At 72.2% G+C, this 44,170-nt stretch carries 40 protein-coding genes and 2 pseudogenes; 27 read left to right on the top strand and 15 right to left on the bottom strand.

Annotated elements, in window-relative coordinates; all coding sequences use genetic code 11:
- The first annotated feature begins 308 nt into the window (after positions 1-308).
- The 6 genes and pseudogenes from IE294_RS49940 (at position 309) to IE294_RS40725 (ending at position 3,809) form a co-directional block, all read left to right on the top strand.
- Positions 309-644 (top strand): SH3-like domain-containing protein, encoded by a 336-nt coding sequence (locus tag IE294_RS49940; RefSeq protein WP_189894430.1) that lies wholly within the window; start codon positions 309-311, stop codon positions 642-644.
- A gap of 43 nt (positions 645-687) precedes the next feature.
- Positions 688-948, top strand: a pseudogene (locus IE294_RS49935) (SH3-like domain-containing protein); the annotation flags it as partial.
- Between the two features lie 4 nt (positions 949-952).
- Positions 953-1,633, top strand: a complete 681-nt coding sequence (gene nthA / locus IE294_RS40740; protein ID WP_189894429.1) for a nitrile hydratase subunit alpha — start codon at positions 953-955, stop codon at positions 1,631-1,633.
- Positions 1,630-2,481 carry an MIP/aquaporin family protein gene (locus IE294_RS40735; RefSeq protein ID WP_229917861.1) on the top strand — a complete coding sequence of 284 codons (852 nt, stop codon included), beginning with the start codon at positions 1,630-1,632 and terminating at the stop codon, positions 2,479-2,481. Before nthA ends, IE294_RS40735 begins: the two co-directional genes overlap by 4 nt.
- A 4-nt stretch (positions 2,482-2,485) precedes the next feature.
- A complete protein-coding gene (locus IE294_RS40730; protein WP_229917859.1) occupies positions 2,486-2,917 on the top strand; it encodes a hypothetical protein in 432 nt (143 codons plus the stop codon).
- Positions 2,918-3,086: 169 nt separating this feature from the next.
- Positions 3,087-3,809, top strand: a complete 723-nt coding sequence (locus tag IE294_RS40725) for a dienelactone hydrolase family protein (protein WP_189894428.1) — start codon at positions 3,087-3,089, stop codon at positions 3,807-3,809.
- 102 nt (positions 3,810-3,911) lie between these two features.
- Here the strand turns inward: IE294_RS40725 and IE294_RS40720 are convergent, their stop codons facing one another.
- A complete protein-coding gene (locus tag IE294_RS40720; RefSeq protein WP_189894427.1) occupies positions 3,912-4,547 on the bottom strand; it encodes a TetR/AcrR family transcriptional regulator in 636 nt (211 codons plus the stop codon).
- A gap of 460 nt (positions 4,548-5,007) precedes the next feature.
- Here IE294_RS40720 and IE294_RS40715 point away from each other — a divergent pair, with 460 nt between their 5' ends.
- From IE294_RS40715 to IE294_RS40700, 3 genes are all read left to right on the top strand, one after another.
- Positions 5,008-5,844 (top strand): alpha/beta fold hydrolase, encoded by an 837-nt coding sequence (locus tag IE294_RS40715; RefSeq protein ID WP_189894426.1) that lies wholly within the window; start codon positions 5,008-5,010, stop codon positions 5,842-5,844.
- A gap of 283 nt (positions 5,845-6,127) precedes the next feature.
- Positions 6,128-6,937: an ATP-binding protein gene (locus IE294_RS40710; RefSeq protein WP_373315938.1), complete on the top strand. Its 810-nt coding sequence runs from the start codon at positions 6,128-6,130 to the stop codon at positions 6,935-6,937.
- A gap of 275 nt (positions 6,938-7,212) precedes the next feature.
- The gene (locus tag IE294_RS40700; RefSeq protein ID WP_189894425.1) at positions 7,213-8,049 is read left to right on the top strand and encodes an alpha/beta fold hydrolase; all 837 of its coding nucleotides are present in this window, start codon (positions 7,213-7,215) and stop codon (positions 8,047-8,049) included.
- A 31-nt stretch (positions 8,050-8,080) separates the two neighbouring features.
- On the opposite strand, the gene IE294_RS40695 is transcribed toward IE294_RS40700, so the two are convergent.
- A complete protein-coding gene (locus IE294_RS40695) occupies positions 8,081-10,801 on the bottom strand; it encodes a helix-turn-helix transcriptional regulator (protein WP_229917858.1) in 2,721 nt (906 codons plus the stop codon).
- A gap of 111 nt (positions 10,802-10,912) precedes the next feature.
- A complete protein-coding gene (locus tag IE294_RS40690) occupies positions 10,913-11,758 on the bottom strand; it encodes an alpha/beta fold hydrolase (protein ID WP_189894424.1) in 846 nt (281 codons plus the stop codon).
- Between the two features lie 760 nt (positions 11,759-12,518).
- On the opposite strand from IE294_RS40690, the gene IE294_RS40685 reads away from it, so the two are divergent.
- Entirely contained in the window at positions 12,519-13,784 is a 1,266-nt protein-coding gene (locus IE294_RS40685; RefSeq protein WP_189894423.1) for a flavin-dependent oxidoreductase, read from the top strand.
- A gap of 161 nt (positions 13,785-13,945) precedes the next feature.
- Positions 13,946-14,194, top strand: coding sequence for a DUF2630 family protein (locus IE294_RS40680; RefSeq protein ID WP_189894422.1), 249 nt, complete (start codon positions 13,946-13,948; stop codon positions 14,192-14,194).
- Between the two features lie 189 nt (positions 14,195-14,383).
- Here IE294_RS40680 and IE294_RS40675 read toward each other — a convergent pair whose 3' ends face one another.
- Positions 14,384-15,772: a dihydrolipoyl dehydrogenase family protein gene (locus tag IE294_RS40675; protein WP_189894421.1), complete on the bottom strand. Its 1,389-nt coding sequence runs from the start codon at positions 15,770-15,772 to the stop codon at positions 14,384-14,386.
- 353 nt (positions 15,773-16,125) lie between these two features.
- On the opposite strand from IE294_RS40675, the gene IE294_RS40670 reads away from it, so the two are divergent.
- From IE294_RS40670 to IE294_RS40650, 5 genes are all read left to right on the top strand, one after another.
- The gene (locus tag IE294_RS40670; RefSeq protein WP_189894420.1) at positions 16,126-18,132 is read left to right on the top strand and encodes an AfsR/SARP family transcriptional regulator; all 2,007 of its coding nucleotides are present in this window, start codon (positions 16,126-16,128) and stop codon (positions 18,130-18,132) included.
- A 142-nt stretch (positions 18,133-18,274) separates the two neighbouring features.
- On the top strand, positions 18,275-19,117 hold the full coding sequence (locus IE294_RS40665; protein WP_189894419.1) for an alpha/beta fold hydrolase: 843 nt from the start codon (positions 18,275-18,277) through the stop codon (positions 19,115-19,117).
- A 27-nt stretch (positions 19,118-19,144) separates the two neighbouring features.
- A complete protein-coding gene (locus IE294_RS40660) occupies positions 19,145-19,864 on the top strand; it encodes a hypothetical protein (protein ID WP_189894418.1) in 720 nt (239 codons plus the stop codon).
- 123 nt (positions 19,865-19,987) lie between these two features.
- Positions 19,988-20,941 (top strand): zinc-binding alcohol dehydrogenase family protein, encoded by a 954-nt coding sequence (locus IE294_RS40655; RefSeq protein ID WP_189894417.1) that lies wholly within the window; start codon positions 19,988-19,990, stop codon positions 20,939-20,941.
- A 185-nt stretch (positions 20,942-21,126) separates the two neighbouring features.
- Positions 21,127-21,411 carry a hypothetical protein gene (locus tag IE294_RS40650; protein ID WP_189894416.1) on the top strand — a complete coding sequence of 95 codons (285 nt, stop codon included), beginning with the start codon at positions 21,127-21,129 and terminating at the stop codon, positions 21,409-21,411.
- Between the two features lie 373 nt (positions 21,412-21,784).
- On the opposite strand, the gene IE294_RS40645 is transcribed toward IE294_RS40650, so the two are convergent.
- Entirely contained in the window at positions 21,785-22,357 is a 573-nt protein-coding gene (locus IE294_RS40645) for a TetR/AcrR family transcriptional regulator (RefSeq protein WP_229917856.1), read from the bottom strand.
- Between the two features lie 160 nt (positions 22,358-22,517).
- Here IE294_RS40645 and IE294_RS40640 point away from each other — a divergent pair, with 160 nt between their 5' ends.
- On the top strand, positions 22,518-22,943 hold the full coding sequence (locus tag IE294_RS40640; RefSeq protein ID WP_189894414.1) for a universal stress protein: 426 nt from the start codon (positions 22,518-22,520) through the stop codon (positions 22,941-22,943).
- A gap of 78 nt (positions 22,944-23,021) precedes the next feature.
- On the top strand, positions 23,022-23,732 hold the full coding sequence (locus IE294_RS40635; RefSeq protein ID WP_189894413.1) for a hypothetical protein: 711 nt from the start codon (positions 23,022-23,024) through the stop codon (positions 23,730-23,732).
- A 198-nt stretch (positions 23,733-23,930) separates the two neighbouring features.
- Here the strand turns inward: IE294_RS40635 and IE294_RS40630 are convergent, their stop codons facing one another.
- Both IE294_RS40630 and IE294_RS40625 read right to left on the bottom strand, forming a co-directional pair.
- On the bottom strand, positions 23,931-26,597 hold the full coding sequence (locus IE294_RS40630; protein ID WP_189894412.1) for a beta propeller repeat protein: 2,667 nt from the start codon (positions 26,595-26,597) through the stop codon (positions 23,931-23,933).
- A gap of 386 nt (positions 26,598-26,983) precedes the next feature.
- Positions 26,984-28,450: a DHA2 family efflux MFS transporter permease subunit gene (locus IE294_RS40625; RefSeq protein WP_189894434.1), complete on the bottom strand. Its 1,467-nt coding sequence runs from the start codon at positions 28,448-28,450 to the stop codon at positions 26,984-26,986.
- Positions 28,451-28,541: 91 nt separating this feature from the next.
- Between IE294_RS40625 and IE294_RS40620 the strand changes: the two genes are divergently transcribed.
- Positions 28,542-28,973, top strand: coding sequence for a MarR family winged helix-turn-helix transcriptional regulator (locus IE294_RS40620; RefSeq protein ID WP_189894411.1), 432 nt, complete (start codon positions 28,542-28,544; stop codon positions 28,971-28,973).
- 148 nt (positions 28,974-29,121) lie between these two features.
- On the opposite strand, the gene IE294_RS40615 is transcribed toward IE294_RS40620, so the two are convergent.
- Entirely contained in the window at positions 29,122-29,877 is a 756-nt protein-coding gene (locus IE294_RS40615) for a helix-turn-helix domain-containing protein (protein WP_189894410.1), read from the bottom strand.
- Positions 29,878-30,112: 235 nt separating this feature from the next.
- On the opposite strand from IE294_RS40615, the gene IE294_RS40610 reads away from it, so the two are divergent.
- Complete coding sequence (locus IE294_RS40610; protein ID WP_189894409.1) at positions 30,113-30,778, top strand: DUF4097 family beta strand repeat-containing protein; 666 nt, start codon at positions 30,113-30,115, stop codon at positions 30,776-30,778.
- A 175-nt stretch (positions 30,779-30,953) separates the two neighbouring features.
- Here IE294_RS40610 and IE294_RS40605 read toward each other — a convergent pair whose 3' ends face one another.
- Positions 30,954-31,484: a DinB family protein gene (locus IE294_RS40605; RefSeq protein WP_189894408.1), complete on the bottom strand. Its 531-nt coding sequence runs from the start codon at positions 31,482-31,484 to the stop codon at positions 30,954-30,956.
- 260 nt (positions 31,485-31,744) lie between these two features.
- Between IE294_RS40605 and IE294_RS40600 the strand changes: the two genes are divergently transcribed.
- Positions 31,745-32,392: a dihydrofolate reductase family protein gene (locus IE294_RS40600; RefSeq protein WP_189894407.1), complete on the top strand. Its 648-nt coding sequence runs from the start codon at positions 31,745-31,747 to the stop codon at positions 32,390-32,392.
- 756 nt (positions 32,393-33,148) lie between these two features.
- Positions 33,149-33,808, top strand: coding sequence for a hypothetical protein (locus IE294_RS40595; RefSeq protein WP_189894406.1), 660 nt, complete (start codon positions 33,149-33,151; stop codon positions 33,806-33,808).
- 27 nt (positions 33,809-33,835) lie between these two features.
- Here the strand turns inward: IE294_RS40595 and map are convergent, their stop codons facing one another.
- Both map and IE294_RS40585 read right to left on the bottom strand, forming a co-directional pair.
- Entirely contained in the window at positions 33,836-34,603 is a 768-nt protein-coding gene (gene map / locus IE294_RS40590; RefSeq protein WP_189894405.1) for a type I methionyl aminopeptidase, read from the bottom strand.
- A gap of 73 nt (positions 34,604-34,676) precedes the next feature.
- On the bottom strand, positions 34,677-35,477 hold the full coding sequence (locus tag IE294_RS40585; protein WP_189894433.1) for an alpha/beta fold hydrolase: 801 nt from the start codon (positions 35,475-35,477) through the stop codon (positions 34,677-34,679).
- A gap of 183 nt (positions 35,478-35,660) precedes the next feature.
- On the opposite strand from IE294_RS40585, the gene IE294_RS40580 reads away from it, so the two are divergent.
- Complete coding sequence (locus IE294_RS40580; protein ID WP_229917854.1) at positions 35,661-36,530, top strand: AraC family transcriptional regulator; 870 nt, start codon at positions 35,661-35,663, stop codon at positions 36,528-36,530.
- Positions 36,531-36,542: 12 nt separating this feature from the next.
- Here IE294_RS40580 and IE294_RS40575 read toward each other — a convergent pair whose 3' ends face one another.
- The 4 genes from IE294_RS40575 to IE294_RS40560 all read right to left on the bottom strand — a co-directional run bounded on the left by IE294_RS40575 (position 36,543) and on the right by IE294_RS40560 (position 39,776).
- Positions 36,543-37,436 carry a class I SAM-dependent methyltransferase gene (locus IE294_RS40575; protein WP_229917852.1) on the bottom strand — a complete coding sequence of 298 codons (894 nt, stop codon included), beginning with the start codon at positions 37,434-37,436 and terminating at the stop codon, positions 36,543-36,545.
- A complete protein-coding gene (locus tag IE294_RS40570) occupies positions 37,415-38,113 on the bottom strand; it encodes a cysteine hydrolase family protein (RefSeq protein ID WP_189894403.1) in 699 nt (232 codons plus the stop codon). Before IE294_RS40570 ends, IE294_RS40575 begins: the two co-directional genes overlap by 22 nt.
- Complete coding sequence (locus IE294_RS40565; RefSeq protein ID WP_229917850.1) at positions 38,110-39,174, bottom strand: isocitrate/isopropylmalate family dehydrogenase; 1,065 nt, start codon at positions 39,172-39,174, stop codon at positions 38,110-38,112. Before IE294_RS40565 ends, IE294_RS40570 begins: the two co-directional genes overlap by 4 nt.
- Before the next feature lie 65 nt (positions 39,175-39,239).
- Positions 39,240-39,776 carry an EF-hand domain-containing protein gene (locus IE294_RS40560; protein WP_189894402.1) on the bottom strand — a complete coding sequence of 179 codons (537 nt, stop codon included), beginning with the start codon at positions 39,774-39,776 and terminating at the stop codon, positions 39,240-39,242.
- 590 nt (positions 39,777-40,366) lie between these two features.
- Between IE294_RS40560 and IE294_RS40555 the strand changes: the two genes are divergently transcribed.
- The 4 genes and pseudogenes from IE294_RS40555 to IE294_RS40540 all read left to right on the top strand — a co-directional run bounded on the left by IE294_RS40555 (position 40,367) and on the right by IE294_RS40540 (position 44,093).
- Positions 40,367-41,566, top strand: a complete 1,200-nt coding sequence (locus tag IE294_RS40555) for a serine hydrolase domain-containing protein (RefSeq protein WP_189894401.1) — start codon at positions 40,367-40,369, stop codon at positions 41,564-41,566.
- Positions 41,567-41,738: 172 nt separating this feature from the next.
- On the top strand, positions 41,739-42,296 hold the full coding sequence (locus IE294_RS40550; RefSeq protein WP_189894400.1) for a pyridoxamine 5'-phosphate oxidase family protein: 558 nt from the start codon (positions 41,739-41,741) through the stop codon (positions 42,294-42,296).
- 254 nt (positions 42,297-42,550) lie between these two features.
- Positions 42,551-43,174 (top strand): annotated as a pseudogene (locus IE294_RS40545) (oxidoreductase); the annotation flags it as partial.
- A 334-nt stretch (positions 43,175-43,508) separates the two neighbouring features.
- Complete coding sequence (locus IE294_RS40540; protein WP_189894399.1) at positions 43,509-44,093, top strand: dihydrofolate reductase family protein; 585 nt, start codon at positions 43,509-43,511, stop codon at positions 44,091-44,093.
- Positions 44,094-44,170 lie beyond the last annotated feature (77 nt).

The raw sequence follows: 44,170 nt of genomic DNA, 5'->3' as shown, positions 1-44,170 counted from the left end.
ACCGCGGGCCGGGTGGAACGCTTCCAGCGGCGCTACGGCCGTACCACCGCCGACCGCCACTGAGCGCCACCGACCGCCACTGACTCCACGCAGCCACGGCCCGGCACCGCACCCGCGGTGCCGGGCCGTTCCCGTACCCCGCGCGTACGCCGGCCCCAAGCGCCCACCGCGCCGCGCGAAGCCGTCAGTCGTTTGACCGATGCCTCGGGTCGGGCCGCCGCCGCAAGCTCCCTCCCAGTGTTTGTAACGGACACGTGGACGGGGTCTCGTGTCGAGTTCCCCTCGCGTGCGAGCGTCCAAGGAGAGCAGTGGCCACCAAACGCGACATGATCGTGCGCCCCGCGCACGACCTCGGCGGGCTGCCGGCCGGGCCGGTCGTCCAGTCGGACCACGAGATGACCCCCTTCGAGAAGAGCTGCCACGCGCTGCTCAACGTCCTCGCCGAGCACAAGCTCGTCAACACGGAGGAGAAGCGCCGCGGGGTGGAGGACCTCGGTGCGCAGATCATCGGTGAACTCACCTACTACGAGAGGTGGGCCGTCTCGGCGTCCAAGGTGCTGATCGAGAAGGGCGTCATCACCTCGGAGGAACTGGGCGCCAAGATGAACGAGATCCGGGCCCGGCTCACGGAGGCCGCCGCGTGAGCACCCGTTTCGTCAAGGACCAGAAGGTGCGCATCGCCGACCGCGACGCCCCGGGCACGTACGGACCCCGGTCTACGTCCGCGGCAAGGAGGGCCGGATCGAGCGCGTCCTGCCCCGCTTCCTCAACCCCGAGCGGGAGGCGTACGGCGTCAACGAGGGCACCGACGTGCGGCTGTACCGGGTCCGCATCGAGCAGTCCGCCCTCTGGCCCGACTACGACGGACCGGCGGACGACGTCCTCGAACTGGAGATGTACGAGCACTGGCTGGAGCCGGTCGACCACTTCCCCACCCAAGGAGCCTGACCCCGTGACGACCACCCACGACCCCGCGAACGGCATCGTCGACCACGGCGACCACACGCACGGCGGCACCGGTGCGGCGGACCCGCACGCACCCATCGAGAACACCGACGGGGAACCGGACTACTTCGACGTCCTCCAGCAGGCCATGCGCGAACTGCTCGTGGAGAAGGGCCTGATCTCCGCCGACGAGGTGCGCGCCATGGTGGAGACGCTCGACGCGCACCGGCCCGCGCTCGGTTCGGCGCTGGTCGCCCGTGCGTGGACCGACCCGGCCTTCAAGGAACGCCTCCTCGCCGACGGCACCGCCGCCATCGAGGAGTTCGGCATCGACAACTACGACGGCACCAAGCTGATCGTGCTGGAGCAGACACCCGACGTGCACAACCTCGTCGTGTGCACCCTCTGTTCGTGCTACCCGCGCCCGGTCCTGGGCCTGCCGCCGGACTGGTACAAGAGCCGCCCCTACCGTGCCCGTGCCGTGCGGGAACCGCGGGCCCTGCTGCGGGAGTTCGGCACCGAGGTGCCGGACGACGTGACCATCCGCGTCCACGACAGCAACGCGAACATGCGCTACCTGGTGCTGCCGATGCGCCCCTCGGGAACCGAGGACATGAGCGAGCGGGAACTCGCCGCCCTCGTCACCCGGGACACCATGATCGGCGTCACCACGCCCCGGCTGCCATGACCGGGGCCCTGCCACCGCCGGGCCTTGAGGCACGGGCCGCCGGCGCGCGGTGGGTGGTGCTCGGCCGTCCGGTCTCGTCGTACCTCGCGGAGGCGCTGGGCTCGGCCTGGCTGGTCCTGGCCGCTCTCACCGCGGTCTCCTGCACGATGCGGGCCGACGGGAGATACCTGTCCTCCTGGCCGCTGACCGTGCGCCTGGCCGTCGTGGGACTCTCGGTCGGCGGCAGCCTCGCGGTGTTCTCCCTCACCCCGCCGGGCAAGGAGTCCGGTGCCCACCTCAACCCGGCGATCAGCCTCTTCATGACCCTCCGGGGGGTGCTGGGCATCGCCGATCTGGTCGCCTACAGCGCCTTCCAGCTGGGCGGTTCGGTACTCGGGGTGCTTGCCGCCCGCGGGGTGTGGGGGGACCGGGTCACCGCGGTCCACGACGGGCTGATCCAGCCCGGTCCCGGCTGGGACGATCCCGTCGTCGTGGTGCTCGGCGAGTCGCTGAGCACCACCGTCCTGCTGTGCGTGCTGGCGGCAATGACGGCCAGGCCCCGGCCGCGGTCGACGCCGTGGGTGGTCGGCGCCGTCGTCTGGGCGCTGATCACCACGACCGGTGCGCGGACGGGTGCGAGCTTCAATCCGGCGCGCAACTTCGGACCGCACGTCGTCTCGGGTGACCACCACCTGTTCTGGGCCTACATGTCGGCGCCCCTGGCCGGAGCCCTGGTGGCCGCGGCGGCGCTGGCCCTGTTCGGGCCGGGGACGGCCTGGACCAACAAGGTGTGCTGTGAGCGCGACATCCACCGCTACCCCCCGTCCCGGCCGCGTCCGCGGCGCCGTCTTCCCTCCTTCCCCCGGTGATCCCATGTTTCCTCCCCCCAACGGCCCGAGCAGCGAGGGCTTGCGCCGGCAGGCGCGGTCCGTCGTCGCCGCGCTGGGCCTCGACGGCACCGAACTGGCGCCCGACCTGGTCTTCTCCTTGCTACGCGCGGGATTCGGCGTACAGACCGACGCGAGGAGCGCAAGAGTGGAGGTCCGCGACTGCCCGGAGCACTACGGGGCCGGGTCCCTCCTCATCAGCTGGGCCCCGCACGAGGTGGCGTACACACCTCTGGACCCGCGCGTCACCCGGGTGGAGAGCATCATGACCGACGCCTTGCTGGACACCGTGCGCGCGCTGGGTTTCCGTGCGGAGCGCCTGGGCCGGCCCCGGGGCCTGACGCTGCCCGACAGGGCACCGGATGCCGGGCCGCCCGCCCGCGGTGCTCCAGCGAAGCCACTGGGCCTGAACCCGTGAAAACCCGTTGGCGGACCACGGCGACCGTTGCTAGCCTCCTGGCGACCGTGCGAGAGAACGAGGAGGTGGTACCCGTGAACATATCGACATGGGTGCTCCCCTCCGGGGTCACGGTCGGGCGGTAGGTCGTCCGGGAGCGCCGTTCCAGAGCCTCCTGAAAGGCACGACCGTGCGCTTCACTTCCGAACAGCGCCTCGACGACGGAGTCGTCGAGCGCGAATTCACCCTCGGCGAGATCCCCGGCACCCTGTGGACGTCTGGATCCGCACCGGCCCCGCTGGTGCTGATGGCCCACAACAACGGCCTGCCCAAGGCGGAACCCCGGCTGGTGGCCCGGGCCCGGTACACCGCGGCGCGCGGCTACGCGGTGGCCACCATCGACGCCGCCGGGTGCGGTGACCGTCCCCGTTCCGCCGCCGACGAACAGGCCCGTGCCGACCTCCGGCGGGCGATGCGGGCCGGCGAGCCGGTCGACGAGATCCTGGAGTCCTTCATCGGCCCGTTGGTCGAGAACGCGGTCCCGGAATGGCGGACCACTCTGGACGCCCTCCTTGAACTGCCCGAGACCGGCGGCCCGGTCGGCTACTCCGGGGGGTGGACCGCCCTCGGCATTCGACTGGCGGTGGTCGAGCCGCGCATCAAGGCCGCGGGCTTCTTCGCCGGGGGGTACGTGCCCCGCGCCCAGCGCGAGGAGGCCCGGCAGGTCACCATTCCGCTGCTGTTCCTGCTGCAATGGGACGACGAGGGGAACCCCCGGCAACGGGCCCTGGACCTGTTCGACGCCTTCGGCAGCGAGGAGAAGACGCTGCACGCCAATCCGGGCGGGCACACCGGCACCCCGTGGTTCGAACTGGCGGACGGCTGCCGGTTCCTGGACCGGCACCTGAAGTGAGGCCGGGCCGTCCGGCGGGCAGCGGACGGTAGGACGACCGCCCCGATCGCGGCGGTACCGTCCGGTCGGGGCGGCGCTCCCTGCGGCAGGGAGCGCCGGCCGTCACCGTCCCCGGCCCTGCCCGACGGGCGGGTTCTCGGTGCCGGAATCCCCGTGGAGCAGGGCGTCGAGGGAAGCGGTGAGGTCCGCGGTCAGTTGTTCCGCGCTCATGTCCGCCAGCGCTCCGGCGCGTACGACGTACCGGCTGAACGTGACGCCGACGAGCAAGGCGGCGACGAACGGCAGCCGGTGCCGCAGGTCGTGCTCGTCCAGGAGCCGGCGGTACACCTCGTCGGTGCGTTCCTGCATCGCCACGTACAGGGCGGCGGCGCTGCCGGTGTCGTCGGCGGCGCTGCGCAGCAGCGCCACGAACGTGTCGTTGCCGTCGGCGCTCTCCAAGCGGTGTACGTAGCCGCGGGCGATGCGGGCCGCGAGTGGTTCCCGGGTGTCCTCGGCCAGGGCGTCGATGTCCCGGGTGCCCGGGACGGCCGCGAGGAACAGGCTCTCCTTGGAGCCGAAATGGCGCAGCACCGATCCATGGGTGACGCCGGCGCGCCGGGCGATGTCCCGCAGGGTGGCCCGGTGGTAGCCGCGCTCGGCGAAGGCCTGTGAGGCGGCCTCCAGAATGGCTCGGCGGTGCAGTTCCGGGTTGCGCGTACGGCGGGGTGGCGCGGGCGGATCGGTGTCGGGTGCGGCCATGGGCCGAGCCTACCGTCGCGGTCGTTCCCGTCCCCGTCGCCGACCGCTGCCCCACTCGCGGTGACCGTTGCGCCGGTGTGATTCCGGGCCTGCCGCCGGCCGTCCGGGCCGGGGAGAGGCCGGCCGAGCCGGACGCGGTGCAGGAGTGGCGGCACCGGTCAGCGGGGTGCGGCATAGGTCATTTGACCAACCCGAGGCTCCCGGGCCGTCACCGGGCCCGCCGCCGACGGCCCCGGCGACGCGTCGACGGGCCGAAGTCCGTCCTCGTCAGCGGGAGACACCTCGACACCGCGAGGGTCGGACACGTATCTCCGGCCTGCTGCGCGGGCCGCGATGTGCGCCGGGGTCCGAGAGATAAGTCGTTAGACAGATTCGGCCGTGGCCGTTGTCAGGAGACGGTGGGTTCGTCGCCCGGCGGTGCGGTTCCCTCGCACCGCCCCACACCCGAAAGGCCACCACCATGCCCTACATCACCGTCGGCCAGGAGGACACCACCGGCATCGAGCTCTACTACGAGGACCACGGCACCGGCCGGCCCGTCGTCCTCATCCACGGCTACCCCCTCGACGGCCACTCCTGGGAGAAGCAGACCACCGCCCTCCTCGCCGCGGGCCACCGCGTCATCACCTACGACCGCCGCGGCTTCGGCCAGTCCAGCCGGCCCACCACCGGCTACGACTACGACACCTTCGCCGCCGACCTCAACACCCTCATCGAAACCCTCGACCTCCACGGCGCCACCCTCGTCGGCTTCTCCATGGGCACCGGCGAGGTCGCCCGCTACCTGGCCACCTACGGCTCCGCCCGCATCGCCAAGGCCGCCTTCCTCGCCTCCCTCGAACCCTTCCTCCTCAAGACCGACGACAACCCCGACGGCGCCGCCGACCATGCCTTCTTCCAAGGCGTCTCCGACACCGCCAAGAACGACCGCTACGCCTACTACACCTCCTTCTACAACGACTTCTACAACCTCTCCGACAACCTCGGCACCCGCATCAGCGAAGAAGTCGTCCGCAACAGCTGGAACGTCGCCGCCAACGGCAGCGCCCACGCCGCCTGGGCCGCCCCCCTCACCTGGCCCACCGACTTCCGCGACGACATCCCCAGGATCGACGTCCCCGCCCTCATCCTCCACGGCACCGCCGACAGCATCCTGCCTATCGACTCCACCGCCCGCCCCTTCCACAAGGCCCTCCCGCACGCCGACTACGTCGAGATCGACGGCGCCCCCCACGGCCTGCTCTGGACCCACGCCGAGGAAGTCAACGACGCCCTCCTCACCTTCCTCGCCAAGTAGCCACCGCCGACGCCACGGTGGCCCACTCCGCGATCCGGCGGTGCGGGCCACCGAGCACACCGCCAGGTCGCCCGGAGCCGACGCGGGCGGACAGTGGAACACGCCATCGAACGAACCGGAGATGCGGCATGGAGCCGGACACCCCCCTCTGCGGCGCACGCGCCGTGGGCGCGCCCCCGTTCGGCGACGGCGCTACGGCACACCACGGAGGCGAGGCCCGTTTCCCGCTGCCCGCGGCGGGCGGCCCGCGTCGACTCGTGCCCCGGGTGTACACCCGTCGACGGTGGACCTCCGCGCCGCGCCGCGCACCCCCTCGGTGTCGGACAGCGCCCGGCACGCCGACATGGCGGGCGGGGACGGTGACCTCGACACCTGCTGGCGCGCCCTCGGCCGGGCCGCGCGGGGCCAGGGGGCCGCGGTGGTGGTGCGGGGCGAGGCCGGCATCGGCAAGAGCACGCTTCTGCGGAGCGTCGCGGACCGGGCGGCCGGCAGCGGGTGGCGGGTACTGCGTGTGTCGGGCGGCGACGCGCGCGCCAGGGGTGCCTTCGGCGCGTTCGAGCCCCTGGCCGATGAACTGCTCGGCCTGGCCGTCGGACTGCCGGACGTGCTGCGCACGGCTCTGCGGAGGGCGCTGGGGGGAGACGCGGTCCCGGACGCGCTGTCCACGTACGCGGCGCTGAGGCAGGTGCTGGCGTGCGCGGCACAGCGCGGCCCCGTGCTGCTGGTCGCCGACGACTGCCATCTGCTGGACACCGCCTCGGCCCGAGCCGTCACGTTCGTCACCAACCGTCTGCCGGGCACGGCCGTCGCCGTGCCGGCGGCCACGGCGGTCGAGGGCCGCGACCCCTTCGAGGGGTGCGAGATCACGGAGGTCGTGCTGACCGGTCTGGACCAGCACCGGGCAGGGCGCCTGCTGGCGGGCCGCCACCCGGGCCTCGCCCCGGTGGTGCGCGCCGCGCTGACCTCGGCCGGACGGGTTCGTGCCGACGGACCGGCAGTTGCCGGCGGAGGACCTCGGACCGCGCTGGAAGGACCTGGGGCGCGAGCCGCTGCCGTACGAGACCAGCGTGCCCGGCGTGTTCGCCGCCGGTGACGTGCGTCTGGCCTCGATGAAGCGGGTCGCCGCCGCCGTGGGTGACGGCGCCGGCGCCGTGCGCTCGGTCCACCAGTACCTCGCGACGATCTGAGTCACAGCGACCACGTCGGTGCCGCGGAGCGCCTGCGGCTCGCGTACGGCACACCGGACCTGAGGCACGAGGAAGCCCACAAAGTTTCCACAAGGACTGGTGACACTGAAGTCGCCCGGTCGTGACGCGCACGCGTTCAGGTGCGTCGGGGCGCCGTCCTTCCTGAACAGGAGTCCTTGGTATGTCCGCTTACGTGGCCGATGCGGCCGAGACCCGTTACGTCGAGGGACCTTCGGGGGAGCGTTTCGCCTACCGCAGGTTCGGCCGGGCGGGCGGCCGTCCGCTGGTGATGCACATGCGGCTGCGCGGCACCATCGACCACTGGGACCCCGCCTTCCTGGAACCGCTGGCCGCCGGGCGGGAGGTCATCGTCTTCGACAACCGGGGCGTCAACCTCTCCACCGGCAACCCGCCCGCCTCCATGGAGGACATGGTGGAGGGCTCGCTGGCCTTCATCCACGCGCTCGGCCTGACGGACATCGACGTGCTGGGCTGGTCCCTGGGCGGCATCGTCGCCCAGGGCGTGGCACTGGCGGCTCCGGAGATCGTCCGTCACCTGGTGGTGGCGGGCAGCTCGGCGGGCGGTGTGCCGGACCTGCCGCCGCCCCCGGCCCGCACCCGGCAGACCATGAGCAAGCCGGTCAACGTCGCCGAGGACTTCCTCTACCTGTTCTTCCCCGAGACCGAGGAGGCGACCGCCGCGGGCCGGGCGTCCCTGGAGCGCCTGGAGTACCGGCTGAAGGACTCGCAGGCGGTCGTCGGCCCGGAGGCGGTACGCGGCCAGCTCGGTGCCATCGCCTCCTTCAAGGGTTTCTGGCACCGGCAGGAGGAACTGACCCTGCCGGTCCTGGTCGCCAACGGCGCCCACGACGTCATGATCCACGCCTACGCCAGCTACGCGATGTCACAGAAGCTCCCCCACGCCAAGGTGATCCTCTACAGCGACGCCGGGCACGGCTTCCTCTTCCAGCACCCCGACGACTTCGCCCACGAGATCAACCGCTTCCTGTCCGCCTGACCCGTGGCCGGGAGCGCCGGCGGTGCGGGCGTCACATGGCGTTGGCTTCGTCGAAGGCCCTCAGCGCGTCGCGCAGGGCGGCCCGGGAGGTGATGCCCAGCTTGGGGAACACCCGGTAGAGGTGGGCGCCGGCGGTGCGGGGCGAGATGTTGAGCTGCCGGCCGATCTCCTTGTTGGACAGGCCGCTCGCCGCGAGTTCCGCGATACGACGCTCCTGTGCGCTCATCTTCACCCCGGTCCTGGCGTCAGCGACCCCGACGCCCACACCGGCCGCGCGGAGCTCGTCCCGCGCGCGCTGCGCCCAGAGCGGGGCCTTCAACTGCTGCTCGAACAGTTCCAGCGCCACGCTCAACTGGACGCGCGCGGCCGTGTACTCCCGACGTCGGCGGAGCCACTCGCCGTACCACAGCCGGACACGGGCGTGTTCGAAGGGCCACAGGGAGGCGTCCGGCACCGCGAGGGCCGCCTCGTAGGCCGCGCCCGCCTCGTCGTCGGGCGCGGCGACCGCGGCGGCCGCGGCGAGGATGACCTCGTGGTGCGGTGAGATGGCGTCCAGACGCGCCTGCCGGCCCGCCTCGACATGGGCGCGGGCCTCCGCGGTTCTGCCGGTGCGCATCGCGGACTCCACGAGGTCCAGGAACACACGTGAGAAATGCGGGAAGTGCGAGGGCAGTTCTCCCGGCGGGGTCAGCGCGGAGGTCAGCAGGTAGGCCTCCTCGAAGTCCCCGCGGCCGACCGCGGCGCGGGCCCAGGTCTCGTTCACCGTGGACATCAGCAGGTGCATGCGGCGCGGCTGGGCCCACGCGGTGATGGTGTCGCAGTGCCGGCGCAGCGCCTCCTCGTCCCCGCGGCCGGACGCGACCATGGCCAGTCCGTACGTGAAGATGATGTGGATGAGGTTGTACTCGTGCTCGGTGGCGTCCGCGAAGCCCTGGGACGCGATCGCCTGGATCTTGTCCCATTCACCCCGCATGAACGCCTCGTGGGCCCGGGCCACCACACCGAAGCGCAGGCTGTCGTACGCGCTGTGCCCGACGGCCTCCCGCCACACACCGTCGTAGTACGTGAAGCAGTCGAGGTACATGGCCGTGTAGATCAGCCAGTTGACGCGCCACAGGGGCGTGTCGGAAGACAGCGCGGCCGTCGCCCTGTCCAGTCGTTCCCGCACGCCATGAGCGGTCCGCGCGGGATCGGCGACGCAGTCGAAACACATGCGCGCGGAGTCGGAGATCCGGTCGAGCGCGCGGTACACGGGCGGCCACAGCTCCGCACGGCCTCCCCACACCGCGGCGTTGAGCAGGACGTAGAACGCGTCGTCGAACGCGTCCACGTCCTTCGGGGCGGTGCTGCCGCGCGCCGCCTCCATGGCGGGGGGCAGGATGCGGTAGACCGCGTCGATGTCTCCCTCCCGGTGGAACTGCACGTAGCCCGCGGCTGCCGCGCCCCGCAGCGATTCCGCCGTCTGGCCGGCCAGTTCGTGGGCCGTTCCCAGGAGACCGGCGATGCCGGCGGCGAACGCGGCCTGCTCCAGGCGGCGGACGCGTTCGGTGGAGTCCTGGCTGAGTTCGGCGGCACGGCGGTACGCCGTGGCGGCCTCCGCGGCGCCGCCACGGGCCATGGCCCGCTCCGCGGCGCGGGTGAGTTCGACGGCGACCGCCTCGTCGGGGTCGTCCGCAGCGTGGGCGAGGTGCAGGGCGCGTCGCTCCGGCTCCGCCTTCAGCACCTCGGCCAGCGCACGGTGCGCGGCTCGGCGGCGTCCGGCCGGGGACATGCGCACCACACAGGAGCGGACCAGGGGATGCCGGAAGGTGACCTGCTCCGCGACGTGGTCGACACGGACCAGTCCGGTGCGCTCGCTCGTCTCCAGCAGGCCGTCGTCCCACTCCTCGCTCCCGGCGCCGAAGGCCGCCCGGATGTCCCCCAGATTGCCGGGGCGCTCTCCGTCCAGGGCGGTCAGCAACAGGGCGAACCGTGCGACGGAGCCGAGCTGCCGGACGCGGTCGGCGAACACGCTCTCCAGCCGGCTGTTGAGCGGCAGGTTCGTCGGCAGGGCTGCGGCGCCGTCCCGCTGGGCGTCGGTGAGCCGGCTCGGCAGCTCCACCAGGGCGAGCGGGTTGCCTTCGGCCTCGTCCAGCAGGCGCCGCCTGGTCGTCTCGGCCAGCCCCGGGTGACTGCTGTCGAGCAGCACCAGCGCGTCGGGGGCCGACAGCGGACCGACGTCGAGCACGCGCAGGCCCGTGGGGTCGAGGAAGCCGTGCGCTCCGCTGCGCGCGGCCATGATGAAGGCCGCCCGGCAACTGCCGAGCCTGCGGGTGATGAACGTCAGCACCTCGGCGCTGGAGCGGTCGATCCAGTGCACGTCGTCCACCACCACGCACAGTGGCCACCGCTTGGACGCGGACTGGAGGAGCGCCAGCGCCGCCGCCGAGATGGCGAAGCGTCCCGGCGCCGAGCCCTCCCGGATGGAGAGCGCCTGCTCCAGCACACCGCTCTGGAAGGCCGGCAGCGCCGCGAGGTGATCGAACAGGGGATAGAGGAGCTGGTGCAGCGCGGAGAACGCGAGGTCCTGTTCGCTCTCGACTCCGACGACCTGGAGCACGTGCAGCCCGCCCGCCCGGGCACGCGCGGTCACGGCGTCCAGCAGCGCTGTCTTCCCCACCCCGGGGTCGCCTTGCAGCAGCAGCGCTGTACCTTCGTTCTCCGCCTCGACCAGCAGCGCTTCGAGAGCGTGCACCTCGGACGTACGGCCCACCAACGACAACGTTCCTCCCACGCCGGAGGACGGTTGCCCCTGCCGGCGCTCGTATGGTGGCTGACGGCGGCCGGGTGACGCATCTGTCGGTCGACTGGTATCGGCCGGGTTTCAGGGCGCTTCGGCCAGGAACGCCAGCACGTCCCGCGCGACCTCCTCGTGGTGCTGGAACAGGAAGCCGTGACCGGCGTCGGGATACGTTCTCACCCGCGCGTCGGGCAGCAGGCCCGCGAGCAGACGGGACGCGCCGGGCGGGGTGACGAGGTCGCTGTCCCCGTGCATCACGAGCGCGGGTTGTCTGATCGCGGGGAGCCTTTGCAGGGCGCCGTGGTCCGGGACGCCCCACTCGGTCATCGCCTCGTACTGCGCCTGCCGGGCCGCTCGGCCGGCCGGCAGGTCCCGGTCGTGCTCCCGCTCGATGTACCTGCCCAGGAACTCCAGGCCGCTGCACTGACTGGACTCGGTGTGATGGAAGAAGATGTACAGGTAGTCCTCCAGGCTCGGCTGGTCGACGTCGGCGCGGGCGAAGATGTCGTCCGGCCGGCCGAGGATGCCCGGGCCGCCGCGCGGGGCGGTGGCCGCCAGCACCAGGCGGCGGACGGCGGCGGGGCGCCGCAGGGCCAGTTCCTGGGCCGTGTAGCCCCCCATCGAGAATCCCAGCAGGTCCGCCTGCCGTACCCCGACGGCGTCCATGAAGGCGAGGGTGTCCACGGCCGTTTCCGCGATGGTGCGGGGGGTGCGGCCGGTGCTCAGACCGACCCCGGCGTTGTCGAAGGCGATGACGTCGCGTTCCGCCGCCAGGGCGTTGACCAGTGCCGGGTCCCAGCTGTCCAGGACGCCGCGGAAGTGGGGGAGCATGAGCAGCGGCGGCCGGGGGCCGGAGGGACCGCAGCGCCGATAGGCGTAACTGACGCCGTTGGGGGCGTCGACGACGTGGTTCGGTGCGTCGATGTACATGTCGGATCCTTCGCCGGGGCCTTGCTTCCCGCTCGGCGGGGAGCAACGTATGCCGTCGAGTGTGACGACGGACCGGGGCCGGGGCATCGGGCATTTGACCATGCGGGAAGGTGTCGCCGGGGCAAGCGGAGAGGCGGGGTTCGGACGGGCGGCCGGACTGCGCCACCCTCCGGGGCACGCGTCGGAGTGCTGGGCGGGCCGAACGTCACCTGAGGGCCCGCCGTTCCTGCACGCTGAGCCCGCCCCCCGAGCGCCCGCCCTGCCTCGCCGACCGGGAAGAACGGCTCCGGGTCCTCGAACCGGCGTATCGCATACCGCTACCAGACCGGAGGGGTCCCACCGGACCGCGTCGGCCGGCCGAGAGCCGGACGGGCGCGGTGGCTCCCGGCGGCAGGCGGACCCGACGGTGGGAGTGCCGCGGGGGTGGGACACGACCGTGCCCCGTCGAACGCTTCCCTCGCCACCTCCGCGACGAGCGTGTGTTCCCACCAGCCTCTCGGACCGGCGTGGGGCCGGCGTGCCGCGGCCACGCACCGTTCGACGGCCGCCCGTGTCCCCGCGGCAGTCGCGGAGCGCGCTGTCGGCGGCGGGGCTCGCCCATCGGGCACCCGCATCCGGACGACACGTGTGCGGTCAACACATGTGCACCTGCCGGGCAAGTGACCGGCCACTGCACATGCTTGGGCTCGGTTATGATCGCACACATGCACTCCACCGACACATATCCACCCTCACACATGTTCGGGACGGGGACAGACCGATGAGAATCAGCATCGTAGGTGGGGGCATAGCCGGCCTGACCTGCGCCCTGAGCCTGCACGCCGCCGGATTCCAGCCGCGGGTCCGGGAGGCGGCACGGACCATCGAGGCCGTCGGCGTGGGGATCAACCTGCTCCCGCACGCCGTCCGGGAACTCGCCGAACTCGGCCTGGCCGACGAACTCGCCGCCATCGCGCTGCCCCCGCAGCGGCTGAGCTACCACGACCGGACCGGCGCGCCCGTGTGGGAGGAGCCGCTCGGACGCGCGGCCGGTTACGACTGGCCGCAGTACTCCGTGCACCGGGGGCGGCTGCACATGATGCTGCTGGCGGCGGTGCGCGAGCGCCTGGGGCCGGACGCCGTCCGCACCGGCCTGCTGTTCCAGCGCTTCGAGGAGACGGCCGACGGCATCCGGACCCGCTTCCTGGACCGGACGAGCGGTGAGCCGACGACGGAGGACACCGACCTGCTGATCGGTTCCGACGGCATCGACTCCGCCGTCCGTGCCCAGCTGTACCCCGGTGAAGGGCCCTCCCACTGGAACGGCGTCCACATGTGGCGCGGGATCGCGCCGTTCCCGCACATCCTCGACGGCCGTTCGATCGTGGTGGCCGGCGGCACACCCGGCGAGAAATTCGTCGCCTACCCGATCGACGACCCGGCGACCGAGGGCGGCGAAGCCCTGATGAACTGGGTGCTGGAGGTGCGGCACCCGCGCTCCGCCGAAGCGCTGGACCGCTCGAACCGCCGTGTCACGCCGGCCGAGGCCCGCGCCGGCCTGGCGGACTGGAGCCTGCCCTGGATCGACCTGGAGGCGCTGGCCGAGCGGTCCTCGGCTGTCTTCGAGTACCCCATGCTCGACCGGGACCCGTTGCCGCGGTGGAGCTTCGGACGGGTCACCCTGCTCGGCGACGCCGCACACCCGATGTTCCCGATGGGCATGAACGGCGGGTCCCAGTCCATCGTCGACGGCCGGGTGCTCGCCTGGTGCCTGGCCCGGGAGAGCGACCCCGACGCCGCGCTGCGCCGCTACGACGAGATGCGCCGCCCGCTGGTCAACGCGATCGTGCTGGGCAACCGGGAGCTGGGACCGGAGGCGATCATCGCGCGCGCCGCGGAGCACGGGGGTCCCCTGCCCGCCGACGAGGCCGAGAAGATCGCGCGTGGCTACAAGGCGCTGACCCAGGCAGAGGTGGCCCAGGTCAACGGTCATGCGTCATGGACGGTCCCGGGTCACCTCACCGACGGCTTCCGTCCGAGCCGGTAAGTCGATCGACAGATCACCGAGGACGGGGGGAAGGGGAGAATCGGGGTCGAGGCGACCCGCTGCCGCGTCGGGCCCGCGTCGGGTGACGTGTCGTCACCCGGCCGCGTCCGACGCGCTACGGCCAGGCCGCACACCCCCGAAGGAACCAGGAGACCACACCCATGGGAACCGACCAGCGCATCCTGCACCGGATCACCGAGATGGCGGACGAGGAACGCAGACTGCGGGACGTCCTCGCCACGGCCGGCGCGGACCGCGCCGCCGAGCGCGACCGGCTCGGCGCGCTCGAACGGGAGTTGGACCAGTGCTGGGACCTGCTGCGGCAGCGGCGGGCCAGGGCCGAGTTCGGGGAGGACCCCGACGGGGCGCGGGTACGGCCGCAGTCCCAGGTGGAGAACTACCAGTCCTGAGCGGGCCGTGGCTCACGGCAGGACGCGCGAGGCCGACGCGGGCCACGCGGTGTATCCGGAAGTTGGGTCGCTTGAGTCCCTGATGCCCCGTCCGGACGCCTGTGACGTGCACGATTGCCGGCATGCCGACAGCGACCGAAGAGTTCTCGGTCGCTGTCGGCGAGGCGAGGCGGGGAGCGGCGCGGCTGCTCAGTCCGCCCAGGAGGCGAACAGCGCGTTGAGTCCCTCCGCCATGGTCGGGTGCGCGATCATCCCGTCCCGCAGACGGGTGAACGGCATCTCGGCCCACATGGCCGTCTGCACCACGGACAGCACCTCCGCCGATTCGGGGCCGAGCAGGGCGGCGCCGAGGATCTGCTCGGTGTCCCGGTCGACCACCGCCTTCCACAGACCCCGCGTGTCCCGCAGGGTGCGCGCCCGCGGGATGGCCTTGACCGGCAGTTTCGCGACCCTGATGGAACGGCCCGTGGCGCGGGCCTGCTCCTCGGTGAGGCCGACGCGGGCGAGTTCCGGGTCGGTGAACAGGTTCCAGGGCACCAGCCGGCCGGCCGTACTGCGTGCGCCGCCGGCGATGTTGGCCTTGACGATGCGGTAGTCGTCCAGCGACACGTGGGTGAACTGCGGGCTGCCGGCCACGTCGCCCACCGCCCAGGTGTGCGGGGCGTCGGTCGCGAGCCTGTCGTCCACCCGTACGAACCCGCGGTCGTCGGTCCGGACCCCCGCCGCCTGAAGGCCGAGGTCGCGTGTGACGGGGTCCCTGCCGGTCGCCGCGAGGATGTCGTCGGCGGTCAGGGTCCGCCCGTCCGCCAGCAGCACCCGCACCGCCTGCCGCTCCCGGACCACTTCCTTCACCGTGACGTCGGTGATCAGTTCGACGCCGTCCTCCCGGAGGTATGCCTCCAGGTCCGTGGCGATGTCCCGGTCCTCGCTCCGCAGCAGGTGGGGGCCGCGTTCCAGGACCGTCACCCGGCTGCCGAACGCGGCGAACATGTGGGCGAACTCCAGTCCCACGTAACCGCCGCCGAGGACCAGGAGCCGGTCCGGGACACGGCGCAGGTCCATGATGCTCTCGCTGGTCAGCGGCTCCGCCTCGGCGAGGCCGGGGATGTTCGCGATGTGCGGCGTCGTCCCCGTGTTGATCACCACGTCGGTGCCGCGTACGACACGGCGGCCTCCGTCGTTGAGGTGGATCTCCACCGTGCGCTCCGCCACGAAGCGCGCGGTGCCCAGGACGAAGTCCATGCCGCTGTCCAGGAACTGCCGGTGGTTGAGCTCGACCATGTCGGAGACGACGCCGTCCTTGTGCGCGCGCAGCAGCTCCAGGTCCACCTGGGGCGTCCCCAGCCGCAGCCCCAGCGACTCGGCGCTGCCGGCCCTGCGGGCCAGCCGGGCACTGGTCACCAGCGTCTTGGTGGGGATACAGGCGATGTTGATACAGGTGCCGCCGATCATGCCCCGCTCCACCATGACCACCCTGTCGCCGGCCCGCGCGGTGTCCATGGCGAGCGTCTTGCCGGCCTTGCCGCCACCCACCACCAGCAGGTCCACGTCTTCCACGAGTTCCTCCGCAACGTTCATTCCCTCTCCGTCCTCCTCGGCCGTGTACAAGTGGCGGGCGGGGCGGCCGGCGCGTCACACACCGGCCGCCCCGGTCCAGGTTCGCCACTCTCCCGGCCGGACGCATCAGTCGAATGACCACCCACCCCGCGGCGCGAGGCGGGACACCCTTCCCTCCCGGCCGTGACGGGGGCGGGGCGGCATGCCCGCCGGCCCGCCCGGGACACGGGTCGCGGGGCCGTCACGGGTGGTGCGGCGGCCCCGACGGCGGGGGGCCGGGTGCCGCTCACCGCGGTGAGTCAACCGACTGATGACCGCCCAGCGGGCCCGCACCTACCTTTTCGGCGTCCGGACGGTGAAAGGAGGACGCCTCGATGCCCGTGACACCGCGTCGACGCATCGGCGAAGAACAGGGGCCGGTACCAGCGGTACGTTTCACGCTGCTGGGCCCGGTGCGGGCCTGGCGGGCCGAGGAGGAACTCCCGCTCGGCCCGCGCCAGCAACGCCTGCTCCTCGCGGCGCTGCTGGCGGGCGCGGGACGGCCCGTCCCGCTGACGGAACTCATCGGCCTGCTGTGGGACGGTGACCCGCCGGTCAGCGCGGTGAACGCGGTCCACCGGTACGTCGGCTCGCTGCGCCGGCTGCTCGAACCGGGCCTGCCGATCAGGTCGTCGGGCCGGTGGCTCGTCCGGCAGGCGGGGAGCTACCTGCTGCGTGTCGACGCGGACGGTCTGGACCTGCTCAGGTTCCGCGACCTCGTCCGGCAGGCCCGCGCCACGGCCGCCACGGGCGACCTCCCGGCGGCCGTCGACATGTATCTGGAGGCGCTGGACCTGTGGCAGGGCCATTGCGCGGAGGACCTGGGCGCTGTCACCGCGGTGCACCCGGCCTTCGCCATGGTGGAACACGAATACGCTCCGGTCGTGTGCGAGGCGGCCACCGCGGCCCTGGGCTGCGGCCGGGCCGGCTCCGTCCTGCTGTCCGTGCGGCAGGCCGCCGACCGCTGCCCGCTCGACGAAGCGCTCCAGGCGTCTCTGCTGCTCGCGCTGGCCGCGGACGGCAAGCAGGCGGAAGCGATCACGCTGTACCAGACCGTCAGGGCCCGGCTGTCGGACGAACTCGGGGTCGACCCCGGGGCGGAGCTGCGGGCCGCCCACCAGAGCGTGCTGCGTGGCAGTCCGCCGGAGACACGGGTGCCGGCGTCCACCGGGTCCCCGGCACCGTGCGCGACGCCGCTCCCGCGGTCCCGGGCGCCGTGGATCGAGCCCGCCCAGCTACCGCCGGACCTGCCCTTCTTCACCGGGCGCGAGCGAGCCCTCGACCAGGCGCTGGACACCGCGCACCGGGTCGGCGACGGCCTGCGCGTCCTGGCCGTCGACGGCATCCCCGGGGTCGGCAAGACCGCGCTGGCGGTCCACTTCGCCCACCGCGTGGCGGCGGACTTCCCCGACGGGCAGCTCTACACGGATCTGGGCGGCTTCGCGGCGCACGGTGACCCCGCGGATCCGGGTGAGGTGCTGCACGGGTTCCTGGAAGCCCTGGGCGTGGACCGGCACCGTATCCCCGCCTCCACCGCTGCCAGGTCGGCGCTCTTCCGCAGCGCCCTGTCCGGGCGTCGCGTACTCGTGCTGCTCGACAACGCGTTCGACGCGGACCAGGTACGACCGCTGCTGCCCGGAACCTCCGAGTGCATGGTCGTGGTGACCGGACGGAGCCGGCTGATCGGTCTGGCCGCCGCACACGGAGCACGGCTGCTCTCCCTGGACCTGCCCTCGGTGGCCGAGGCGACGGGGTGCTTCCTCCGACGTGTCGGCCCCGCGCGGACCGACGTCGACGTGGCCGTCGTCGAGGAGATCGTGGCGCGCTGCGGCCGGCTGCCGCTCGCCCTGGCCCTCGTGGCCGCCCGCGCGGCGAGCCGCCCCGAGCAGCCGCTGACCCGGCTGGCCGCCGAACTGGCCGCCGCGCAGGGCAGCCTCGGCGGCTTCGACGAGGAGGACAGCGCCAACGCCGTGCGCGGTGTGTTCTCCTGGTCCTACCGGACGCTCGGTGCCGAGGCCAAGCGGCTCTTCCGTCTGCTGCCCCTGCACCGGGCCTCCGACGTCAGCACGGCCGGCCTGGCGAGCGCGGCCGGTATCTCGCGGGACGCGGCGGCCGCGGCTGCCGGTGAGCTGGTGCGCGCCCGTCTGCTGGACGTCCGGGGCCGTGACCGGTACGGCGCGCACGACCTGGTACTGGCCTACGCGGCCGAGCTCGACGGTCCGGGGGAAGCGGACCGTCCAGCCGCTCCGCGGCGCTCGTACGTGCACTCCCGTCGGTCCGCGCCGCCCGTGGCACGGCCGCTGGCCGGCCGAGCCGACGCACACCTGGAGGGGGTCCTCTGACACCACAAAGTTTCCACTCCCCGTTCCGCATGCTGTGCGCGGGCAGCGCGTGGCCCGCTCCTAAACGGACGGCGAGCCCACAAAAAGCCGCCCCGGCTCCACCACACCCCCAGGATTCCGACCCCGTTCCGGCAGGAGAAACATGTCCGCTGTCACCCACCACACCGCTCCTACGCAGTTCGTCGAGGCCGACGGTGCCCGCTACGCCTACCGCCGGCTCGGCTCCGGCGGCGAGGTCCCCCTCGTCATGCTCCAGCACTTCACCGGCAACCTCGACAACTGGGACCCCGCCCTCGTCGACGCACTCGCCGCCGAACGCGAGGTCATCCTCGTCGACTACCCCGGCGTCGCCTCCTCCACCGGCGCCCCCGCCACCACCATCGCGCAGATGGCCCAGCAGATCATCACCTTCACCGCCGCCCTCGGCCTGGAACGGATCGACCTGCTCGGCTTCTCCATCGGCGGCTTCGCCGCCCAGGACATCGCGCTGGTCAGGCCCCGCCTGGTCCGCCGTCTCGTCCTCGCCGGAACCGGCCCCAAGGGCGCCCCCGGCATGCACGGCTGGCGCAAGGACATCGAGACGCACGCCCGCGCCGAGGTGCCCACCGGCGAGGACCTGCTCTACATCTTCTTCGCCCACACCGAGACCGGCCAGGCCAAGGGCGTGGAGTTCCTCGGCCGGTTCACGGCCCGCACCGAGGGCCGGGACGTGCCCAGCAGCCTCGCCTCACGCGAGGCCCAGTACGACGCCGTACTGGAGTGGGGCATCCCCGACCACTCCGCCTTGCAGCGCCTCACCGGCATCCAGTGCCCCACGCTCATCATCCAGGGCGACGACGACCTGATGATCCCCACGAAGAACAGCTACCTGATGGCCGGCCTGATCCCGGACGCGCGGATCCGGATCTACCCCGACGCCGCCCACGCCTCGCTGTTCCAGTACCCCGCCGAAGCCGCCAAGGACGTCAACGCCTTCCTCGGCTGATCCCCGCCACCTCGTCAGGAGAACACCATGTCCGACCTGCTCAGCACCATCTTCGACGCCTACGGCGGGCGCACCCGCTGGGAAGAGGCCCGCCGGATCACCGCCCGGCAGTTCTTCGGCGGCGCCCTGTGGGGCATGAAGGGCCACCCCGGCGCCCTCGACGACGTCGACGTCACCGTCGACCTGCGCCGCCAGCACGTCACCCAGAAGCCGTTCTTCCACCCCGACCACCACACCGCGTTCTCCGCCGACCGCGTGGCGGTGGAGGACTCCGACGGCACCGTGGTCGAGGAACTGACCGATCCCCGCGCCTCCTTCGCCGGCCACGACCTGATGACGCCGTGGACGAGGCTCCAGCTCGCCTACTTCTCCGGCAGCGCCATGTGGACGTACCTCGCCGAGCCGCTCTCGCTCACCTACCCCGGCGTGCGGACGGAGGAGATCGGCCCGTGGACGGAGGACGGGGAGAAGTTCCGGCGCCTGCACATCACCTTCCCCGACAGCATCGCCACCCTCAGCACCGAGCAGACCGTGTACGTCGACTCGCAGGGCCTGATCCGCCGACGCGACTACAGCGTGGAGATCGCCGGCAACACCCCCGCCGCGCACTACGTCTCCGGCCACCAGGAAGTGTCCGGACTGGTCGTCCCCACCACACGGATGATCTACAGCCGTGACGACAACGGCAACAAGGTCCCCGACCCGCTCGTCGTCTCGGTCCGGCTCGAAGACGTCACGGTGTCCTGACCCGCCGGCGCACCTCCGCCGCGGTGGGCCCGGTCGAGACGGGCGTCACCGCGGCGGACCGCCCCGCCGCCCGAACGGCCCCGTCCTCACCCACGACCCATCCGACCAGGAGAACCCCGCGACATGACCACCACCATGCGCGCCGTCGCCTACCGCGCGTCCCTGCCGGTGACCGACGACGAGAGCCTCCTCGACGTCAGGCTGCCCGTGCCCGAACCCGGCCCCCGGGACCTCCTCGTCCGGGTCGAGGCCGTCGCCGTCAACCCGGTCGACCACAAGGTCCGCAAGAACCAGGACCCGGACGGCCGTGAGCGCGTGCTGGGCTGGGACGCCGCCGGCACGGTCGTCGCGACCGGCTCCCGGGTGGAGAACTTCCAGCCCGGCGACGAGGTGTTCTACGCCGGAGCACTCGACCGGCCGGGTGCCAACTCCGAGTACCACGCGGTCGACGAGCGTCTCGTCGCCCTGAAGCCGACCACGCTGACCTTCACCGAGGCGGCGTCGCTGCCACTGACCTCGCTCACCGCGTGGGAGGGCCTGTTCGAGCGGATCGGACTGCACCACGACCTGATCGGCGAGACGGGTTCACTGCTGGTGACGGCGGCGGCCGGCGGTGTCGGAGCCGTGGTCGGTCAACTGGCCCGCGCGCTCACCGTCCTGACGGTGATCGGGACGGCGTCCCGGCCGGAGACGGTCGACTTCGCCCGCCGCATGGGCGCCCACCACGTCGTGGACCATCACCAGGCGTTGCTGCCGCAGCTCGCGGAGGTGGCCCCCAACGGCATCGACCATGTCTTCAGCACCGCGGGGACCGGCCGTAACGTGGCCGCCTACGCCGAGGCCCTCAACCCGTTCGGGCAGATCGTCGCGATCGACGACGTAGAGGACCTGCCCGTCGGCCTGCTGAAGCCGAAGAGCATCGGCTTCCACTGGGAGTTCATGTTCACCCGCTCCCTGTTCCGGACCACGGACATGGACCGGCAGGGCAAGATCCTCACGCAGGTGGCCCGCCTCGTGGACGCCGGCATCATGGAATCCGGCACCGCCATCGGCAAGATCACCCTCACCGGCTTCTGAAACGGCCGGCAGAGGTGTCGCCGCATACCCGGTCCTGACGGTTCGGGCAGGAGAGTTGCACGTTGGTGCCTCGTCCACGGCGGACCCAGGTGTCATGAGCTCCTGTGGGGGAACGTGAGCGAAGCGGCTTCGGACACATGAGGCGTGCTTTCCGCAAGTGCCGCCGGAGAGGGACTCGTGACGACGTGAACATCGTGATCGAAGCTGGTGTGACGGCGGGCATCGCCGAGGACGGGGCGCTCACGTTGCTGTCGCGCCACGGCGCTCCCCACCTCTACGCGCCCGAGGCGTGCGCCATGTGGATCGCCCTGCGGCTGCACGGTGGGAACGTCCAGGCCGCCGCCGCGGTGCTCGGGAGCGCGTGGAACGCCGACGTCTCGGCGGTTCGGCGGCTCCTCCTGGAGCAGGTGGCCGACTGGCAGCGGGCCGGCCTGGTGAAGACGTCTGCCGAACCCGTCCACGCCTCCTGACGGTGGAACCCACGGCATCGCCGGCCTTGCCCGCGTGCGCCGCGGCGAACTGCCGGCGGCCGGCACCTCGTTCGCCCCGGGGCACGGACGGCTGGCGGACCCGGCCGTCCCACGGGGCCCGGCGTCCCGTCGCAGGCCGTGGTCCAGCCTCGGCTGCCCGCCGGAGCGGGCGGCAGCGGGCGCAGCGTCACCACCTGCCGTAGGGCGTGCGGGCGGTGCACCATGGAGAGGCCGGCCGGTCGCAGGCGCTGCGCACACTGCGCCAACAGGACCCTCCCGTGCGCTCCTGGCGGGCGAAGCGCGCTCCCCTGCCGGTCGAGCGAGCACCGGTGCGGTGGTGCCGATCGCCCCGTTCACCGGAAGAACGCGGCTGTCACGCTCTGATCGCGTTGAGGGCCAGGTCGAGGGAGCGCATCGCCGCGCTCTCGTCCCGCGTCGCCTTGCCGCGCAGGGCCGCGCCCTCGAAGGCGTCGATCAGGAAAGCGGCGAGGTCACTCGCGGGTTCCCGGGACGTGATCTCCCCCGACCGCTGCCCCTCCTCGATCACCGGGGCCAGTTCGCCGACCCACGCGGCGATGCTGCGGCATACGACCGTGCCGACCTCGTCGCCGACCGTGGGCCCCTCGCTCGCCATGGTCATCAGCAGGCATCCGTACTCGACGCCGGTGGAAACGGTGCGCGAGGCCTGGGCGGCGAAGTGTGCGCGCAGCCGCTCCACCGCCGACAGCCCCTCGGCGGCGAGCATGCTCACATCCCTCCCGCGGCTGTAGCGGCGGACGATCTCGGCGGCGAGTTCCTGCTTGCTCTTGAAGTGGTTGTAGAAGGAGCCCTTGGGCACACCCGCGGCATGGGTGATGTCCGCGACGCTGGCGCCGTTGAAGCCCTGGCGACGGAACACGGTCTCCGCGTGTTCGATCAGCTTTCCCCTGACGCTCACCTGAGGCATGGCACTCAATATGGCCGGTCGGCTTACGGTTGTCAAAGTTGATGTTGACTTCTAAGACGACCAGTCATATTGTGCGCCGTGGAGGTCTGTTCGTCCTCCTCGCCATACTCACCACGCCGCCCGAGCCCCGGCCGCAGCGGTCGCAGAGAGGAAGAACGCCGTGTTCGAACGCATCCTGGTGGCCATCGACCCCAGCGCCGCCCGGAAGACGGCACTCCTGATGGCCGGTGAGCTGGCCCGCCCGGCGAACGCGACGGTCCACGTGCTGCACGTCGTGACCTCCATGGTCGCCGGTGACACCGTCGTGAAGCTGGAGGAGGAAGCACAGGGCGAGGCGATTCTGGAGGAGGCCCTGGCCACCCTCCGCGGCCTCGGTGTGGAGGCGGAGGGGCACCTGGCGCACAGCCTGACGAACCAGGTGCCCGCCGCCATCTCCGCCGCGGTGGAGGACTTCAAGGCGGACCTGCTGGTCGTCAGCCCCCACCACCGTGGCTCGGTCGCGGCCTTCTTCACCCCGCGGGTCAGCGACGCCGTCGCGCACGCAGGCGGAATCGCCGTCCTGCTGGCTCCCGAGGTGAGCCGGTAACACCCGGACGGTTCCCGTCCCCGCGCCGCGGCAGCCACCGGCAGTCCGACCGGGTACGGGTGCGTGGGAGGTCAGAGCATGGTGATGGCACGGCGCTGGTACGCCTCTTCTCCCGTGGTGGACGGTCTGCCGTTGCTGGCGGAACCGGAGTTCTGGGCCGCCCATCTGGTCGACCTGTACGACGGAGCGCTGGTGGAGTCCTTCGGCGTGGACCCGGCGGACGCCGAAGGCATGCTGGAGCGCTTGGGTGACAAGGCTGCCTGGCCGGCGTTCCGGATCCCGCTCGCGGGTGGACACGGCATCCTCGTGCACTACAACAGCGGCGAGGAGTACACGTCCACCGACTACTTCATCGTCCATCCCGACTGGCGGACCGACGGCCTGGTCCTCTCCAGCACGGACGAGGACCGCATCGGCCCCGGCCTGTGCTGGCCCGAACTCGCCGCGCTGCTCGACGCCCCGGGGGACGGGGAGGGAGTGACCGATCCGCACGCCCGGCTTCTGCTGTTGCTGCCCGTCCTGGGCGACACGGACGTCCCGGCCGAAGCCGTCGCCCGGGTGCGGCAGGCGCTGATCGCCCAAGGCGCCCCGGACGACTGCGGGGCCCTGGCCCGCCGGCTCCTTCAGGGGCACCCCATGTGGGGAGTCGCCACCTGGTCGTACGACGAGGACGAGCGCGCCTGGATCTGCGCGGGCGAACACAGCCCCCGCAAGACGCCTCTCGGTGATCACCTCCCGGACGCACAGCGCACGGCCCTGGAGGACTGCCTCACGCCGACGGCCGGCTGACCCGGCCAGGGCGAGCACTGGATTCCGGCACCGTCGGCGCCCTGGCCTGCCGTGAACTTCTCGCGAGTCCGCCGCTCCCTCCGCGGCGGGAGCGGCACGGGTCACGTTCCTCCTCGACATGACGCTCACCCCGTACGCGCGGGAGGGGCGACCCCGGACGACCCGGGGCCACCCCTCCCCTTCACCGCACGGGACGCGTCAGCCGAGGTCGCGCACCTTGATGGTGTGGATGCCGCGGCCGTGGGTGGCCGCGTACAGGGTCCTGCCGTCGGGGCTCAGCTTCAGCTGGAGCACGGCGACGGCCGGGAGGCTGCCGACCCGCTGCCACTTGGTACGGCCGGGCGCGCGGTAGACGACGCCCAGGTCGGTGGCGACGGCGAGGCCGCCGTTCGGCGTGACGACCGCGGAGTCGGCCGGCACGTCGGGCAGGTCGGCGGAGATGTCCTTCCAGGTGGTTCCTCCGTCGGTGGACTCGAAGACGTGGCCGACGCCGGCGCCGGGGCCCTCGGTCCAGTGCCGGGAGAAGCCGTTGACCGCGAGGAAGACGTGGTCGGCGTTCTCCGGGTCGACGGCGAAGCCGCTGAGGTAGCGGTTGGGCACGGTCCCGTCCACGGGCAGGGTGATGTCGTGCCAGCCCGTGCCTCCCCCAGACTTCGTCCGGGAGGTGCCCCCAGCGTTGCCGACGGAGATGCCGCGGGCGAAACCCTGGTTGTTGCAGGGGCCGCACCAGGCCGCGTACACCTTGCCGCCCGAGGCCGCGACGGCGGTCGCCGTGCGGCCGGCGCCGAGGTCGTACACGCTCTTCCACTCGTCGCCGCTGCGGATGGCGTAGCCGTGGGTCTGCACCCAGATGTGCCGGCCGCCGGCGATCCACGTCGAGCTGTTCTTCGTGTCGGCCGCGAGCGGGGCGATGAAGCGGGCCTCACCGGTGGCGTTGTCGGCCGGGGCGACGTTGTACGAGGTGGCCTTGGCCGGGTCGGTGACCCAGCCGCCGTCGTTGACCGCGCAGTTCCGGGTCACCTGGACGGCGAGGTAGACGTACTCCTCGGCGATGTCGCAGCCGTTGGCCGGGTCGGTCAGCGTGTCGCCGCCGTCGCCGCCGAAGCCGGAGCCCATGACCTTGTCGTCGCCGCGCAGGATGGACTGGCCGTTGTCCTGGAGGCCGCCGGTGACCGAGACGCCGCCGTGGTCGAGGTCCCTGCCGACGCCGACCGAGTAGTACTGGAGGGTGTCGATGGTGCCGTCGTTGAGGGAGGTCCAGTCGGTGGCGTGGCCGGAGGTGTCCTGCGAGCCGTCGACCGGGCGCTTGTAGACGCCGCCGTCGTTGCCGACGTACACGAAGCCCTTGCCGTGGTAGCGGCCGATCGCGACGCCGTGCTGGTCGGAGTGGGTGGTCTGGTGGCAGTCGCCGGTCTGCTCGGCCGGGTCGATGCTCCAGCAGGGGAAGGTGAAGTTCCAGTACGGTCCCACGGTCGACCAGGTGCTGCCGCCGTCCTTGGTCTCGTAGACCTCCTCCAGGCCCGCGTAGAGGTGCTCCGGGTCGCTCGGGTCGACGGTGAGGAACTGGTTGTACCAGGCCTGCACGCCCGGCATGTAACCGGCGGTGGTCAGCGCGGAACCGGAGGCCGCCAGGCCCCTGTAGTCGGCGATCTTCGTCCAGGGGCCGGCCGGTGAGCCGGACCTGGAGACGAAGATGCCTTCCAGAGCGCTGTCCGGGTTGGTGTCGAGCTGCTCCGGCGACTGCTCGACGGCGTAGTAGCGCGAGCCGTCGGCGGACCGGGCGAAGGTGACGTTGCCGACGTCGTCCGGGTCGGTCGGCAGGTCACCGAAGCCGCTGGTGATACGGGTCCAGGTGCCGTTGACCCTGGTGTAGAAGCCGTTGTGGTCGTCGCCGCTGCGCCAGCCGATCGCGAGCACGACCTTGCTCGGGTCCTTCGGGTCGATCGCGATGTCGTTGGCGATGTTCTTGTACGCGGCGTCGGGGTCGTCGTCCTTCGAACCGCCCGGCAGATAGTCGGGGTTGGGCGCGTACTCCAGCTTCCAGGCGCCCTTCAGCGTCTTCGTGGAGTGGCTCCACACGCCGGCGCTGGTCGCCGCCCACACCTTCCCGCCGCCGAAGCGCAGTTCGTGGATGGTGGTGGACTCCAGTTCGTCGCCGCCGACCCGGCCGCGGGCGGAGAAGGTGCCGTCGTGCGGGTCGGACAGGACGTAGACGCCGCTGCCGAGGTAGGCGTCGGCATTGGTGGTCGCCTCGCCGGTGCCCAGCCACAGCCGTCCGGCGCCGTCGAGCGCGAGCGCGCCGGTGGACTGGGACGGCAGCGTGTCGCTGATCGGCTTCCAGTGGCCGCCGCCCCGCCCGGACCGCCAGACACCGCCGCCCGCGCTGCCCGCGTACACGTACCCGTCGTCGTCGGCGGCGATCGCGGCCATCCGGCCGGTCACCTTGCCCGATCCGCCACTGGAGTTGGAGTCGATGTCCCGGTAGCGGGAGTCGTCGGAGTCGTACGGCAGGCCGGTGACGTGGCGCCAGCTTCCGCCGGTGCCGGGCAGGCGGGTGAGGCTGGTCCAGGCGGCGCCGTACGCGCCGGGGGCGACGGTGCCGGGTGAGGTGCGGGCCTCGGCGTACTGGTCCGCCCCCTCGGCTATCTCGTCCGCCTCGTTGCCGTCCTCGTCCTCGGCCCGCGCCTGAGGGCTGAGAGGCCGTATGGATGTGCCGCGTTCGGCGGCGAGCTGGGCGAGTACGCGCGCCCCGAAGGGCTTCTTGCTCGTGCCGGACGCGGCGCCCGCGGGTGTCGCGACGAGTGCGGCGGATGCGGTGATGGCGCAGATCGTGAGCCATCGTCTCTTACGGGTCGGTGCTGACACCGGATCCTCCCAGAACGGGTGGTTGTACAGCCGTCGAGGAGAACCCGACCACCGGCGGGGAGAGGTGTCCGGAACTTGAAGAAGCCTTTGACCAGAACCTGCCACATGACGACGACCCCGCGTCAGCGAAGGCGCGGCAGCGGCTCGCCGGGGCTCCCCCGGCCCTGGGCCCTGTCGTCCGGATCATTACGGCGTCGCGGGGCCTGGCACGCACATCTGCCGCGTTGTCGTCGGTTGCCAACTCCCCCACGCCCGGCTGCGCTCGCGCGGGGGGACCCCCATCGCGTTGGCGCCCTCCTCCGCCTTGCAGCTGCACGCACCAGACCCCGCTCGGCTCGGCCCGGCAGCACCGCTCCTCGTAGCCGGCCTGATCCAGACGACAGGGCCTAGCCGACCCGGTCGCGTCGGCGTCGGCGGACAGCGGGCCGGGCGGTCCCGGTCCCGGTCCCGCTGCCGCGGGCGGCGGCGCGGGCCGGGCCGTCGGGCAGGGTGAAGGTGAAGACCGCCGTCGCCGCCGCGATCGCGGCGAGGGCGAGATACGCGTGCTGGTACGCGCTGACGGGTGGTGCCGCGCCGGTGTCCGGCGGGGTGCCGAGGACGAGGGCCGTGGTCACCGCGGCCGGCGCGAGCGCGCCGCCGGTCTGGCGGACGACGGTGTTCAGCATGGTGGCCTGCGCGAGGTCCGTCCGGTCGACGGTGGCCAGGGAGGCGACCGTGGTCGGTATGAAGAAGCAGCCGATGGCGGCCCCGAACAGGAACATGTAGCCCCGGAAGGTCCACAGGCCGGTGTCCGCGTCGCAGGTGGCGAGGAGCACCAGCACCGCGCTGACCCCGGTCAGGCCGCAGCCGACGATCAGGCGCGGACCGACCCTGGCGTACAGGACGCCGACGATCTGCACGGTCAGCAGGACGCCGAACGCCTCCGGGAAGGTGGTCAGTCCCGACTCCAGCGCCGTACGGCCCTGGGCCTGCTGGAGGAAGAGAGGGCTCAGGTACAGGGCGCCCATGATGGGGACGAGGCCGACCAGATTGATCAGGTTGGTGTCCCGGAAGAGCCGGTCGGCGAACAGCCTGAGCCGCAGCAGGGGGTGAGCGGTGCGCAGTTCGACGGCGACGGCGGCGGCCAGCAGCACCGCGCCGAGGACGAGGGAGACGAGGACGGCGGCGGAGGTCCAGCCGCGGTTGGGTCCCTCGCTGACGCCGAACATCGCGCTGCCCAGCGCCCCCGCGCTCAGCAGCAGCCCCGGCAGGTCGAAGCGGCCTGGCCGGCCGCCACGGTCACCGGCCAGGAACAGGGCGCCGAACAGCACGGCCGGCAGGCCGACCGGCAGGTTGACGTAGAAGACCCACCGCCAGGACAGGTGGTCCACCAGCAGCCCGCCCAGCACGGGGGCGGCGGCCGGGGCGATCTGCTGCGGAATGATCATGTAGCGGGAGATGCGCACCTGCTCGGCGGAGGTGAACGTGCCGAACAGCAACGCGGTGGAGGCCGGGAAGAGGACGCCGGCCGACAGCCCCTGTACGGCGCGGTAGACGACGAGCTGGCCGAGTCCCGCCGCCGCCCCGCACAGCAGCGACGAGCCGAGGAAACCGGCCAGGGCGGTCAGCAGGACGCGTTTGCCGCCGAACCGCTCGACCAGCCAGGCCGAGGCCGGTATGGCCATGGCCAGGCAGACGGGGTAGACGACGACCACGCCGTCCAACGCGGCGGTGGTCAGCCGGAACTGACGGGCGATCGAGGGCAGGGCCACCGTCGTGATCGCTCCGTCGACGATCGCGATGAACGTCACGCTGACGCACACGACGGGGACGACCAGACGCTGGCTGATGCGGGCGGGCAGTGCGGACAGCACGGAGTGACGTCGGCGCATATGCTGAGCATACGCACTATGTGCTTACTCAGCATATGGCTTCCATACTGCGGGACAGGGGAGACTGGGCACCATGGCAGTGCAGGGCAGCAGCGACATCCTGATCGACGAGCTCTACGAGACGACGCACCGGCTACGGCAGTTCGTGGAGGCCCGGTTGAGGGAGAAGGGGGCCTCCGTGGCCCGGTTGCGCGCCCTGCGCATGCTGGCCTCCGCCCCGAAGCCGCTGCGGATGCGGGACCTGAGCGAGAGGGCGGGCATCGCGGCCCGTACCGCCACCACGATCGTGGACAGCCTGGAGCGCGACGGGCTCGTGGAGCGGGTACGCCACCCACAGGACCGTCGCGCCTTCCTGGTGCGGCTCACCGACGAGGGGCTGCGCTGCCACCGCGAGGCGGAGGAGATCGACCGCCTCGCCCTCGCCGAGGCGACCGCCGCCCTGAACGCGGACGACCGCGCCCGACTGCGGACGCTGCTGGGGCGCATCCGCGATCACACCGCCTGACGGCGTCGCCCCGACCGGGTGCGGGTACCGCGCGCGCACCCGCCTTCCGCTCCCCGCGCGCTGCTGGAGCGGCGGCTCGCTGCGGCAGTCCGGTTGCCCGGCGGAAGGGCAGAATCCCGGTGGTCGGCCCTCCGTACCGCCCGGACGGCTATCCGTGGTGCGGGCCGGGTCGGGTGGTGTGGTTCGGGGTGGTGGCGGGTTTGGTGTGCAGGACTTCGCGGGCCTGTTCGGCGGCGCGGGTGATGCTCTCGCTGATGAAGTCGAGAAAGCGGGCGATGTTCTCCAGGCGGGTGGCGGCGGGGGTGTGGGACCCGAGGACGGTGACGCCCCGGCGCGCGGTTTCGACGAGCTGGTCGTTGGCGCGGGCGCTGGCGATCGTCGCCTGGTAGAAGAGTTCGTCGTCGACGACGTAGCGGTCGCGGCGGCGTTCGTCGCGTTCCCGGCGGACCAGGCTCTGGCCCTCCAGGAAGGTGATCGCCTTGGAGACGGACGCCGGGCTGACCTGGAGGCGCCGGGCGAGTTCGGACGCGGTGAGGCTGCCCGCGTCGGTGGTGAACAGGCAGGTCAGCACCCGGGCCGTCATCTTGGGCAGCCCCGAGGCCATGAGGACGGTGGTGAGCGCCTCCTCGTACTCGGCCACGGCCTCCGCGTCGCGTCCGTGCGGCTGGGGGACCGACTGCGGGTCCCGGGAGGAGGCGGGCCTGCGCCGGCGTGCGCGGCGTTCGGTGGCACGGTGGGCCAGCTCGGCGCGGTAGGCGGTGGGGCCGCCGTTGCGCATCACCTCACGGGTGATCGTGGAGGTCGGACGGCCGAGGCGCCGGGCGATCTCGGCGTAGGCGAGGCCGTCGGCCAGCCCCAATGCGATCTGCTGGCGTTCCTGCTGAGTGAGCCTGCCTCCCGGCAACGGGGCCTCCTCGGGGATCCTGCACGGCGGTTACCGGGCCCACCATAGCGTTCACCTCTCCCCCATTGCAATGACGGTGAAGGAGCGTCGTTGCGTTATCAGTAGAATCGTTGCAACACTTTGATGCCTTCTACCTGCTTGAATCCAGATCAGGTGCAACAAGTACGTTGTCGAGAATTGGAAAGCAACGTAGCGTTTCCGTTGTCGGAAACAAGAACGAACACGGGAGAGCACGATGCAGAAGTTCGACACCGCCGCCCCGGTCACCGCCGTCGTCGACATCCCCGCCGGCCGCGTCCAGTTCATCGCCTCGGACCGCGCCGACACCACCGTCGAGGTCCGGCCCGCCGACCCGTCCAAGACCCGCGACGCCAAGGCCGCCGAGCAGACCACCGTCACCTACGCCGACGGTGTCCTGCGGATCATGGCCCCGGCCGGCGGCAGCCAGCTCTTCGGTCCCTCCGGCTCCGTGGAGGTCACCGTCCAACTGCCCGCCGGCTCCGGCATCGAGGGCAAGGCCGCCGGCGCCGAGTTCCGGGGCGTCGGACGCCTCGGGGATGTCGCCTTCGACGGGGCGTACCGCCGGATCAAGGTCGACGAGGCCGCGAGCGTCCGCCTCACCGCGGTCGACGGCGACGTGGAGGTCGGCCGGCTGAACGGTTCAGCGGACATCAGCACTGCCAGGGGCGACATCCGGATCAGCGAGGCCGCGCACGGGACGGTCGTGCTCCGCACCCAGTCCGGCGACATCTCGGTCACCGCCGCCGACGGCGTCTCGGCGACCCTGGACGCCGAGACCGGCCGCGGTCGCGTACACAACGCCCTCAGGAACGACGGCACCGCCGCACTGGACATCCGCGCCACCACCTCCCACGGTGACATCTCCGCGCGCAGCCTCTGAAGGAGCGGCGCCAGGACCGTCCGGCCGCCGCCGAGGACCCGGCCGGCGGCCCCGGTGCCCGCGGGGCGCGCCTCGACGGCCGCTCCGTGACCTGCTTCCCCGACCGCCATGGCCACCGGGCATGGCGGAGCACTCGCCGGCGGACGGGGCCCGCGCCACGGCTCGGGCCAGGTCGTCAGGACGTCAGGACCAGCCAGCGGCGGCCGTCGATGAGCTCCCGGGCCGCGTCGAGGTGGCCGGCGTGGCACGCGGTCTCGGTGATGACGTGCAGCAGGACGTCGCGCAGGGTGTGCAGGTGCGGTTCACCGAACAGGTCGTGGGGCCACCAGGCCAACCCGGCGTCGGCAGGGGTGCCGGTGATCACGGCATCGGCGAGTTCCGTCTCCTGCCGGTATCGGTCGAGCACGTCGACGGCCGACACCTCCGGGGCCACCCGCCACGCTTCGTCACCGCTCGGCAGACCGCGGATGACCTCCTCGTCCCCGGTGAGGACCGCGCGGAACCAGAACCGCTCCACGTCCAGCGCGAGGTGCTGGACCAGTCCCAGGCAGTGCCATCCGGAGGGCAGCACGGGCCGGCGCAGATCCTTCGCGTCGAGCCCGTCGAGGATGCCGAGGACGTGGCGCCGCTGTCCGTCCAGGACCCGGAGAAGTGCCCTGACCTCAGCGTCCGGAGTCGTGTCGCTCAGATTTTCGGTCACGGCCACCCAGGATGGCCGAAACTCCGTGGCCGTGCGGCCAGTTCCCCGAAGTCGCCCGTGGAAGGCGTTCCCGCTGAACGCGGCGGCCCGCGTGGAGGGGGCGCTCAAGGAGTCCGCGTCCGGCGTCCGCGAGACCCGGCGGCAGGGCCGGGCCGAGCTGCCGGGCGCCGGACGACGCCAATCCGGTGCGGTCTGGACACAGCGATGAGTTTCCGCGGCCTGGAGAGTCTCGTCACCGTCATCACCGACAACGCAGGAGGAAACACGTGGCCCAGCTACTGAGAGTCCAGAACTTCAACGTCTCAAGTGACGGCATCGGTGCCGGTGAGGACCAGACCTTCGAGAATCCGTTCGGCCACGGCGTCGATCCCGCGAAGCTGTTCGCGTGGGCCGGCGCCACGGCTAGCTGGCCCATGCGCACGGACCCCGGGGGCAGCCGTGGCCTCGACGACTACTTGACGCGGGACTACGCGCACAACATCGGCGCCGAGATCATGGGCCGCAACAAGTTCGGGCCCCAGCGCGGTCCCTGGGAGGACCACGAGTGGCGCGGCTGGTGGGGTGACGAGCCCCCGTTCCGCACTCCGGTGTTCGTCATGACCCACCACAAGCGTCCTTCGTTCACGCTCTCCGACACCACGTTCCACTTCGTCGCCGGCGATCCGGCCACGGTCCTTGAGCAGGCACGGGAGGCGGCTCAGGGCAAGGATGTCCGACTCGGAGGCGGGGTCACCACCCTCCGGCAGTTCCTCGACGCCGACCTCGTCGACACCATGCATGTGGCGGTCTCACCGGTGAAGCTCGGATCCGGACTGCGGCTCTGGAACTCCCCCGATGAGCTGCTCGACCGGTTCCACCTCGAGGTCGTGCCCAGCCCGAGCGGCGTGACGCACCACCTGTTCTGGCGAAAGTGACACGAGGACTCCGCGACGTGCCCTCTTCGGAGTGAATGCGCTGCTCCGTCCGCCCGGCGACGGCGGGGTTCGCGACGCTGCCGGAGGATGCGTCCGCGCCGCGCAAGCAGAAGAGCACACCGCCCGCCGGATCCATCAGCGTCCGGCGCAGGAGTACGGCTTCGACCAGGCGTCGTACTCAACGGCCTGCGACTACGTCCTGGCCAGACGTCCGCTGATCGAGGCGGAGGTGCCAAAGGGGCGTCGGCATCCGGCCGGCATGGCTCCCCAGGTCCACCTGCCCGGCGAGGAAGCCGAGCGGGATGCCGCGCGCGTCCGCCGCCGGCTGCGTGCCGCGGGTGCCCCCGGCGCCGTACGTCGTCCCGGAGGCTCGTCGCCGGGCCCGGGCCGACCGCCTCGGAGGTGGCGGTGGTCCGGCTGGCGGCCCAGGGGCTGACGAACGGCCGCACCGCCGAGCACCTGGGCATCTCCCCGCGCCCGGTCGGACCCGGCCGTCCTGGATGCCGCCGGTCGGCGCCGACCCGGCCGGCAGCCCCGAAGCCGTGCGCTTCTGCGCCAGGCGAGCCGAGGCGACGCTTCTCGAAATCGGCGGCGCCGCACACGCCGTTCCCCTGTCGCACCCGGCAGACGTCACCGAACTGATCCATGACGCGGGACGGGCGACGACCTGAATCACACCCCGGGGCGCACGCACGCGGTGGCCCCTGACCGCTGCCCGGTCCCCTGGCAGCGGACGATCATTGGTACGGTCCCGCCATGGCTACCGCGGAGCGATCAGTGAGCGGCCCGGTTACCGCGGCCGACGTCGAACGTGCCGTCCGCTCGGCGCTCGCCACTCTGCGTGCGGCCGAGGCGCGGGACTGGAGTGTCACGGCCGGTTCCCTGGAGTGGGACTGCTGGGAGACCGTCGAGCACCTCGCCGACGACCTGTTCTCCTACGCCGTCCAACTCGGCCCGGCGAACCCGCCGCTGGACACCCATGTGCCCTTCGCGTGGAGCCGGAGGAGGCCAGGCGGCCCGGCGAACGCCGTCTTCGCGGACCGCGAGGCCGGTACGGCGGGTCTGCTGCACGTGCTGGACGCCAGTGGCGCCTTGCTGACCGCGATCGTCCGCACCGCACCGCCCACGGTGCGGGCACACCACGTCTTCGGTGCCGCCGACCCCGAAGGCTTCGCCGCGATGGGCATCGTCGAGACCCTGGTGCACACCCACGACGTCGCCGAGGGCCTGGGGCTGGAGTGGACACCGCCCGCCGACCAGTGCGACCGCGTGCTGGCCCGTCTCTTCCCCGACGCCCCGGCCGATACCGACCGGTGGCAAACCCTCCTCTGGGCGACCGGTCGCTCAGCGCTTCCCGGCCGGCCGCGCCTGACCACGTGGCGCTGGTACGGCACACCCCGCGTCGAGACCCAGTAGTGCGGCGGCGTCCCGCTTCCGAGGGCGTCAGGGCAGGGTCAGGACGCGGGGGCCCTGGTCGGTGATGGCGACGGTGTGCTCGATGTGGGCGGCCCTGCTGCCGTCGGTGGTGCGCAGGGTCCAGCCGTCGCTATCGGTGCGGTAGGTGTTCTGCCCGCCGGCCATGAGCATGGGTTCGATGGCGAGGACCAGTCCGCGGCGGAGGGGGAAGCCGCGGCCGGGGCGGCCGCGGTTGGGCACGTGGGGGTCTTCGTGCATGTGGCGGCCGATGCCGTGGCCGCCGAAGTCGGCGGGCATGCCGCAGCCCGCCTTGCGGGCGACGGTGTCGATGGCGTGGGAGATGTCGCCGATGCGACCGCCCACCCGGGCTGCGGCGATGCCGGCGTCGAGGGCTTCCTGGGTGGCGTCGATCAGGTCGAGGTCGCCGGGGCGCGGCGTTCCGACGGTGAAGCTGATGGCCGCGTCGCCCGTCCAGCCGTCGAGTTCGGCGCCGCAGTCGATGCTCACCAGGTCGCCGTCGCGCAGCCGGTAGCCGGTGGGGATGCCGTGCGACACGGCGTCGTTGACGGACGTGCAGATCACGGCCGGGAAAGCGACGGGGGCGAAGGACGGCCGGTATCCGAGGAACGGGGAGCCGGCTCCGGCGTCGGCCAGGACCGCCCGGGCCGCTTCGTCCAGATCTCGCAGGGACACCCCCACGTCGGCCGCCTCCCGGACCGCGGCCAGGGCGCGGGCCACCACACGCCCGGCTTCCCGCATCGCGTCCAGTGCGGCATCGGTCTTGATCTCCACCATGTGTTCGTCTCCCCGGAGCACGTCGACCCAATACTTATACCGGTATTAGTATCACGGTCACGGCGACGGCTCCTCATCGCCGTGACGGGGTGGCGGCGCCGCGGGTGGTGGCCAGGAAGTCGACCAGGGCGTCGGCGATCGCATCGGGGGCTTCCAGGGGAAGGAGGTGCCCGGCGCCGGGGACGGTGGTGAGGGTCGCGTGCGGGACATGGGGCAGCAGGCATGTGCGTAGCACAGCGGGTGGCTCCACCTTGTCGTGCTCGCCGGCCAGCACCGCCACGGGGACGTGGATGTGGCGGGCCTGTTCGGTGATGTCCTGCGCGATCCCCCGCAACGGCCACTCCGTGCGGGCCTCGGGGGCGGCGGCGAGGCTGTCCCGCACGATCGCGTCCCGTACCGGCGCCGGCACGGGCACGGCGGTCAGGACGTGGTCCAGGGCGTGGCCGACGGACTCGGGCGAGTCGTAGGCGTGGGACAGCGCCTGGCGGTACTCCTCGGTCACGGCCGGGGCGGGCCGTGCGGGAGCGGGCGCGATCAGGACAGCGCCGATCAGGTCGGCGGGACCGCGGGCCGCGACCAGTTGGCCGACCTTGCCGCCCATGGAGTGACCGACGAGGACGAAGGGGCCCGTCGCGCATTCCTCGACCACGCGGAGGAGGTCGTCGGCGAGCCGGTCGAGGTGATACGGCCCCGGCAGCTGCCGGGAGGTGCCCCAGCCGCGCTGGTCGAAGCGGACCGTCGCCTGCCCGGGCGGCAGGCGCCGCACCACCTCGTCCCACGTTCCGGCGGAGCCTCCCCAGTAGTGCGCGAACACGAGCGTGGGCCCGCGCTCGCCCTCGATCCGGGCCTCCAGGGAGCCGCCGGCCACGGCCACGGTCTTTGTAGTATTCGGCACTTGTCCGTCTCCTCGATGTCGCGCAGGCGGTGACGCCCGTGGGGCACCCGCCCGTCCGGGCTGGGCACCTGCCGTCTCAGGTACGGGGACGACGCTATGCCGGTGGCGCACTTCCTCCTGGTGGAAAGAGACTGACCTGTTGTGGAAAACGGACACGCTGCTGTGCGGCAGCTGCGGTACCTCCCCGCTGTCGGAGCCACCCACGGCGTGGAGGCGCTCAGCTTCGCCGCCCTGCGGGAGACGGACACCGACCGGCGTCGGACCCGATTGCAGCGCCCCGACTTCCACGTCCTCGCCCTGATCACCGGCGGACGCGGCGCGCACGAAGCGGACTTCCGCCCCTACGAGCTGTGCGAGGGCGACGTCGTGTGGATCAGACCCGGTGTCGTGCACCGATGGAGCGACGTCGAGCGTGTCGAAGGCCCCTTGATCCTGTTCCAGCCGGGCTTCCTGCCCGATCCCGCCCTCGAAGCGGTGGGTGCCTCCTCTCCCGTCTGCTGGCACCTGCCGCCGGACGCCCTCGCGCTCGCGGAGCCGGCCGCCGGTCACCTTCGGCGTGAGCAGCACGCGGCCGTGCGAGCGCCGCGTCTGGCGTCCTCCGCACTGCTCGCCCATCTGCTGGCGGCACTGCTGTTGCGCGTCCTGCCCACGACGTCCCCACCGGCTTCCCCGGACGCGACCGGGGGCCGACGGCTGGAGGTCTTCCACGCCTACCGCACAGCCGTCGAGGAGCACTTCGCCGACTGGCACCACGTCTCCGACTACGCCCACGCACTCGGCTACGACCCGCGGACACTCACCCGGGCGACCCGTACCGCCACCGGAACCGGCGCCAAGACATACCTCGACCAGCGCATCCTGCTCGAAGCGAAACGGCTGCTCGCCCACACCGGCCTGTCCGTCGGCGGCTGCGCGCACCGCCTCGGATTCCGCGACGCCGGAAACTTCACCACCTTCTTCCGGCGCCAGACCGGCCTGACCCCCACCTCTTGGACGGCCACCCTCCACTCCGGCCACCCTGACAGCAGCTGACAGGCCCCGGTGCTAGCCGGGGGCCGTGGCGAAGATCCAGCGGTTGGTCGCCAGCGCGTCGTCCGGCTGCGGGCGGGGGCCGCGGCCGTGCAGGGCGGTGAAGTAGTACGGGGTGCGGACCGTCACCGTCCAGCCGCGTTCAGCGAGTCGGCCCGCCGAGTCGGGGCGTGGCTCGCCGTCGAACAGGGCGAGCAGGTCGATGCCGAGCCGCTGTCTCGCCGCGGTGTAGACCGGGCCGGCCCGTACCCGTGATGACTCGGTGACGGGCTTGATCTCGTAGGCCAGGGTGCTGCCCGGCGCGCTCAGCCGGTCGATCGTGGCGATGAGGCGGTGCTCGGCCGCCGCGGGGAGGTAGAGCAGCAGCCCCTCGGCCAGCCACGCGGTGGGCTCGGCCGGGTCGAAGCCCGCGTCCAGCAGTGCCCCGGTCCAGTCGAGCCGGAGGTCGGCCGCGAGGGCGCGGCGGCCGGCCGTGGGGGTGGCTCCGGCCTGGTCGAGCACCGCTTGTTTGAACGCCAGCACACCTGCGGTGTCCACCTCGTGGACCTGACAGCCCGGCGGCCAGTCCAGCCGGAACGCCCGGCAGTCCAGGCCCGCGCCCAGCAGCACCACCTGGCGGGCGCCCCGCCGGACCGAGTGGAGCAGGTGGTCGTCCAGGACGCGGGTGCGCAGGCCGAAGTAGCGGCCGAGGCGGCCCCACAGCGGATCGGCGTCACCGGCGGGCACCTGCTCCGGGCGGACCGGCCAGCCCGCCGAGGCCGGTGCCGCGCGCACGAAGTGCTCCGCGAACCGGTCCCGGGCCAGGGCGTCAGCGCGACGGGTCTCGATCGCGCGGGCCGCGGCCACCAGGAGGGCGGTGCGGCCCACGCCCTCCGTCACACCGGTGTTCAGCCCGGCGGCAGGACGCACGGCTCCTCCTCCTCGGTTCGGGGCACGGGCGCGGTCCACACCCGTGGGTCGTGCGCGGTGGTGGTCCGGGCGCCGTAGACGACGCGCATGAACCGCAGGACGGCGTCGTACGGCAGGTGCAGCGCGGCGGTGCAGTCCGTCAGGACGGTCACGTGGAAGCCCTTCTGGAACGCCGTACGGGCGGTGGTGTCCACGCACACGTCCGCGTACAGCCCGGCGAGGACCAGGTGGCCCACGCCCCGCGCGGCGAGGTGTTCCGCGAAGCCGTCGCCGAGGAAGGCGTCGAAGCAGGCGCGTTTGGTGAAGACCCGCTCGCCCGGGGCCGGGGCGACGGCGTGGAACTGCGCTCCCCAGGAGCCGTCCAGGCACTTGGGCTGCTTGCCGAGGACGCTGTCCCGCAGCCGCCAGGCGGCCCCCTGGTGCTCGGGGTCGCCGACGAACCGTACGAAGATCACCTCCATACCGCGCTCGCGGGCCTGGTCCACCGCCCGGACACAGCCGGCGACGGCCGCCTCCAGCACTGCCGGGTCCCTGTCCTGGCCGGAGCGGGATGTGTCCGTGCGGAAACGGGACGTGTCCTTGCCGAAGCGGGCCTGGGCCGTCGGGCCGGTGCAGAAGTCGTTCTGCACGTCCACGACGACCAGGGCCGTCGTCCCGTCCGGTTCCCCGGCGGTCATGATCCGCCGACCAGGGCGGCGTCCTTCGGCGTCCCGTCGGCTCCGGGCATGTCGAGGCAGTCGAGCAGGGCGTCGACCACGGCGGTGGTGGAGTACCGCCCGCCGAGGTCGGGGGTGCGAACGCCCCGCTCGTCGAGCAGGCGCAGGGCTCGCTCGGTGGCCCGTACCGCTCCGGGGCGTCCGGCGTGGCGTTCCGCGACGAGCGCCGCCGCGCGGATCGTCGCCACCGGGTTGACCAGGTCGCGCCCGGCGAGGTCGTCGGCGGAGCCGTGCACCGTCTGGTACTCGACCAGGCCGGACAGGCCGGGGTCGAGGCAGACGTTCTCGGTGCAGCGGTTCTCCTGCCGGTCGGAGCCGAACCGGTCGAGCAGCATGACGTGCATGATGTCGGCCCACTCGTTCCCGGCGACGATCAGCGTGCGGTCGGGCAGGCCGTGGGTGAGCAGGTTGCGGTTGACCGTGTCCGGCTGGAACAGGTCGATGCGTATGCCGAGCCGGTCCGCGAGGTCGGCCACCCAGGCGTCGAGGGCACCGTCCAGCAGATGGAACTTGTACGCCATGACGATGCGGTCGAGGCGCCCGTCCGGCCATTCCCGCCGGGCTCGCCGCAGGGCGTGGCTGACGACGGCCTCGGTGATCTCCCGGCTGAAGCTCATGGTGCGGGTGACCTCGCCGGGCGTGTGCCGGTTCTCCCCGGTGTAGAAACCCTGGGCCTGGTCCCGCACGAGGAGCAGGGAACGCCCGGCGTCGGTGAGCAGGTCGACCTTCACGGCGCGCAGCCGCTGCCGGACGAGGTAGAGGGACTGGGCGTTGATGGCGGTGCGGAAGACCGCCTCGGTGCCCTGCTCGGCCCGGGTGCGGCAGAACCGCTCGTAGTGGTCCGCGTCCTCGGCGGTCAGCGCCCGGATCCTGGCGACGTCCCGTTCGGCACGGAGCGACACGTAGGAGTGGTAGAGGCGGGGAGAGCGCTCGATCGTCACGCCGTGCGGGTGACCGGCGGTGAGCGCGCCGAGCACGCGCTCGAAGACGTCCGCGACCTCGGGACCGGTACCCCGGCCCACCGCGAGGCCGATGACGGGCTTGGGGGTGCGTGACTCATCCGCTGGTACGGCGCTTCGGCGGCGGATCACCGGTGCGCGCCCGCGGTGAGGTGGTCGCCGGGGATACCGGCCTTCTCGGGGCGGTAGTAGTCCCGGATGCCGTCCGCCCAGGTGATCGCGGGGATGCGGTCGCCGTCGACCGGCTCGAAGGCGTCGAACAGGACGTCGATGTTGGGACGCCGGAAGCCGATGGCCGTCATCAGCGCGGTGAAATGGGGGCGCTCGACGAAGCCGTCGCCGTCCGGGTCGCCCATGGTGGCCAGGGCGTCCGCGAACTCGTCGACCGTCGCGTCGAACCGCTCGGGGTTGAGCACCACGGCGGTGAACTCCTCGGCGCTGATCCGCCCGTCGCCGTTGGCGTCCAGCTCCCGGACGAGTGTCTCCCAGTAGCGGCGGAAGGCACCGAGCATCGCGCTCCTCGCGATGTCGCCGGCCTCGGGCACCGCCGCGACGACCCGCTTGGCCATCAGCTCGAAGTCATCGGATTCCAGGACGCCGTTGCCGTCGGCGTCGAACAGGGAGAAGACGAGCTGGACGCGGTCGTTCGCCTCGGTGGTGGGCATGGAGTGTCACCTCTGCTGTAGCGCTGTCCGACGGGATGCCGCCGGATCCCGGGCCCCGGCGGCCCCTCCACTATCGGCTCGCCGCCGGGGGCCCGGCGGGGAAGTCCGGGTGGGTGCACACGAAAGAAGGGAATCGGGTGGCCGGCGCATGAAGCGGTACGGTCCTGGAAAGCGGTGCCTTCCAGGTGGGGGGGCGGGGGTGCCCGGGGCGTAGCGGACGACGGTGAGCTCTTCTGTACGTGTGCCCGTCGGCGGCTCTGCGTGCCCGGTCGTCGTGGTCGCGGGTGGCGCGGTGGACGCCTGCCAGGACGCCAGGAGGCGCAGGCGTTCCTCGGAGGCGGAGCCGGCGGCTGGTGTGTACGTGACGAGACACTGGTCGGCGTCGCCGGGCAGCACGAGGGTTTCGTACCGCGACGCCGCCTCGGCGGAGACGTACGAGGTCCTCACCCCGGAGCAGGGCGAGGACCTCACCGTCCGAGCAGGTGGGAGGCCGTCGCGGAGAGTGTCCGGGCCCCAGCCGCGGCGGAGCGGTGATTTCCCGCCGGCTCGGGAGTCGTACACAGGAGGACCACCCGAGCGGAAGGCCACCGATGAACACGCTGCGCGAGACCCTGCACCGGTATGTCGACGAGGGGCAGGTGCCGGGCGCCGTCGGCCTGGTCGCCCACGGGGACGACGTGGAGGTGGTGACCGCCGGCTCGCTGGACACCGGCGGCACGGCACCGATGGCGCGGGACTCGCTCTTCCGTGTCGCGTCCCTCACCAAGCCCGTCACAGCGGCGGCGGTGCTGATGCTCGTGGAGGAGGGGCGGCTCGCCCTGGACGCGCCGGTCGAGCGGTGGCTGCCGGAGCTGGCGAAGCCGAACGTGGTGCGCACCCCTGACGCCCCGGTCGACGACGTCGTCCCGGCGGCCCGCCCGATCACGGTCGAGGACCTGCTCAGCTCCCGCACCGGCTGGGGGTTCCCCGACGACTTCTCCCTCCCGGCGGTGCGGTCCCTGTTCACGGTGCAGAAGGACGGCCGCGCGCTTCAGGACTGGCCGGACCCGGACACCTGGCTGGCTCTCCTCGCGCGGGTGCCGATGCTGCACCACCCGGGAGACGCCTGGCTGTACGGCACCTCCTCCGACCTCCAGGGCATCCTGGTCGCCCGCGCGTCGGGCCGTACGCTCCCCGACTTCCTCGCGGAACGCGTCTTCGGGCCGCTGGGCATGAAGGACACGGCCTTCGAGGTCCCGGAGGCGAAGCGGCACCGCTTCACCTCGTCCTACACCCCTTCCCCGGACGGAACCCTGGAACCGGCGGACACCCCCGACGGGCTGTGGAGCCGCCTCCCGCGCTTCCACTCGGGCGGCGGGGGTCTCGTCTCCACGGCCGACGACTTGCTGGCCTTCGCCCGCATGCTGCTGAACGGAGGTGAGGCGGGCGGCCGGCGCCTCCTGACCCGCACCTCGGTCGGCCGCATGACCACCGACCACCTCACGGCGGAGCAGCGCGCCCGCGCCACACTCTTCCTGGAGGGCCAGGGCTGGGGCTACGGCGGCCAGGTCGACGTCACCCCGGCCGACCCCTGGAACGTCCCCGGCCGCTACGGCTGGGTGGGCGGCACGGGCACGACGGCGCACATCGTCCCGGCCACGGGCACGGTCGCGATCCTCCTGACGCAGGTGGCGATGGAGAACCCGACGCCGACGCCGCTGATGCGGGACTTCTGGAGGAGCGTGGCCGGACGATCGTCAACGCCTCGGCCCGGAGGTCTCTCCGGCGAACAGGCGGCTCAGCCGGAGTGACGGCTCCTGGGTGGCCGGCCGCGACGAACCGCTGCGCCGATTCGCCGCGCTGCCCTGCGGCGCCTCCGGCACGGGAGGTGGGGCAGGCGGCCGGGGGCGATGATGCCGACGGGGGCTTCAGGTCTCCATCAGGTCTCTGTCAGGTGTCCCGAAGAGAGAAGGGAGATCCGCCATGGCCGCACCAGGCCCCGCGACTCACCCCACAGCCGAGCTCGACGCCCGCTACAGCTCCGCGACCAACCCCCGCCCGGGTGCAGCGGACGTCACCGCCACCGAGTGGGCCGAGGCCCGGCGGAAGCTGGAGGCCGCCGAGATCTTCTGGGTCTCCACGGTGCGGCCAGACGGCCGGCTGCACGTCACCCCCGTCATCGCGACCTGGCACGACGGGGTGCTGTACTTCGCCACCGGTCCCGGGGAGCAGAAGGCGAGGAACCTCGCCCACGACGCGCACTGCGCGCTGACCACCGGGGGGAACTCCCTCACCCGGGGGCTCGACCTGGTCGTCGAGGGCACGGCGGAGCCCGTCACCGACCGGGCGGCACTGGAGAAGGTGATCACGGCGTACGAGGCGAAGTACGGGCCGCACATCACCTCGCCCGAGGGCCCCTTCCACGGCATCGGCGACGCGTTCCGCAGGGGGGACGCGGTGGTGTTCGCGCTGACCCCGGCCACGGCGTACGGCTTCGGCCGGAACGACGGGGTCTACTCGCACACACGGTGGACGTTCTGAGCGACGGCGGAGACCGTCCGGCGCCGAGAACGGTCCGCTCCGGCGGACCGGGCCGCCCTGTCCCGGACCCGGCACCGGTCACTTCCGGGCGCGGTCCAGGAAGTCGGCGATCAGGGGGGCGATCTCCGGCAAGTGGGTCTCCAGGGCGAAGTGGGCGGTGCCGAAGAGGTGGAGTTCGGCGTCGGGCAGGTCGCGGAGGTAGGCGCGGGCGCCGGGCTCGGGGACGAAGGGGTCATTGCTTCCCCAGCTGATGAGCGCAGGTGTCCTACCTCGACGACAGCGAGCACAGCCGGCCGGACGTGGTGGAGCTGGACGGCTTCGTGTACGGCTCCGTCAAGGTGGAGGAGGCGGGCGAGCGGCGGGAGGCGGTGGGGCGACGGGACGCCGTGGCCCGTCGCGTGGCGTGGCGTGGGATACGACGGAGTCCGGGTTACAACCCGCAGCCCTACGAGCAGTTGGCGAGCTGGTTCCGCAAGGCCGGTCACGACGACGCGCGCCGCGTCCTGCTCGCCAAACAGCGCCATCGGCGTCGGACCCTCCCCCCGGCCGCGCGTCTGTGGGGCCGCCTGCTCGACGTGACCGTCGGCTACGGCTACCGCCCCTGGCTGGCCGGCGTCTGGCTCCTCGCGCTGACCCTGGTGGGCACGCTGTCCTTCGGCACCCACTCGCCCGTCCCGGTCAAGCACGGCGAAGGCGCCCCGTTCCAGCCCCTGGTCTACACGCTCGACCTCTTGGTCCCCATCGGTGGCCTGGGCCAGCGCACGGCCTGGTACTGGCCGGACGGCGGTCTCCAGTGGCTGGCCCTTCTGCTGGTCGCCCTCGGCTGGGTACTGACGACGGCGGTCGTCGCGGGTGTCACCCGCACGCTCCAGAGGAGTTGGCAAACTGCGGGCCGTCGCCGACGGGACCATGTACGGCATCGGGACGCGGTGAACGTCGTCACCGCGTGACTGCCGCCGGGTACGAGCAGGGAGGCCGGTGGCCGCTCGACTCCCCGGCGTGATCAACGTACAACGTCCTGGGGGGCTTGCGGCAAGGCCCGGGGGATGGCGCAGAATCGTCGGCCGTGGCCGGAACCCGGGCCACGATCCGGGGGACGGGAAACGGGGGATGCGCGAAGTGCGCGTGTTGTCGTCGACGAGAGACCTCACCCGACGTGCGTCAGCCGACCCACGTCACCCGGCACACGTCACTCGACCTGCAAGGACATGCATGCGCAAGCTCACCTACTTCGTGGCCGGCACCATCGACGGTTTCATCGCGGGCCCCGACGGCGAGTACGACTTCTTCGCCCCGTACCTCACCGAGGACTACCTCCCGCACCTCACGGTCGACTTCCCGGAGACCCTGTCCACTCCGGCGCGCGCGGCCCTCGGCGTCGCGGACGCCCCCAACACGCACTTCGACACCGTCGTCATGGGCCGCGGCACCTACGAGCCGGGCCTCGCCGCGGGGCTCACCAGCCCTTACGCCCATCTGCGGCAGATCGTCGTCTCCCGCTCGCTGGGCGTCAGCCCCGATGCGTCCGTCGAGGTCACCACTGAGGACCCGGTCGCGCTGGTCCGCCGCCTCAAGCAGGAGGAGGGCCTGGGCGTCTGGCTCTGCGGCGGAGGCGACCTGGCAGGTCAACTCCTCCCCGAGATCGACGAGTTGGTCGTCAAGCAGTACCCGGTCGTGGCCGGTTCCGGAATTCCCCTCTTCCGCGCCGAGTTCTCGCCGCGCGCCTTCAAGCTCACCGGCAGCCGCGTGTTCGCCAACGGGACCATCGTCCTCACCTACACGAAGGCGTCCGCCTAGTGTCCTGCGCCGGCAGTCCGTCGTTAGATCCAGCATGAGTTCTTCTGCCGGGGTGCCGCGTCGTGGCCCGAAGCTGC

The sequence above is a fragment of the Streptomyces canarius genome (assembly GCF_014650735.1).
Taxonomy (GTDB): Bacteria; Actinomycetota; Actinomycetes; order Streptomycetales; family Streptomycetaceae; genus Streptomyces; species Streptomyces olivaceoviridis.
Note: the sequence above shows the minus strand (reverse complement) of the source record. Positions and strands in the feature narration are given on the sequence as shown.

Coding starts and splice junctions, on each gene's coding strand:
- IE294_RS40735 (WP_229917861.1), top strand. CDS start 1,630: ATGACCGGGGCCCTGCCACCGCCGGGCCTTGAGGCACGGGCCGCCGGC.
- IE294_RS40730 (WP_229917859.1), top strand. CDS start 2,486: ATGTTTCCTCCCCCCAACGGCCCGAGCAGCGAGGGCTTGCGCCGGCAG.
- IE294_RS40720 (WP_189894427.1), bottom strand. CDS start 4,547: ATGGCCGCACCCGACACCGATCCGCCCGCGCCACCCCGCCGTACGCGC.
- IE294_RS40715 (WP_189894426.1), top strand. CDS start 5,008: ATGCCCTACATCACCGTCGGCCAGGAGGACACCACCGGCATCGAGCTC.
- IE294_RS40700 (WP_189894425.1), top strand. CDS start 7,213: ATGTCCGCTTACGTGGCCGATGCGGCCGAGACCCGTTACGTCGAGGGA.
- IE294_RS40690 (WP_189894424.1), bottom strand. CDS start 11,758: ATGTACATCGACGCACCGAACCACGTCGTCGACGCCCCCAACGGCGTC.
- IE294_RS40685 (WP_189894423.1), top strand. CDS start 12,519: ATGAGAATCAGCATCGTAGGTGGGGGCATAGCCGGCCTGACCTGCGCC.
- IE294_RS40680 (WP_189894422.1), top strand. CDS start 13,946: ATGGGAACCGACCAGCGCATCCTGCACCGGATCACCGAGATGGCGGAC.
- IE294_RS40675 (WP_189894421.1), bottom strand. CDS start 15,772: ATGAACGTTGCGGAGGAACTCGTGGAAGACGTGGACCTGCTGGTGGTG.
- IE294_RS40670 (WP_189894420.1), top strand. CDS start 16,126: ATGCCCGTGACACCGCGTCGACGCATCGGCGAAGAACAGGGGCCGGTA.
- IE294_RS40665 (WP_189894419.1), top strand. CDS start 18,275: ATGTCCGCTGTCACCCACCACACCGCTCCTACGCAGTTCGTCGAGGCC.
- IE294_RS40660 (WP_189894418.1), top strand. CDS start 19,145: ATGTCCGACCTGCTCAGCACCATCTTCGACGCCTACGGCGGGCGCACC.
- IE294_RS40655 (WP_189894417.1), top strand. CDS start 19,988: ATGACCACCACCATGCGCGCCGTCGCCTACCGCGCGTCCCTGCCGGTG.
- IE294_RS40645 (WP_229917856.1), bottom strand. CDS start 22,357: ATGCCTCAGGTGAGCGTCAGGGGAAAGCTGATCGAACACGCGGAGACC.
- IE294_RS40635 (WP_189894413.1), top strand. CDS start 23,022: ATGGTGATGGCACGGCGCTGGTACGCCTCTTCTCCCGTGGTGGACGGT.
- IE294_RS40620 (WP_189894411.1), top strand. CDS start 28,542: ATGGCAGTGCAGGGCAGCAGCGACATCCTGATCGACGAGCTCTACGAG.
- IE294_RS40610 (WP_189894409.1), top strand. CDS start 30,113: ATGCAGAAGTTCGACACCGCCGCCCCGGTCACCGCCGTCGTCGACATC.
- IE294_RS40595 (WP_189894406.1), top strand. CDS start 33,149: ATGGCTACCGCGGAGCGATCAGTGAGCGGCCCGGTTACCGCGGCCGAC.
- map (WP_189894405.1), bottom strand. CDS start 34,603: ATGGTGGAGATCAAGACCGATGCCGCACTGGACGCGATGCGGGAAGCC.
- IE294_RS40570 (WP_189894403.1), bottom strand. CDS start 38,113: ATGACCGCCGGGGAACCGGACGGGACGACGGCCCTGGTCGTCGTGGAC.
- IE294_RS40560 (WP_189894402.1), bottom strand. CDS start 39,776: ATGCCCACCACCGAGGCGAACGACCGCGTCCAGCTCGTCTTCTCCCTG.
- IE294_RS40555 (WP_189894401.1), top strand. CDS start 40,367: ATGAACACGCTGCGCGAGACCCTGCACCGGTATGTCGACGAGGGGCAG.
- IE294_RS40550 (WP_189894400.1), top strand. CDS start 41,739: ATGGCCGCACCAGGCCCCGCGACTCACCCCACAGCCGAGCTCGACGCC.
- IE294_RS40540 (WP_189894399.1), top strand. CDS start 43,509: ATGCGCAAGCTCACCTACTTCGTGGCCGGCACCATCGACGGTTTCATC.